General features: G+C 68.1%; 51 protein-coding genes (2 of these 51 cut by a window edge). 28 read left to right on the top strand and 23 right to left on the bottom strand.

Features of this window, described 5'->3' with window-relative positions; genetic code table 11:
- The 4 genes from KHC23_RS03260 to KHC23_RS03245 all read right to left on the bottom strand — a co-directional run.
- On the bottom strand, window positions 1-896 hold the 5' portion of the coding sequence (locus tag KHC23_RS03260; RefSeq protein WP_213369482.1) for an extracellular solute-binding protein. 382 nt of this gene lie to the left of the window's left edge; 896 of the gene's 1278 nt are visible here — the first part of the coding sequence; the start codon lies at window positions 894-896; its stop codon lies off the left edge, out of view.
- Window positions 897-974: 78 nt separating this feature from the next.
- Window positions 975-1772: a carbohydrate ABC transporter permease gene (locus tag KHC23_RS03255; RefSeq protein WP_213369475.1), complete on the bottom strand. Its 798-nt coding sequence runs from the start codon at window positions 1770-1772 to the stop codon at window positions 975-977.
- A 12-nt stretch (window positions 1773-1784) separates the two neighbouring features.
- Window positions 1785-2924 (bottom strand): ABC transporter ATP-binding protein, encoded by a 1140-nt coding sequence (locus KHC23_RS03250; RefSeq protein ID WP_213369474.1) that lies wholly within the window; start codon window positions 2922-2924, stop codon window positions 1785-1787.
- Between the two features lie 176 nt (window positions 2925-3100).
- Complete coding sequence (locus KHC23_RS03245) at window positions 3101-3919, bottom strand: SDR family NAD(P)-dependent oxidoreductase (RefSeq protein ID WP_213369472.1); 819 nt, start codon at window positions 3917-3919, stop codon at window positions 3101-3103.
- Between the two features lie 159 nt (window positions 3920-4078).
- Here KHC23_RS03245 and KHC23_RS03240 point away from each other — a divergent pair, with 159 nt between their 5' ends.
- From KHC23_RS03240 to KHC23_RS03225, 4 genes are read left to right on the top strand one after another with little or no spacing between them, the layout of a single operon-like run.
- A complete protein-coding gene (locus tag KHC23_RS03240; protein WP_213369470.1) occupies window positions 4079-4939 on the top strand; it encodes a DeoR/GlpR family DNA-binding transcription regulator in 861 nt (286 codons plus the stop codon).
- A gap of 36 nt (window positions 4940-4975) precedes the next feature.
- Entirely contained in the window at window positions 4976-5776 is an 801-nt protein-coding gene (locus KHC23_RS03235; protein WP_213369468.1) for a BtpA/SgcQ family protein, read from the top strand.
- 39 nt (window positions 5777-5815) lie between these two features.
- Window positions 5816-7312 (top strand): FGGY-family carbohydrate kinase, encoded by a 1497-nt coding sequence (locus KHC23_RS03230; RefSeq protein ID WP_213369460.1) that lies wholly within the window; start codon window positions 5816-5818, stop codon window positions 7310-7312.
- A complete protein-coding gene (locus tag KHC23_RS03225; protein WP_213369458.1) occupies window positions 7309-7947 on the top strand; it encodes an HAD family hydrolase in 639 nt (212 codons plus the stop codon). Before KHC23_RS03230 ends, KHC23_RS03225 begins: the two co-directional genes overlap by 4 nt.
- A gap of 6 nt (window positions 7948-7953) precedes the next feature.
- On the opposite strand, the gene KHC23_RS03220 is transcribed toward KHC23_RS03225, so the two are convergent.
- The gene (locus KHC23_RS03220) at window positions 7954-8415 is read right to left on the bottom strand and encodes an Lrp/AsnC family transcriptional regulator (RefSeq protein WP_213369456.1); all 462 of its coding nucleotides are present in this window, start codon (window positions 8413-8415) and stop codon (window positions 7954-7956) included.
- A 135-nt stretch (window positions 8416-8550) separates the two neighbouring features.
- Here KHC23_RS03220 and alr point away from each other — a divergent pair, with 135 nt between their 5' ends.
- From alr to KHC23_RS03190, 6 genes are all read left to right on the top strand, one after another.
- Window positions 8551-9675 carry an alanine racemase gene (alr, locus tag KHC23_RS03215; protein WP_213369454.1) on the top strand — a complete coding sequence of 375 codons (1125 nt, stop codon included), beginning with the start codon at window positions 8551-8553 and terminating at the stop codon, window positions 9673-9675.
- Between the two features lie 21 nt (window positions 9676-9696).
- A complete protein-coding gene (locus KHC23_RS03210; protein ID WP_213369452.1) occupies window positions 9697-10953 on the top strand; it encodes a D-amino acid dehydrogenase in 1257 nt (418 codons plus the stop codon).
- 30 nt (window positions 10954-10983) lie between these two features.
- Window positions 10984-11643 carry a bifunctional nicotinamidase/pyrazinamidase gene (gene pncA / locus KHC23_RS03205; RefSeq protein ID WP_213369451.1) on the top strand — a complete coding sequence of 220 codons (660 nt, stop codon included), beginning with the start codon at window positions 10984-10986 and terminating at the stop codon, window positions 11641-11643.
- Window positions 11644-11810: 167 nt separating this feature from the next.
- Complete coding sequence (locus KHC23_RS03200; RefSeq protein WP_213369449.1) at window positions 11811-12260, top strand: DUF3775 domain-containing protein; 450 nt, start codon at window positions 11811-11813, stop codon at window positions 12258-12260.
- Window positions 12261-12302: 42 nt separating this feature from the next.
- Window positions 12303-13160, top strand: a complete 858-nt coding sequence (locus KHC23_RS03195) for a PfkB family carbohydrate kinase (protein ID WP_213369447.1) — start codon at window positions 12303-12305, stop codon at window positions 13158-13160.
- An 85-nt stretch (window positions 13161-13245) separates the two neighbouring features.
- Window positions 13246-14322, top strand: coding sequence for an alpha/beta fold hydrolase (locus KHC23_RS03190; RefSeq protein ID WP_213369445.1), 1077 nt, complete (start codon window positions 13246-13248; stop codon window positions 14320-14322).
- Between the two features lie 53 nt (window positions 14323-14375).
- Here KHC23_RS03190 and KHC23_RS03185 read toward each other — a convergent pair whose 3' ends face one another.
- Window positions 14376-16415 (bottom strand): NAD(+) synthase, encoded by a 2040-nt coding sequence (locus tag KHC23_RS03185; protein ID WP_213369443.1) that lies wholly within the window; start codon window positions 16413-16415, stop codon window positions 14376-14378.
- A 124-nt stretch (window positions 16416-16539) separates the two neighbouring features.
- Here KHC23_RS03185 and KHC23_RS03180 point away from each other — a divergent pair, with 124 nt between their 5' ends.
- Entirely contained in the window at window positions 16540-17829 is a 1290-nt protein-coding gene (locus KHC23_RS03180) for a porin (RefSeq protein ID WP_213369435.1), read from the top strand.
- 20 nt (window positions 17830-17849) lie between these two features.
- Here the strand turns inward: KHC23_RS03180 and fabG are convergent, their stop codons facing one another.
- Entirely contained in the window at window positions 17850-18629 is a 780-nt protein-coding gene (gene fabG / locus KHC23_RS03175) for a 3-oxoacyl-ACP reductase FabG (RefSeq protein ID WP_213369433.1), read from the bottom strand.
- A gap of 252 nt (window positions 18630-18881) precedes the next feature.
- Here fabG and KHC23_RS03170 point away from each other — a divergent pair, with 252 nt between their 5' ends.
- The 9 genes from KHC23_RS03170 (at window position 18882) to KHC23_RS03130 (ending at window position 27570) form a co-directional block, all read left to right on the top strand.
- Window positions 18882-20036 carry an ABC transporter substrate-binding protein gene (locus KHC23_RS03170; RefSeq protein ID WP_213369431.1) on the top strand — a complete coding sequence of 385 codons (1155 nt, stop codon included), beginning with the start codon at window positions 18882-18884 and terminating at the stop codon, window positions 20034-20036.
- A 212-nt stretch (window positions 20037-20248) separates the two neighbouring features.
- The gene (locus tag KHC23_RS03165; RefSeq protein WP_213369429.1) at window positions 20249-21358 is read left to right on the top strand and encodes an ABC transporter ATP-binding protein; all 1110 of its coding nucleotides are present in this window, start codon (window positions 20249-20251) and stop codon (window positions 21356-21358) included.
- A gap of 2 nt (window positions 21359-21360) precedes the next feature.
- Complete coding sequence (locus KHC23_RS03160) at window positions 21361-22281, top strand: ABC transporter permease (RefSeq protein WP_213369427.1); 921 nt, start codon at window positions 21361-21363, stop codon at window positions 22279-22281.
- A gap of 3 nt (window positions 22282-22284) precedes the next feature.
- Window positions 22285-23079 (top strand): ABC transporter permease, encoded by a 795-nt coding sequence (locus KHC23_RS03155; protein WP_213369425.1) that lies wholly within the window; start codon window positions 22285-22287, stop codon window positions 23077-23079.
- Entirely contained in the window at window positions 23076-23885 is an 810-nt protein-coding gene (locus KHC23_RS03150) for a DeoR/GlpR family DNA-binding transcription regulator (RefSeq protein WP_213369423.1), read from the top strand. Before KHC23_RS03155 ends, KHC23_RS03150 begins: the two co-directional genes overlap by 4 nt.
- 8 nt (window positions 23886-23893) lie before the next feature.
- Window positions 23894-24946 (top strand): phosphotransferase enzyme family protein, encoded by a 1053-nt coding sequence (locus tag KHC23_RS03145; RefSeq protein ID WP_213369421.1) that lies wholly within the window; start codon window positions 23894-23896, stop codon window positions 24944-24946.
- 56 nt (window positions 24947-25002) lie between these two features.
- Complete coding sequence (locus tag KHC23_RS03140; protein WP_246544163.1) at window positions 25003-26256, top strand: aspartate aminotransferase family protein; 1254 nt, start codon at window positions 25003-25005, stop codon at window positions 26254-26256.
- Window positions 26257-26384: 128 nt separating this feature from the next.
- Window positions 26385-27230 carry a fumarylacetoacetate hydrolase family protein gene (locus tag KHC23_RS03135; protein WP_213369417.1) on the top strand — a complete coding sequence of 282 codons (846 nt, stop codon included), beginning with the start codon at window positions 26385-26387 and terminating at the stop codon, window positions 27228-27230.
- 97 nt (window positions 27231-27327) lie between these two features.
- Window positions 27328-27570 carry a BON domain-containing protein gene (locus tag KHC23_RS03130; RefSeq protein WP_213369415.1) on the top strand — a complete coding sequence of 81 codons (243 nt, stop codon included), beginning with the start codon at window positions 27328-27330 and terminating at the stop codon, window positions 27568-27570.
- Window positions 27571-27592: 22 nt separating this feature from the next.
- On the opposite strand, the gene KHC23_RS03125 is transcribed toward KHC23_RS03130, so the two are convergent.
- From KHC23_RS03125 to KHC23_RS03110, 4 genes are all read right to left on the bottom strand, one after another.
- On the bottom strand, window positions 27593-28600 hold the full coding sequence (locus tag KHC23_RS03125) for an aldo/keto reductase (protein ID WP_213369414.1): 1008 nt from the start codon (window positions 28598-28600) through the stop codon (window positions 27593-27595).
- Window positions 28601-28730: 130 nt separating this feature from the next.
- Entirely contained in the window at window positions 28731-31460 is a 2730-nt protein-coding gene (locus tag KHC23_RS03120; RefSeq protein WP_213369412.1) for an HAD-IC family P-type ATPase, read from the bottom strand.
- Window positions 31461-31576: 116 nt separating this feature from the next.
- Window positions 31577-32125: an ActR/PrrA/RegA family redox response regulator transcription factor gene (locus KHC23_RS03115; RefSeq protein WP_213369410.1), complete on the bottom strand. Its 549-nt coding sequence runs from the start codon at window positions 32123-32125 to the stop codon at window positions 31577-31579.
- Between the two features lie 137 nt (window positions 32126-32262).
- On the bottom strand, window positions 32263-33636 hold the full coding sequence (locus KHC23_RS03110; RefSeq protein WP_213369403.1) for an ActS/PrrB/RegB family redox-sensitive histidine kinase: 1374 nt from the start codon (window positions 33634-33636) through the stop codon (window positions 32263-32265).
- 168 nt (window positions 33637-33804) lie between these two features.
- Here KHC23_RS03110 and KHC23_RS03105 point away from each other — a divergent pair, with 168 nt between their 5' ends.
- Window positions 33805-35157 carry a polyhydroxyalkanoate depolymerase gene (locus tag KHC23_RS03105; protein WP_213369396.1) on the top strand — a complete coding sequence of 451 codons (1353 nt, stop codon included), beginning with the start codon at window positions 33805-33807 and terminating at the stop codon, window positions 35155-35157.
- Window positions 35158-35201: 44 nt separating this feature from the next.
- Here the strand turns inward: KHC23_RS03105 and phoB are convergent, their stop codons facing one another.
- The 7 genes from phoB to KHC23_RS03070 form a co-directional block, all read right to left on the bottom strand.
- Window positions 35202-35903, bottom strand: a complete 702-nt coding sequence (gene phoB / locus KHC23_RS03100; RefSeq protein WP_213369394.1) for a phosphate regulon transcriptional regulator PhoB — start codon at window positions 35901-35903, stop codon at window positions 35202-35204.
- 37 nt (window positions 35904-35940) lie between these two features.
- Window positions 35941-36654 carry a phosphate signaling complex protein PhoU gene (phoU, locus tag KHC23_RS03095; protein ID WP_213369392.1) on the bottom strand — a complete coding sequence of 238 codons (714 nt, stop codon included), beginning with the start codon at window positions 36652-36654 and terminating at the stop codon, window positions 35941-35943.
- A 25-nt stretch (window positions 36655-36679) separates the two neighbouring features.
- Window positions 36680-37501 (bottom strand): phosphate ABC transporter ATP-binding protein PstB, encoded by an 822-nt coding sequence (gene pstB / locus KHC23_RS03090; protein ID WP_213369390.1) that lies wholly within the window; start codon window positions 37499-37501, stop codon window positions 36680-36682.
- Window positions 37502-37509: 8 nt separating this feature from the next.
- A complete protein-coding gene (gene pstA, locus KHC23_RS03085; protein WP_213369388.1) occupies window positions 37510-38343 on the bottom strand; it encodes a phosphate ABC transporter permease PstA in 834 nt (277 codons plus the stop codon).
- A gap of 12 nt (window positions 38344-38355) precedes the next feature.
- On the bottom strand, window positions 38356-39333 hold the full coding sequence (gene pstC, locus KHC23_RS03080; RefSeq protein WP_213369386.1) for a phosphate ABC transporter permease subunit PstC: 978 nt from the start codon (window positions 39331-39333) through the stop codon (window positions 38356-38358).
- Window positions 39334-39518: 185 nt separating this feature from the next.
- A complete protein-coding gene (gene pstS / locus KHC23_RS03075) occupies window positions 39519-40559 on the bottom strand; it encodes a phosphate ABC transporter substrate-binding protein PstS (RefSeq protein ID WP_213369384.1) in 1041 nt (346 codons plus the stop codon).
- Between the two features lie 162 nt (window positions 40560-40721).
- A complete protein-coding gene (locus KHC23_RS03070) occupies window positions 40722-42026 on the bottom strand; it encodes an ATP-binding protein (protein ID WP_213369382.1) in 1305 nt (434 codons plus the stop codon).
- Window positions 42027-42201: 175 nt separating this feature from the next.
- Here KHC23_RS03070 and ppk2 point away from each other — a divergent pair, with 175 nt between their 5' ends.
- The gene (ppk2, locus tag KHC23_RS03065; RefSeq protein WP_213369381.1) at window positions 42202-43155 is read left to right on the top strand and encodes a polyphosphate kinase 2; all 954 of its coding nucleotides are present in this window, start codon (window positions 42202-42204) and stop codon (window positions 43153-43155) included.
- Between the two features lie 21 nt (window positions 43156-43176).
- On the top strand, window positions 43177-43782 hold the full coding sequence (locus KHC23_RS03060) for a hypothetical protein (RefSeq protein WP_213369379.1): 606 nt from the start codon (window positions 43177-43179) through the stop codon (window positions 43780-43782).
- A 154-nt stretch (window positions 43783-43936) separates the two neighbouring features.
- On the opposite strand, the gene KHC23_RS03055 is transcribed toward KHC23_RS03060, so the two are convergent.
- A complete protein-coding gene (locus KHC23_RS03055) occupies window positions 43937-45025 on the bottom strand; it encodes a putative bifunctional lysylphosphatidylglycerol flippase/synthetase (protein ID WP_213369377.1) in 1089 nt (362 codons plus the stop codon).
- Between the two features lie 179 nt (window positions 45026-45204).
- The gene (locus KHC23_RS03050; protein WP_246544107.1) at window positions 45205-47088 is read right to left on the bottom strand and encodes a potassium transporter Kup; all 1884 of its coding nucleotides are present in this window, start codon (window positions 47086-47088) and stop codon (window positions 45205-45207) included.
- A 578-nt stretch (window positions 47089-47666) separates the two neighbouring features.
- Between KHC23_RS03050 and KHC23_RS03045 the strand changes: the two genes are divergently transcribed.
- A complete protein-coding gene (locus tag KHC23_RS03045; protein WP_213369375.1) occupies window positions 47667-48452 on the top strand; it encodes a TetR/AcrR family transcriptional regulator in 786 nt (261 codons plus the stop codon).
- Here the strand turns inward: KHC23_RS03045 and KHC23_RS03040 are convergent.
- The 3 genes from KHC23_RS03040 to KHC23_RS03030 are packed head-to-tail and all read right to left on the bottom strand — an operon-like array spanning window position 48377 to window position 51089.
- Window positions 48377-49252 carry an NAD-dependent epimerase/dehydratase family protein gene (locus KHC23_RS03040; protein ID WP_213369373.1) on the bottom strand — a complete coding sequence of 292 codons (876 nt, stop codon included), beginning with the start codon at window positions 49250-49252 and terminating at the stop codon, window positions 48377-48379. The two genes, KHC23_RS03045 and KHC23_RS03040, sit on opposite strands and share 76 nt — an antisense overlap.
- Entirely contained in the window at window positions 49249-50424 is a 1176-nt protein-coding gene (gene queG, locus KHC23_RS03035; protein WP_213369371.1) for a tRNA epoxyqueuosine(34) reductase QueG, read from the bottom strand. Before queG ends, KHC23_RS03040 begins: the two co-directional genes overlap by 4 nt.
- Window positions 50400-51089 (bottom strand): glutathione S-transferase family protein, encoded by a 690-nt coding sequence (locus KHC23_RS03030; protein WP_213369369.1) that lies wholly within the window; start codon window positions 51087-51089, stop codon window positions 50400-50402. Before KHC23_RS03030 ends, queG begins: the two co-directional genes overlap by 25 nt.
- Window positions 51090-51272: 183 nt before the next feature.
- Here KHC23_RS03030 and KHC23_RS03025 point away from each other — a divergent pair, with 183 nt between their 5' ends.
- The 4 genes from KHC23_RS03025 to dnaJ all read left to right on the top strand — a co-directional run.
- The gene (locus tag KHC23_RS03025; protein ID WP_213369367.1) at window positions 51273-51659 is read left to right on the top strand and encodes a VOC family protein; all 387 of its coding nucleotides are present in this window, start codon (window positions 51273-51275) and stop codon (window positions 51657-51659) included.
- A 157-nt stretch (window positions 51660-51816) separates the two neighbouring features.
- Window positions 51817-52758 carry a sugar phosphate isomerase/epimerase family protein gene (locus tag KHC23_RS03020; RefSeq protein WP_213369365.1) on the top strand — a complete coding sequence of 314 codons (942 nt, stop codon included), beginning with the start codon at window positions 51817-51819 and terminating at the stop codon, window positions 52756-52758.
- 282 nt (window positions 52759-53040) lie between these two features.
- The gene (gene dnaK, locus KHC23_RS03015) at window positions 53041-54936 is read left to right on the top strand and encodes a molecular chaperone DnaK (protein WP_213369363.1); all 1896 of its coding nucleotides are present in this window, start codon (window positions 53041-53043) and stop codon (window positions 54934-54936) included.
- Between the two features lie 210 nt (window positions 54937-55146).
- Window positions 55147-56269, top strand: the 5' portion of a protein-coding gene (gene dnaJ, locus KHC23_RS03010; protein WP_213369356.1) for a molecular chaperone DnaJ. 20 nt of this gene lie beyond the right edge of the window; the window shows 1123 of its 1143 coding nt (coding positions 1-1123); its start codon is at window positions 55147-55149; its stop codon lies beyond the right edge, outside the window.

Below are 56269 nucleotides of genomic sequence, written 5' to 3'. Positions count from 1 at the left end.
GACAGCGCCAGCTTGCCGGCCACCTTCGGGCACTTCTCGGCATTGTCGAGCTGCGGCAGCATCCACCAATAGGTGACCATGCTGAACGCCTCGCCGGCGCACATCAGCCGCATGGTGTCGTCCAGCGTCGCCGAGAGGGCGCCCTGCTGCGCGCCGTTCTGCACGTTGTCGGCATAGAGCTTCAGCGCGGTCAGTCCCTCGGGGCTGTCCAGCACCACCTTGGCGTCGGCGTCGAGATAGGCGCCGCCGGCGGAGAACAGGTAGTTGGAGAACTCCATCGCGTTCGGGTCGCCGCGCTGTCCCTGCATGGCGGCGCCGACCACGGGCGTGTTGGCCTTGAAGAAGGCGGAGAGCGCGACATAGTCGGCCAGCGTCGCCGGCAGCGCCAGTTCCTTGCCGGTCTTGGCCTTGTAGTCGGCCTTGATCTTGGGGTCGTTCAAGAGGTCGGTGCGGTAGATCAGGCCCATCGAGTAATTGTACATGGGCAGGATCGGCGTCGCGTCCTTGGTCTGGCCCAGCAGTTCCAGCATGGACGGAATGAACGGCTTCAGGTCGAAGCCGGACTTGGCGATATAGGGATTCAGGTCTTCCAGCCAGCCGGCGGCGGGGAACTCGCCCGCCCACAGGAAGTCGACTTCGAGCAGATTGTAGTAGCTCTCCGGCGAGACCAGCTGGGCTACCAGCTTGTCGTGCATGTCGCCATAGCCGATCTTCTCGAACTCGACCTTGATGCCGGTTTCCTTCTCGAATTCCGGCAGCAGCTTCTCGATGATCTGCGTCTCCGGCACGTCCTCCATCAGGGCGCGCAGGGTGACATTCTGGGCGTGAGCCGGGCCGGCCGCCGCAAGCAGGGTGGCGCCGAGCAGCGCCGCCTTGAGGCTACACTTAAACTGCATCTCGTTCTCCTGTTCCTCTGGAACGGGCTTTGCCCGCCTTGTTGGCGCACGCCCGGGCGGGCGCGGCAGAAAGGGCCGTCATTTCACGCTGCCGAAGGTCAGCCCCTGGACGATGAAGCGCTGGATGAAGCGCGAGGCGATCACCAGCGGCAGCACCGCCAGCACGACGCCGGCCGAGACCTTGGCGATCTGCACGCCGTTGGAGGTCTGGAGCGAGGCCAGCGCCACCGGCACGGTCGCGGTCTGTGGACCGCTCAGCACCAGCGCGAACAGGAACTCGTTCCAGGTGAGGATGAAGCCAAGCACGCCGGCAGCGGCGATGCCGGGCAGCGAGACCGGCAGCACGATGCGCCAGAACGCGCCCCAGGCGGTCGCCCCGTCGGTCTGAGCGGCCCATTCGAGATCGACCGGGATGCCCTCGAAGAAACCCATCAGTATCCAGATCAGGAAGGGCAGGTTCACCGCCGCATAGACGATGATCAGGCCGGTCAGCGAATTGGTGAGGCCGACGGTGCGCAGCAGCGCGAAGGCCGGCAGCACGATGGCCACGGGGGGCAGCATCTGCGTCGCCAGCACGGCGAAACGCCCGGCGCGGCCGCTGGTCTTGAAGCGGGCGAAGGCATAGCCGGTCATCGCCGCGAAGGGCAGCGCCACCACCACCGAGCCGAAGGCGACGATCAGGCTGTTGAGATAGGACTGGCCGTAGCGGGTGGTGGTGAACAGGGCGACGTAATTGTCCAGCGTCGCGGCCGGCATCAGCTCCGGCGAATAGGACAGGTGCTCGGGCAGCAGGCTGGTGCGGATGACCCAGAGCAGGGGCGCAAGGATGACGGCGCAGGCGAACAGAAGCCCCAGATGAAGTGCGATGCGCCGCATGCCGCCCCCTCCTCAGTTGGTCACGAGGCGGAGGCTGGGACGGGGGAAGGCCCGCGTCGTCTCCGGATCGAACAGGTGCATGGGGCGAGGGTCGAGATAGAGCGGCACGCGCGCGCCCACCGGCGCGGTGAAATGGCGCGACAGCCGTGCGGAGAGTTCCAGCGGCTTGCCCGCAGTTCCTCCGGTGCCGATCTGGCCGACCAGAATGTTCTCCACCCCCAGCGATTCCATCGCCACCACCGTGACCTCAATGCGGGAAAATCCCGGCTGCGGCGCCTCGTGCAGGTCTTCCGGGCGCAGGCCGAAGATCACCTCGCGCCCGGCCAGCCCCGCGTAGGCGGCGCGGTGCATGTCCGGCACCTCGACGGTGAAGCCATCACCGCTCACCACCAGCCCGTCGCCCTGCCCGGTGAGCCGGGCGGGAAGGAGGTTCATCGGCGGGGTGGCGAGGAAGCGGGCGACGAAGGTGTCGACCGGATCGGCATAGACCTCCAGCGGCTTGCCGACCTGGATCATGCGGCCCTCGCGCATGATGCAGATGCGGTCGCCCATGGTCATCGCCTCGACCTGGTCATGGGTGACATGGACGATGGTGCGCCCCAGCCGGCGGTGCAGCTTCACGAGTTCGAGCCGCATCTCCGCCCGCAGTTGCGCATCGAGATTGGACAGCGGCTCGTCGAGCAGGAAGGCAACCGGATCGCGCACGATGGCGCGCCCCAGCGCGACGCGCTGGCGCTGGCCGCCGGAGAGCGCCGCAGGCTTGCGGTCGAGATAGGGGGTGAGGCCGAGCAGGCCCGCCGCGTCGCGGATCTTCTCCTCGATGACGGAGCGGGCGACGCCGCGCATCTTGAGGCCGAAGCCCATATTGTCGCGCACGCTCATATGCGGATAGAGCGCGTAGGACTGGAACACGACAGCGATGTTGCGGTCGCGCGGGGCGACATTGTTCACGCTGCGCCCGCCGATGCGCAGATCGCCCGAGGTGATACCCTCAAGCCCGGCGATCATCCGCAGCGTGGTCGACTTGCCGCAGCCCGACGGGCCGAGGAAGATCACGAACTCGCCCTCTCCAATGGACAGGTCCACGTCACGCACGCCATAGGCGCCGTTGGCGTAGAGCTTGGAGACATGATCGAGCTCGATCGACGACATCAGCGATCCTCTGCCCGGGACGGGAAGACACGAGTGCGTGGCACGGCCCGGAGGGGCCAACCCACGGCGCCCCACCGGCAATGCGCGAAGTGTAAGCGCACAAAATCAAACATCGCAAGTTTTAATTCCAGGGAAAATCATCCGCGATCCGAACTCATTCGCACACGCTCGAAAGCTCAGGTCGTGTAGACGCCGCCGGTGACGTTGACGCCCTGCCCGGTCATGAACCGCGCCTGCTCGGAAGCGAGGAAGACGACCACATCCGCCACATCCTCCGGCACTTCGAGCCGGCCGAGCGGGGTCTGGGCGATGTAGTCCTCGATCACTTGCCCGGGGGTCACGCCGCGCAGGCTCGCCTCCCATTCCACCTCGCGCGACTGCATGCCGGTGGCCACGAAGCCGGGGCAGACGGCGTTGACGCGGATGCCCTTGCCGGCCAGTTCGCGCGCCAGCGCCTGGGTCCAGCCGAGCACGGCGAATTTCGACGCCGAGTAATGCGCCAGCAGCGGCGCGCCGACCTTGGCGGCGAGCGAGGCAGTGTTGACGATGCAGCCCTTGCCCTGCGCCACGAAGTGCCGGGCGGCGATCTGGTTGGTCAGGAACACGCCTCGGGTGTTGACGTCGAAATTGAAGTCCCACTCCTCGTCGGTCAGTTCCAGCGCCGGGCGCATGGTGGAGACACCGGCATTGGCGACCAGCAGGTCGCAGCCGCCGAGCTGCTCCAGAACCCGGGCAAACGCCGCCTCGACCGAGGCGCGCTGACGCACGTCGATCTCGACGGCAACGGCACCGCCGCCAAGCTCTGCCGCCGCCGCTTCCGCCGCGGCGAGATTGATGTCGCCGAGCGCCACCCGCACACCCTGCCGGGCCAGCGCCACGGCGATCGCCCGCCCGATGCCGGTCGCCGCCCCAGTGACGAAGGCCAGCCGGCCCTTCAGCTCGTGATAGGCAGGCACGGGCGCAGTGGTCGGGATCAGGCCAGAACGAGGGCTCATGAGCGGCTCCTTGTGTTCGTCGCCAGACTATCCGAACATGATCACACATCAAGTGTATTCTTATGTTTGATCTTGTGCGATTGATCGGGTAAACAGAATTGGCTGACCGGCCGCGAATCCGTTCCCCTGCAACGGACCGCGATCAGGCAGGGTGGAGCGATGGCCGAAGAATTGTCCCTTCCAGAAAACCCCGTTGCCGAGCCGCCTTCCGGCGAGGACCGCCAGCGCCTGCTCTCGCATGAGCGCCATGCCCGCATCCTCGACCAACTTGCAGTGTCCGGCTCGATCGGCGTCGCCGCCATTGCCGCCGCGCTCGGCGTCTCCGACATGACCATCCGCCGCGATCTCCTGGAGCTGGAGCGCGAGGGCCGACTGGTGCGGGTGCATGGCGGGGCGATGCTCGCCGAGGCGCCCGCGAGCGTCGCCATGGACAGCGAGGAGCCGCGCTTCGACGCCCGCCTGCGCCGCGGCAGCGAAGCCAAGGCGGCCATCGCCGCCTGCGCCGCCGGCCTCGTTTCGAGCTATCGCACCGCCGCCATCGATGTCGGCACCACCACCTATCTGATGGCCGGGCATCTGCGCGAGGCCGACCATCTCAAGGTCTTCACCAACAGCCTGCGCGTCTCCACCCGCCTCGATGGCGGCGCGCCGGAAGTCTATGTCGCCGGCGGCCGGGTGCGGCCCGAAGAGATGTCCGTGTGGGGCCCCACCGCCATCGCCCAGTTCGAGAAGCTGTGGTTCGACGTCGCGGTGCTTGGCACCTCCGGCATCACCGCCGAGGGCTTCTTTGACTATTCCTTCGAGGACACCGACATGAAGCGCGTCTATCTGCGCCGGTCGGGCTTCCGCATCCTGTTGTGCGACAGCGCCAAGTTCCAGCGCATGTCGCTGGTCCAGGTCGGCACGCTGGCCGACATCAACCTGCTTATCACCGACGCCGAGCCGCCCTCGCGCATCGCCGCCGCGCTCGCCGCGGCGCGTGTCGAGGTCCGTATCGCGCCGCCTGCCGCCGGACATTGAGGCGCCCCGCGCCCCGTCTCTCAAGGAGTAGTTGGAATGGTTTTCGAGTGTTTCGGCGACAAGAAGAAGGTCGTCATCGCCATGGCCCATATCGGTGCCCTGCCCGGCGCGCCGCTCTATGACGCCGATGGCGGGCTCGACAAGCTGATCGAGGGCGTGCTCGCGGATGTCGAGAAGCTGCAGGCCGGCGGCGTCGACGCCATCATGTTCGGCAACGAGAACGACCGCCCTTACGTCTTCAAGGGTTCGCCCGCCTCCATCGCCGCCATGTCCGCCATCGTGCAGGCGGTGAAGCCGCATCTCAAGGTGCCGTTCGGCGTCAACTATCTCTGGGACCCGGTGGCCACCGTCGCCATCGGCGCCGTCACCGGCGCCTCCTTCGTGCGCGAGATCTTCACCGGCCTGTTCGCCTCCGACATGGGTCTGTGGGAGCCGAACTGCGCCGAGGCGGCCCGGCTGCGCCACGACCTGAAGCGCGACGACATGAAGATGCTCTTCAACATCAATGCCGAATTCGCCCACTCGCTCGACCAGCGCCCGATCGAGCTCCGGGCCAAGAGCGCGGTGTTCTCCTCCATCGCCGACGCGATCCTGGTCTCCGGGCCGATCACCGGCCAGCCGGCCGACCAGTCGCACCTCAAGAAGGTGGCGGAGACGGTGAAGGACGTGCCGATCTTCGCCAATACCGGCGTCAATATCGACAACATCCGCGACATCTTCTCGGTCGCCTCCGGCGTCGTCATCGGCACCCATTTCAAGGTCGACGGCAACACCTGGAACGCGGTGGAACAGGCGCGGGTGTCGCGCTTCATGGATGTGGTTAACGCCATCCGCTGACCGCCCGTCGCCCGTCCCTTTCTCCCTCCCGGTTGCTTCATGAGCTGCGTCCTCGGCCTCGATATCGGCACGACCTCGACCATCGGCCTGCTGCTTCGGCTGCCGGGCGAGATTCTCGGCGTGGCGTCGCGGCCGGTCACGCTGAGCTCGCGGCATGCCGGCTGGGCCGAGGAGGACCCCGGCGAGTGGTGGGCCAATGTTGGCGCCATTGCCCGCGAACTGATCGACCAGGCTGGCATCGACCCCGCCGAGATCGCCGCCGTCGGCGTCACCGGCATGCTGCCGGCGGTGGTGCTGCTGGATTCCGAGGGACGCCTGCTTCGCCCCTCGATCCAGCAGAGCGACGGGCGCTGCGGTGCGGAGGTGGCGGAGCTGCGGGCCGAGCGCAATGAGGCCGCCTTCATCGCCAGGGCCGGCAACGGCATCAACCAGCAGCTCGTCACCGCCAAGCTGCGCTGGATCGCCCGCCATGAGCCTGATGTGTTCGCGAACATCGCCACCGTGTTCGGCTCCTATGACTATGTGAACTGGCGCCTCACCGGCGAGCGGGCGGTGGAGCAGAACTGGGCGCTGGAAGCCGGCTTCGTCGACGTCTCCCGCGATGCGATCGACGACGACCTCGTCGCCTGGGCGCACATTCCCCGCAGCGCTATCCCGCGCAAGACCGCCTCGCATGAGGTGATGGGCCGCGTCTCCCCGGAGGGCGCGGCGCAGACCGGGCTCGCCGCCGGCACGCCGGTCATCGGCGGCGCGGCGGACATGATCGCCTCCGCGCTCGGTGCGGGGGTGACCCAGCGCGGCGACATCCTGCTGAAATTCGGCGGTGCCATCGACATTCTGGTCGCCACCGACCAGGTGAAGCCGGACCCGCGGCTCTATCTCGACTACCACCTCATTCCCGGCCTCTACATGCCCAATGGCTGCATGGCGACCGGCGGCTCGGGGCTCAACTGGTTCGCGCGCAATTTTGCCGGCGGCGAGGCAGCGGTGGCCGAGCAGGCGGGCCTCACCCTGCACCAGCATCTCGACCGGCTTGCCGACGCCCGCCCGGCCGGCGCCGACCGACTGACCGTGCTGCCCTATTTCCTCGGCGAGAAAACGCCGATCCACGACCCGGCCGCGCGCGGGGTGATCGACGGGCTCACCCTCTCGCACGATGTCGGTCATGTCTGGCGGGCGCTTCTGGAAGGCTACGCCTATGCCTGCGCCCACCATGTCGAGGTGCTGCACGACATGGGCCATGATGCCGGCCGCGTGTTGGTTTCCGATGGCGGCTCCAATTCGCGGGTGTGGATGCAGATCGTCGCCGACGTGCTGCAGCAGCCGCTGCACCGGCTGAAGGGTCATCCCGGCTCCTCGCTCGGCGCCGCCTGGACGGCGGCCGTCGGCATCGGCGCGGCGCAATGGACCGGCATCTCCCGTTTCGTGCAGCAGGACGAGACGCTGGTGCCGAACCCGGCCCACGCCGGCACCTATGCGACGGGCTATGCCCGCTACCGCGATCTCTACCGCCGCCTCGAAGGCCGGCCCTCATGAGCCGCCCGGCGCTGAAAGCGGTCGCCTGGGACATTGACGGCACGCTGATCGACAGCGAGCCGCTGCACCACCGCGCCCTCGTGGCCGCCTGCCGGGCGCTCGGCGCCGACATCGCCGACCTGCCCGACCAGGCGTTTCGCGGCATCCATATGGGCGATGTGTGGAAGCAGGTCTCGCCCCGCCTGCCGGCGGAGATCGTCGAGGCGGAATGGGCGGCACGCATCGACGCGCATTACGTCGACAACCGCGACAGCCTGGTCGCCCTGCCCGGCGCGGTCGCCACCATCCGCGCGCTGGCCAAGCTCGGCGTGGCGCAGGCCTGCGTCTCCAATTCCAGCCGCTCGGTGGTGGACGCCAACATCGCCGCGCTCGGCATCGCGGATGCCATCGCCTTCTCGCTCAGCCTCGACGACGTGGCGCGTGGCAAGCCGGACCCCGAGCCCTATCGTCGCGCCTGCGAACGGCTCGGCCTGCCGCCGGAAACCGTCGTGGCGGTGGAGGACAGCCGGTCCGGCGCACTCTCCGCCCGCGCCGCCGGGCTGTTCGTGGTCGGCTATACACCGAGCGGCGGCGGCTTCGAGCGGGTCGACCTCGAGATCGACCGGCTGGAGAACCTGCTGCCGCTGTTTTCCTGACCGGCGCTATTTCGCCCGCCGTCGGGTGGCCAGCACGTTGCGGATCGAGAAGCTGGAATGGATGCGCAGCACCCCCGGCAGGGTCGAGAGAATCTCGGTGTGGATGCGCTCGAACTCGGCGGCGCTCTCCACCTCCACCCGCAGTAGATAATCCGAGCCGCCGGTCATCAAATAGCATTCCTGGATTTCGGGATGCCGGCGCACCGCGGTCTCGAAGCGGGTGAGATAATCCTCGGTCTGCCGCTCCAGCGTGATGTTGATGATCACGGCCATCGCCGCCTCGCGGGCGGAATGGTCGACCAGCGCGGTATAGCCGCGAATGACGCCGCCATGTTCCAGCAGCCTGATGCGGCGCAGGCAGGAGGAGGCGGACAGCCCCACTTCCTCGGCGATGCGGGCGGTCGGCATGCGCGCGTCGAGCCGCAGCAGGCGCAATATGTTGCGGTCGATAGGGTCAAGCGCGCTCATGAGCGATTCTTCCAGAAGATCGACGATCCTTGCATGAAAGGGTACTTACTGAAAATCTGACGCACGAATCGCCCGGCAGATGCGCGATACCTGCATTATGATTGGTCCTCGTTCGGCAAGCCGCGAGGACGGGTGATGTTCGGCGAGATTTCGGAAGCACAGCGGCAGGCGGCAGATGCCGCGCCGGGCGTCCTGACGGTCGATCTTGCCGCGCTTGCCGCCAATTACCGGCTTCTGTGCCGGCAGACCGGCCCGGCGCGGGTGGCCGGGGTGGTGAAGGCGGACGCCTATGGCCTCGGCGCCGCCCGCGTCGCTCCCGCACTCTACGCTGCAGGCTGCCGGGATTTCTTCATCGCGCAGTTCGGCGAGGCACTCGATCTGCAGCCTGTACTTGCAGCGGACGCGCAGTTGTACGTGCTCAACGGCCTGCAGCCCGGCGCCGAACCCCGTTGCGCTGAAGCCGGCATTATCCCGGTGCTCAACAGCCTGGAGCAGCTCGACAACTGGTCGCGCCTTGCCCTGGCGCGCGGCGTCATCCTGCCCGCCCTCCTCCAGTTCGATACCGGCATGTCACGCCTCGGTCTGTCGCCGGAAGAGGTTGAATTGCTTGCGGAATCACCCGTGCGTCTGGCCGGCATCAAGGTTCTCCATGTGATGAGCCATCTCGCCAGCGCCGACGATCCCTTGAGCGCGCAGAACGCCGAGCAGCTTGTCGCCATGCGCCGCTTCGCCGCCCGTTTTCCCGGCGCCACCCCGAGCTTCGCCAATTCCGGCGGCCTGTTCCTTGACGCCGACTATCACGGCGCGCTGGTGCGCCCCGGCATCGCGCTCTATGGCGGCGCGCCGAACCTCGCCCGCCCCAACCCGATGCAACCCGTAGTCCGGCTCGACCTGCGGGTGATCCAGACCCGCACTGTGCCGGCCGGCACGCGGATCGGCTATGGCGGCACCCATGTGACCCGTTCCGAGCGCCGGCTCGCCACCCTCGCCGCCGGCTATGCCGACGGGCTGCCGCGGAGCCTGAGCGACCGCGGCGCGGCCTATGCCGGCGCCACCCGCCTGCCGATCGTCGGCCGGGTCTCGATGGACAGCCTCACGGTCGACGTCACGGCGCTGCCGCCCGGCGCGCTCCGCCTCGGCAGCCTGGTGGAGATGATCGGGCCGCACCAGACGCTCGACGCCCTCGCCTCGGACGCCGGCACCCTCTCCTATGAGATTCTCACCGGCCTCGGGGCGCGCTTCCACCGCCTCGCGCGTTGAGCGGAACGACAGGACATACGCATGAAGATCGTCGTTCTCGGTGCCGGCGTGATCGGCGTCACCTCCGCCTATTACCTCGCACGCGCCGGCCATGAGGTCACCGTTCTGGACCGCCAGCCGGGCCCGGCGCTGGAGACCAGCCATGCCAATGCCGGCGAGGTCTCGCCCGGCTATTCCTCGCCCTGGGCGGCGCCCGGCATTCCTATGAAGGCGCTGAAATGGCTGTTCATGAAGCGCGCGCCGCTGGTCATCCAGCCGATGGCGGACCTCGCCACCTGGCGCTGGATGCTGGCGCTGCTCGGCAATTGCACGCAGGCCCGCTATGCGCTCAACAAGGGCCGGATGGTGCGCCTCGCGCAATACAGCCGCGACTGCCTGATTGCGCTGCGCACTGAAACCGGCATCTCCTATGACGCGCGCATGCAGGGCACGCTGCAGGTTTTTCGCACGCAGAAGCAGCTCGACGGCATCGGCAAGGACGTCGAGATCCTGGCCGGGGATAGCGTGCCGTTCGAGGTGCTGGACCGCGCCGGCTGCGTCGCCGCCGAACCGGGCCTCGCGCCCTCGGCGGACAGGATCGTCGGCGGGCTGCGGCTGCCGACCGACGAGACCGGCGACTGCTACAAATTCACCGCCGCGCTGGCAAGCCTGTGCGAGGGGCTCGGCGTGCGCTTCCGCTACGGCCTCGACATACGCGGCTTGCAGCTCTCCGGCGGCCGGATCGAGGCGGTCGCCACCGCCGACGGCGCCATCGCCGCCGATGCCTTCGTGGTGGCGCTGGGCAGCTACGCGCCGGCCCTCCTCGCCCCCCTCGGGCTCGACCTGCCGGTCTACCCGGTGAAGGGCTATTCGCTCACCGTGCCGATCATCGACGAGGCGCGCGCGCCGGTCTCCACCGTGATGGACGAGACCTACAAGGTCGCCATCACCCGGCTGGGGGATCGCATCCGCATCGGCGGCATGGCGGAGATCGCCGGCTTCAATCTCGACCTGCCGCCCTCCCGACGGGCGACGCTGGAGCATTCGGTGGAAGAGCTGTTCGGCGGTGCCGGCGATCAGCGCCAGGCGACCTTCTGGAGCGGGCTGCGGCCGATGACCCCGGACGGCACGCCGGTCGTCGGGCCGACGTGCTACGCCAACCTGTTCCTCAACGGGGGCCACGGCACGCTCGGCTGGACCATGGCCTGCGGCTCCGGCCGCGTGCTCGCCGACCTCATGAGCGGCCGGGAGCCGGAGATCGCCAGCGACGACCTCGCGCTCTCGCGCTATGGCCGCTAGGCTCCGATGGAGCAGCGGGGATGACGGCGCATGACCACGAGCGAGACCTATCGGCCCGGCAGCGGCGACCTGCTTCTCGTGGTCGATCCGCAGAATGATTTCTGCCCCGGCGGCCGCCTCGCCGTGCCGGGGGGCGACGAGGTGGTGCCGGTGGTGAACCGGCTTGCGCCTCATTTCGCCCATGTGGTGCTGACGCAGGACTGGCATCCGCGCGGTCATCTGTCCTTCGCCACCTCCCACCCCGGCGCCCGCCCGTTCGAGACCATCGAGGTCGCTTATGGCGCGCAGATCCTGTGGCCGGAACATTGCGTGCAGGGCACGCGCGGGGCGGCGTTCCGCGACGATCTCGACATTCCCCATGCCCAGCTCGTGCTGCGCAAGGGCTACCACCCGACGATCGATTCCTACTCGGCCTTCTACGAGAACGACCGCCGCACCGCGACCGGCCTCGCCGGCTATCTGCGCGAGCGCGGGCTGCGCCGCGTCTTCCTGGCCGGCCTCGCCTTCGATTTCTGCGTCCGCTATTCCGCAGAGGATGCCCTCCACAGCGGCTTCGAGGTGGTGGTGGTCGACGACGCCTGCCGCAGCATCGATGTCGACAGCTCGGAGGCGGCGACCCGGGCGCAGTTCCAGACGCTCGGCATCGCCTGCGCGCAGTCTTCCGCAATCCGGGGCGGTGCTGAGCGCTGACGACCGACGCTGACGGCCGCGCGCCCGCGCATCGCCGCCACGCCCGGCATTGCCACGGCGCACGGCGCGGCGACGGGCGCGGCGACGGGCGCGGCGGATTATCGTGCCATGCCGCTGGCCATTGCTAATGCCGGCCCTAGAGTCTCATCGGTCACAGGAGGCGCGACATGCAGGCGAACATTCCCCCGGCCGCCGACAGCGACGATGAGTCCCCGCTCTCCATCTCGCCGGAGAAGGTGTGCTTCATCATCGTCAAGGCGCGTGAATTCGACGTGAAGGACGAGGTGACGGAACCCGACCCCGGCTCCAACCCTTCCGATGACGGCGACATCGAGGTGCTGGAGGACCATGGCGACGATCCGGTGGAAGAGGAGTTGGCCAGCTTCATCGACGCCCTGACGCAGGACGAGCAGATCGACCTCGTGACCCTCGCCTGGCTCGGCCGCGACGATTACGTCGCCGACGACTGGGCGGATGTGCGCGAGGAAGCGGCGCAGGCCTATAATCGCCGGACCGCCGACTATCTGCTCGGCCTGCCGTTGCTGAGCGATTTCCTTGAAGAGGGACTGTCCCTGCTCGGCTATTCCTGCGAGGAATTCGAGGAAGGACGGCTCTAGCACCGGCGCGACGGCCGGAGCGAGCCGCCGCACGGAAGAGCGATGGCGCACATTCTCGTCGTCGGCAGCGTCAATGTCGATCGCCTCTGGCGGCTCGACGCGCCGCTGCGGGCCGGCGGCCGGCTGACCCGGCACGATCTCGTGCTTCGCCTCGGCGGCGGCGGTTTCAACACCGGCGCCGCGCTGCTTGCGCTCGGCCATCGCGTCACCCTCGCCGCAACGCTCTCGACCGATGCCGCCGGCGCGGCCTGCCGGGCCCGGCTGGAGGCGATGGGCTTCGACCTCACCCATCTGCGCACCGGCGAGGAGCCGACGGTGCCGCTGGATATCCTCATCGACCCCGCCGGCGAGCGGACCATCATTGCCCCCGCCACCACGGAATCGCGCCGGCTCACCGCCTTGCCGCCGCTCGCCGCCGACATCGCCTATGTCAATATCCGCCGCGCCGCGCCGGCGGTGCTGGAGGCGCTCGCCGCGCGCATGCCAGTGATGGCGCAGGTGCCGCTGGAGCGCACCGAGCGACGTCCGGCGCAGGTGCTGGTCGCCTCCGCTTCCGACCACGCGCTGTTCGCCGGTGCCGACGCCTTCCGGCAGGCGCGGGAGATCGGCGGGCCGGCTCTCGCCGCGCTGGTGCTGACCGACGGGGCGCGGCCGGTGCAACTGCACGAAGCGGAGGCGCGGCGCCTCATCGCGGTGCCGCCGCTGGCCGCTCCGGCCGACACGACCGGCGCGGGCGACGCCTTCGCCGCCGGTTTCATCGATGGCTGGCTGGCCGGCGAGGTGGCACAAGCGGCGGTGCGGCGCGGCAACGAAATCGCCGCGCGCAAGCTCACGGCCGGCGAAGGCTTCGAGCGCCCGCCGCCGCTGCCTTTGACCACGGTTCTGGCGGCGGCCGACTGACCCGCGTCAAGGAAGACAGCCTTCGCCGTGGTAAGCTGGCCGCGGTGCCGGGACGGGTTCCACCCGCGCCGGCAAAGGAGGAAACATGTCGCCTTACGCGCCGTTCCCCGACCCGTTCGCCGGCCTGCGCACGGCTCAGGCCGGGGCGATGGAACAGTGGCGCCAGATGCAGGTCCGCTCGCTCGACCTGCTCGGCTATGGCGTCGCCGAGCATCCCTACGAGATTGCCGCCGACGCCCCGCTCTGGCGCTTGCGACGCTACCGGGGCACGGCCGCGAACCCGCGCCCGGCGCTGCTCATGGTGCCGGCCCCGATCAAGCGCCCCTATGTGTGGGACCTGACGCCCGAGGTCAGCGTGGTGCGCTTCTGCCTCGAGCGCGACATGGACGTCTTCCTTGCCGACTGGCGCCCGCCGGTCGAGGGAGGCCCGCCGCACGGGCTGGAGGATTATGCGCGCGCCATTCTCGCCGCCGCCGCGGCGGTGGCCCGTGAGAGCGGGCAGGTGCCGGTCGTCATCGGCCATTCGCTCGGCGGCACGCTGGCCGCCATCGCCGGCGCGCTGGAGCCGGAGCGGCTGCGCGGCCTCGTCGTTCTGGCCTCCCCGCTCAGCTTCGCGGCGGGGTCGAGCGCCTTTCGCGACAGCGTGGTGGCGCACGAGGATCACACGCCTGCTGACGGCCTCGTGCCCGGCGCAAGGCTGGCGCAATCCTGCGCGCTGCTGGCGCCGGGCACCTTCGTCTGGTCGCGCTGGATGGATGGCGCGCTCAGCCTCGCCGACCCGGCGGCGCTCGCGCTGCATCTGCGGATCGCCCGCTGGGCGCTCGACGAGGTGCCGCTGGCCGGCTGCCTGGTTCACCAGATGGTGGAATGGCTTTACCGCGAGGACCGCTTTGCCGGAGGCAACCTTGCCGTGGGCGGGCGCAGGCTCGGGCCGACCGATCTGCACCTGCCGGCGCTGGCGGCGGTCAACACGGCCGACGAGATCGGCCCGCGCGCCGCCGTGGCGCCGTTCTTCGCGCGGATGGCCCCCGGCAGCACGTCGATCATCGAGCACCCCGCCGAGATCGGCGTCGGGCTGCAGCACCTCGCCATCCTCGCCGGACGGCAGGCGCACAGGCTGGTCTGGCCGCGCATCGCCGACTGGATCGCCGCCCGCGCCTGACGGCCCGCCCCGCTGCGTCGAGGCGGAGCCCCCGTCTCACGCCTTTGGCCGTCTCACGCCTCGTCCGGGAAGTTGGCGTCGAGTTCGTCCAGCCACAGTTGCACCCCGGCATCGGACGGTGCGCGCCAGTCGCCGCGCGGCGAGAGCGAGCCGCCGGAAGTGATCTTCGGCCCGTTGGGCAGCGCCGAGCGCTTGAACTGGTTGGCGAAGAAGCGCTTGAGGAACAGTGCCAGCCAGTGCCTGATCTCGGTGCGGGAATAGGCGCGCCGGTCCTCCGCCGGGATGTTGGCCGGCCAGGCGCCGCGCGAGGCGTCTCCCCAGGCGCGTGCGGCGAGATAGGCGATGCGCGAGGGGCGGAAGCCGTAGCGGGTGAGGTAATACAGGTTGAAGTCCTGCAGCGCGTAAGGCCCCACCACCTGCTGGGTCGACTGGATGGTCGCGCCCGCTTCCGCCGGCACAAGTTCGGGCGAGATTTCGGTGGCCAGCACCGCCTCCAGCGCCCGCGCGGTCGCGGCCGAGACGTCGCCGGAAGCGGCGACGAAGCGGATGAGGTGCTGGATCAGCGTCTTCGGCACCGAGGCATTGACGTTGTAGTGGGACATGTGGTCGCCGACCCCATAGGTGCACCAGCCGAGCCCCAACTCGGAGAGATCGCCGGTACCGACCACCAGCCCACCCTGCTGATTGGCGAGGCGGAACAGGTAGTCGGTACGCAACCCCGCCTGCACGTTCTCGAAGGTGACATCGTAGACTGGCTCGCCTCTCGCGAAGGGGTGGCCGAGATCGGCCAGCATCTGCCGCGCCGCCGGACGGATGTCGATCTCGCCGCCGGTGACGCCCAGCGCCTCGATCAGCGCCAGCGCATTGGCGCGGGTGGCGTCGGAAGTGGCGAAGCCCGGCAGCGTATAGGCCAGCACGTCGTTGCGCGGGCGCCCCAGCCGGTCCATCGCCCGCACCGTCACCAAGAGCGCCTGGGTCGAATCGAGCCCGCCCGAGACACCGATCACCGCCCGCCGGACGCCGGAGGAGGCAAGGCGCTGCGCCAGCCCCTGCACCTGGATATTGTAGGCCTCGTAGCAATCCTCGGCGAGCCGTTCGGAATCGGCCGGCACATAGGGGAAGCGCTCGATGAGCCGTTCCAGCGCCACCGGGGCCGCCGGCGCGCCAAGGCTGAAGCCGACCTTGCGGAAATCGCCCGCCGCCTCATCCCGCGCGCAGTCGCCGAAGGTGTTGGTGCGCATGCGCTCCTGCCGCAGGCGCTCCAGATCGACATCGGCGGCAAGCAGCGTCGCCCGGTCAGGAAAGCGCTCGCTCTCGCCGAGCATCTCGCCATTCTCGAAGATCGCCGCCTGCCCGTCCCAGGCGAGATCGGTGGTGGATTCGCCCGGCCCGGCGGCCGAATAGGCATAGGCGGCGAGGCAGCGGGCGGAATGACTGGCGCAGAGCAGCCGGCGATGGCGCGCCTTGCCGATGGTGATGTTGCTGGCCGAGAGATTCAGCAGCACTTCCGCCCCGGCCAACGCGCCGCGGGTGGAGGGCGGCAGAGGCACCCACAGATCCTCGCAGATCTCGACATGGAAGGTGAAGGGCACCTCGCCCCCGGAACGGAACAGCAGATCGGTGCCGAAGGGCGCTTCCACGCCCGCCACCGCGATCATGCCCGATGTGCCGAGGCCGGGGGTGAAGTGGCGGCGCTCGTAGAATTCGCGATAATTTGGCGGGTAGCTCTTGGGCACCACGCCGAGAACCACGCCGCAATGGATCACCACCGCCGTATTGTAGAGCTGCCCCTCCCGCCGCAGCGGGGCGCCGACCACGAGCACGGGGAAAAGAGCGCGCGAGGCGGCGGCGAGGTCGCCGATCGCCGCCTCCACCCGGTCGAGCAGCGCGTCCTGGAACAGCAGGTCGTCAATGGCATAGGAGGACAGGCCGAGTTCGGGAAACAGCAGCACGCCGACGCCGCGCGCGTCCGCCGCGCGCGCCAGCGCCAGATGCTCGGCAAGCGCGAAGCCGGGGTCGGCCACGCGCCCACGCGGCACGCCGGTGCCGACCCGCAGGAAGCCGTGGCGATAGAGACAATGCGAATCGGCCATTACGCCCTCATCATTGCGGAAGCAGGCTGATATTTAACCGCTCATGTGCTGCGAACCAGCAAAAGCCACATCGCACGCCGGCCGAATCCAGCCGCCGCTCCCAGCCGACGCCTTGGCGAGGTGGATGACGGCCGCCCCGGTGCGGGCCGGCGCGGCGGCGCTGCTGGCCGCCGTGGCCAGCCTGCTCGCGCCGGACGCGCGTGCAGGCGATATCCCGACATCGCTCACTGAGCGCTACGTGCGCGCGTGCAAGGCGCAAGGGCCGGGCTTCATGTACATTCCCGGCTCCGACACCTGCCTGCGGCTCGGCGGCTATCTGTGGAACGAGACCTACTCCAACAGCTACACCGACTATCCCGCCGCCAATGCCCGCACCTACTGGGTCTCGACCTTCGGCCTGCTGACCGATGCGCGCACCCGGACCGAATACGGCACGCTGCGCTCCTACACCGATCTGCGGATCATCTGGCGTACGGCCGAGCCGTGGGGCGAAGGACGGGAGAACGGGGCCGATTTCCAGCCCTATGACATGCATATCGAGTTCGCCGGCTTCACCTTCGGCTATACGCAGTCCTTCTTCGACTTCTACGCCAACGCCGATGTCATGGGCACCGACCCGGCCACCGTCGGTGACCAGACCCAGCTTCCCGTGCTCGGCCACAGTTGGAGCCTGCCGCACGGGTTCGCTGCCCAGCTCTCGCTGGAAGGATCGAGCGCGCGCGATCAGGGCATCCTGCCGGTGGTGGCGAGCCCCGGCCCGACCCTCGACGACGACGCAGACACCGGCGGGACGACCCGCTGGCCCGAGATTGTCGCCACCTTCGGCCAGAGCGGCGACTGGGGGGACTTCCTGCTGTCGGGCGCCCTGCACCAGATCGCGCAGGCGCCGGTCAGCGAGCGGATCGGCGCCTCGACCGATGACTGGGGCTACGCGCTGCAGGCCGGCGTGATGTTCAACCTGCCCTTCATAGCCACCGGCGACACGCTGTACCTTCAGGCCGCCTATGCCGACGGGGCCACCTCCTATCTCGGCCTCATCGACCCGAGCGGCCGGTTCGATGCCCCCGACGCCTTCCAGCGCCTCGACGGCTCGCTCGCCAGGGTGCGCGGCTGGAGCGTGGTCAGCCAGTATCTGCACAATTGGAGCCCGCGCTGGAACTCGGCAGTGTTCGGCGGCTATGGACGCTTCGACATCGCCGACCCGCTGGCGCAGATCACCTATGGCACCTCCGGCATCGGCAACTGGAACGTCGGCGCCAACCTCAACTGGACGCCGGCCGGCCCGTTCACCGTCACGCTGCAATATGACTACAACCTCTACAGCGCCGACGATTTCCGGCCGAGCGCGAACGGCCTGCCGCTCGCCTCGCAGGCCGCCAACCAGATCATGCTGATGTTCGCCGCCACCTTCTGAGGCGCGCCGGCAGCCGCGCGTCAGGCGGTGCCCATCTCGTCCAGCGCCATCGGCGATTCCGGCAGCACCTGGCCGCCGTCGATCACCATGCCCTGCCCGGTGATGTAGCCGGCCTCCTCGCTGGCGAAGAACAGCGCGGCATTGGCGATGTCGAACACGCTGCCGAGCTTTTTCATCGGCACGCAGGCGGCGGTGGAGGCGATATAGGCCTCACCCATGCCCTCCATGCCCTCGGTGAGAATGTTGCCCGGCATCACCGCGTTGACGGTGATGTTCCACGGCGCCAGCTCGATCGCCGCCGTGCGCATGAAGCCCATCTGCCCGGCCTTGGAAGCACCGTAATGGGTCCAGCCGGGAAAGCCGGTGATCGGCCCGGTGATCGAGGAGGTGATGACGATGCGGCCCTTCTTCGCCGCCTTCATCGCCGGTAGCACGGCGGAGACGGAGAGGAAGGTGCCCTTGAGATTGGTGCCGATGACATGGTCGAAATCCTCGCCCGTCATGGCACCGAGCTTGGCGGCCGGGAAAATACCGGCATTGGCGCAGAGAACGTCGATGGCGCCATAGCGCTCCAGCGCCGCCTGCGCCATCGCCGCCATATCGTCCGCCTTCGTCACGTCGGCGGCGAAGGCGGAGGCGTTGGGTCCGATTTCGGCGGCGACCTTCTCGGCCTCGGCGAGCGCGCGGCTCACCACCAGCACGTTGAGCCCGGCCTGGCCGAAGCGCAAGGCGAGGCCGCGCCCGATCCCCTTGCTGGCTCCAGTGACGATGACGGTCTTGCCTTCAAGCGACGTGAACATAAGCGGCTATTCCCGATTGATCTCTGGAGTTTATTGCGCGGCAAAGTATACCGCCGGCGACCGGCGTGCCGTCAAAACAGGCTGCCTGCCTTTTCATCAGGTTGAGCCGCAAATTTGGTGTTGTAAAGCCCAAATCCAGATGTTTAGGATCACACATAATCCAACATTTCTCCCACATCCGCCCCACGCCGGATGACGAATGAATGCGCGGCCGCCCAAGGTTCCGCGCCAACAATCCAGAGGGACTTCGAGATGGCGCATATTTCGAGAAGGTCGGTCTTGCAGGGCATGGGAGCGGGCCTTGGCGCGCTCGCCGCCGCCGGTCCGCTGTTCAACGCCAACAAGGCGTTCGCGGCGCGCGAGAAGGAGCTGAACATCCTGTGCTGGGAGGGCTACAACTCGGCCCAGGTGCTCGACCCGTTCCGCTCCAAGACCGGGGCGACGGTGAAGGCGGAGAGCCTCACCAACGACCCCACCATGATCAACCGGCTGCGCGCCGGCGAGGTCAATACCTGGGACCTGATCAACGTCAACAATCCCTGGGCGCGCAAGGTGATGCTGCCCGAGAAGCTGATCAAGCCACTGCCCAAGGCCGAGTTCGAGCCGTTCTTCGAGACCATGCTGCCCATGTTCAAGCCGCCCTACAAATGGGCGATGAGCGAGAACGGCTCCGAGCTGATCGGCATGGCCCAGCGCTTCGGGCCCTACAGCTATGTCGTCAACACCGACAAGGTGAGCCGCAAGACGGCGGAAGACACCGGCTGGGATCTGTTCAACGATCCCGCCCTCGCCGGCAAGTATGGCATTCTCGAATCCGACGACTGGAACGTCTTCAACATCTTCATCATCGCCGGCATCGACCCGTTCAAGACCCACACGCCGGATGAACTGGCCAAGTTCGAGGAGACCGCCAAGCGCGTTTTCAAGGGCGCCAAGCTGATCGGCGACATCGCCTCAATGAACCAGGCACTGATTTCCGGCGAGATCGACCTGCACATGACCGGCGGCACCTATTCGGTCTCCCCCGCCCGCGCCGACGGCTACCCGAATCTGCGCGGCATCACCCCGCTCAAGGGCCCGCTGCCCGGCGGCAAGGGTGGCATCGCCTGGATCGAGATCACCTCGACGGTGAACAACCCCAACCTGTCGCCGCTGGCGCTCGACTTCCTGAAATATGTGCAGGCGCCCGACGTCGCGCACACCGTGGCCTTCGCCGAGGGCACGTTCAACCCGGTCTCGCAGATGGGCAACAAGGCCTGCTTCGACCTCTTCACCAAGGATGAGCTGGACGCCATCCAGTGGGACAGCCTGCAGGAGGAGATGGACCGCTCGGCCGAGTACGACATCGTGCCCGACTACGACAAGGCGCTCGATCTGATGAACGCCGCCAAGCGCCTGCGGGGGTAGGGCGCTCCGCCGTGAAGGTGGCCTCCTTCTGCGTGCTTCGAGGCGAGGCGTTGCCCCGCACCTCAGCATGACGGGTCGCGATAGACCCTCGTCATCCTGAGGTGCCCGGCGCCCAGCGTCGGGCCTCAAAGGACGCACACGGCGCCCGCCCGCGTCTCTCCATCGCTTTCCCCGCCGGCGACCACACGCCCCGACCCATGACGGAAGACCTGATGCTCCTGACCTCGCCGGCTGCCCTTCCCGACCCCGCATCGCCGCCGAAGCCGATCCTCCAGCTTGTCGGCCTGCGCAAGAGCTTCGGCGGATTCGATGCCGTCCAGGGCATCGATCTCGACGTGCGCGAGGGCGAGTTCCTCACCATTGTCGGCCCCTCCGGCTCGGGCAAGACGACGCTGCTGCGCATGCTCGCGGGCATGGATACGCCGAGTGAGGGCAACATCACGCTGCATGGCGAGCTGATCAACGACGTGCCGCCGAACAGGCGGCCGACCTGCCTCGTGTTCCAGTCGCTTGCCCTGTTCCCGCACAAGAGCGTGGGCGAGAACATCGCCTTCCCGCTCAAGGTGAAGGGCGTCGACGCGGCCGCCCGCAAGGCGCGGGCGCTGGAGCTGATGCGTGTGGTGCGGCTGCCGGAAAGCTATTTCGACAAGAACGTGATGAAGTGCTCCGGCGGCGAGCGCCAGCGCGTCGCATTGGCCCGGGCGCTGGCCTATGACCCCGAGGTCCTGTTCTTCGACGAGCCGCTCTCGGCCATCGACTACAAGCTGAAGAAGACGCTGGAAAAGGAACTGAAGGACCTGCACCGGGAAACCGGCAAGACCTTCATCTACATCACCCATTCGCTGGAGGAGGCGATGGTGATGAGCGACCGCATCGGCGTCATGCGCGCCGGCCGTCTGGTCCAGGTCGGCACGCCGGAGGAGATCTATGGCGCCCCGGTCGATCGCTTCGTCTGCGAATTCGTCGGCGAGGTGAACACATTCCAGGTAAAGCGCGGCCCGGACGGGGCGTGGAACGGCACCGACGTGCCCGGCACCTTCACCCTGCAGCCCCCGGCCAGCGGCGCGGTGCTCGACGAGGCCTTCGTAGTGGTGCGTCCGGAATTCATGCGCATCCTCGCCCCCGGCGAGAGTGCCGACAACAGGCTGGAGGGCGTCGTCTACAACGAGTATTCGCTTGGCTCGCGCATCCAGTACCAGGTGCGCGTCGGGGCGAAAGTCATGCTGGTCGAGTTGTCGCGCGGGCGCGCTTTGCCTTCCAGCGCCGACCGCCGGGTGACGCTCGGCTGGGACGCTGCCGACGCCTTCACGCTGGAGAGCTGAGCATGGCCGATCTCGCCATCGCCCATCCCGAGCGGCAGGCCGCAGCGGAAAGCCCGGCGCAGCTTCGCCAGGACCGGCTGCTGTCGGTCGGCGCCCGCTGCGCGCTCCCCGTCGCGCTGCTGCTCGGCATTGGCTTTCTCGCGCCGTTGGTGGCGATCCTTGGCTACGCCTTCGCCACGCCGCGCAGCTTCGATGTGTTCTCCAGCTTCACCCTGGCCAATTTCGCCACCCTGTTCGACCCCGCCAACACGGTGTGGCTGTCCTTCTTCTGGTCGTGTGGGCTGGCGCTGTTCACCGTCGCTATTCTGGCGGTCGTTGCCTATCCCATCGCCTATGGGCTCAACATGGTGTTCGGGCGCTGGTCGGCGCTGATCAGCGTGCTGTTCGTGTTCCCGCTCTTCGTCTCGGAGAATGTGCGCCTGTATGGCTGGGTGCTGTTCTACATCCGGAACGGCGTGCTCGACGGCTCGCTGAAGTGGCTCGGCCTGCCCGGCGGGCCGGAGGTGCTGTACACGCCCGGCATCACCCTGTTCGGCATGGTCTACACCTACCTGCCCTTCATGCTGTTCCCGATGACGCTGGGCCTCGCCCTGGTGCCGCGCGACCTCGTCGACGCCGCGCGCGATCTCGGCGCCGGACGGTTGTTCATCTGGCGCGAGATCGAACTGCCGCTCGCCATGCCCGGCATATTGATCGGCATGCTGCTGACCTTCGTGCTCGCCATCGGCGCCACGGCGGAGGCGAAGATCCTCGGCGGGCAGTCGATCATCGTGATTTCGCACGACATCGAGATCGCCTTCACCTATTCGCAAAACTGGCCGTTGGGTTCGGCACTGGCGGTGGTCGTCACTTTCTTCATCGGCGCGCTGACCCTTTTCGCCCTGTCGAAGCTCGACCTCGACCGCATGCTGGGGAAGCGCTGAGCCATGGAACACAGGCGAACCAAGGCGGCCATCTGGGCCTGGACGCTGTTTGTCCTCGTCGCGATCTACCTGCCGATCGTCTGCGGGGCGCTGGCGAGCTTCAACAAGAGCCGCTATTTCGGCTTCCCCATCAGGACCTACGCCACTGAATGGTGGCAGAAGACACTGGATTCGATCGAGATCGGCATGATCGTGAAGACCTCCATCTCGATCGCGCTCTTGGTGACGGTGTTCTCCGTCGTCATCGCCACCTTCGGGGCGCTGGCCTTCGCCCGCTACGAGTGGAAGGGGCGCAAGCTCTACCAGAAGCTCATCCTGCTGCCGATCTTCTTTCCCCAGCCGGTGCTGGGCCTCGCCATGCTGCTCGGCTTCAACGCGGTCGGCATCCAGACCAGCTGGATGACGGCGGTGTTCGCGCACATGGTGTGGATCGTGCCGGTGGTGACGCTGATCATTGCCATCCAGGTCTATGGTTTCGACGCCTCGCTGGAGGAAGCCGCCTATGATCTGGGCTGCTCGCGGATCCAGGTATTCCGCGAGGTGACGCTGCCGCTGCTGTGGCCGGGCATCTGGTCGGGAATGCTGTTCGCGTTCCTGCTATCCTGGAGCAACTTCCCGCTCTCGCTCTACACGACCGGTGCCGACTCGACGATTCCCGAATGGCTCTACGCCAAGATGGTCGCCGGCTACACGCCGATGGTGCCGGCGCTCGGCACCATGGCGACGCTCGGGGCGGCAGCGCTGCTGCTGGCGGGCGGGCTGGTCGGCATCCTTGCGCGCCGGCGGGCCGCCGCATGAGCACAGACGATGCCATGGCGGTGACCGACCGGCGCCGCCCGCGCCTCGACAAGGCGGCGCGGCACGCGCGCATCCTCGCGGAAATGCGGGCCTCCGCCACGCTGCGGGTCGGCGACCTCGCCACCGAACTCAACGTCTCAACCGAGACCATCCGGCGCGACCTGTTCGAGCTGGGGGAGAAGGGGCTGATCAACCGCACCTATGGCGGGGCGGTGCGGCCCTTCGCCTCCGAACCCTCGGTGACGGAACGGCACGGGCTGATGGTTGCCGAGCGCGAGGCCATCGCCGCGGCGGCGGTGAAGCTGATCAAGCCGAAGGAAGTGATCGCCATCGGCGCCGGCGCCACCACCACCCATGTCGCCCGCCGCATGGCCGCCGCGTGCCGGGACCTCACCGTCATCACCCATTCCTTCTCGGTGGCGACGGTGGTCTCGGCCAACCCGACCATCGATGTCATCATGTGCCCCGGCCGCTACAACGCCCGCGAGGGCATGATGGTCGGGGTCGAGACCGCCGAGTTCCTGCAGAACTACAATGTGAACCGCGCCATTCTCGGTGTTTCCGGCATCACCACGGACGGCCTCGCCGACGCCGAAGCCCCCGCTGCCTGGGTCTACCGGGCGATGATGAACCGTGCGGCGGAAACCATCATCGTGTCCGACCACAAGAAGTTCGACGTGCCCTCGCTGGCGATCTGGGCACGCATTCCCGAGATTCAGCGCCTGGTCACCGACCAGCCGCCGGAGGGCGCGGTCGCGCGCGCGCTCGGGCGGGCGCGGGTCGAGATCACCGTCGCCGACGCCTAGGACACGCCATGACCCAGCCCATGTATGACGACGCCTTCCTGTCGCGGCTCGAGGCGGGGCTGCGCACCGCCCTGCCCCGCTGGGGGTTGTCATCCGAGACGCGGTTGAATTTGCTGACCATTTCCGAGAACGCCACCTTCCGCGCCCATGACCCGGCCACCGTCCGCGAGCTGGTGTTCCGCGTGCACCGGCCCGGCTATCACAGCCGCGACGAGATCGAGTCCGAGCTCGCCTGGCTGGCCGCGCTGGGACGCGAGAAGGTGGTGCCGACCCTGACCCCGGTGCCCCAGACCGATGGCAGGCTCATCGCCGAGATCGGCGATGGTGGCACGATCCGCCACGCCGTGGCGTTCGATTTGGTCGCGGGCCGGGAGCCGGCGGAAGGCGATGACCTCGCCCGCTGGTTCCGCGAACTTGGCGCCATCAATGCCCGGCTTCATCGCCACGCGCGGAGTTGGCAGCGGCCCGAGGGCTTCACGCGCAAGCGCTGGGACTACGACGCCATGCTGGGCGAGGTCCAGCTCTGGGGCGACTGGCGCGCCGGTCTCGGGCTCGACGCGGCGGGCCGCGCCGTGCTTGAGCGCGCCGCGCGGGTGCTGCGCACGCTTCTGGACGATTACGGCACCGGAGAAGACCGTTTCGGTCTGGTCCATGCCGACATGCGGGTCGCCAACCTGCTGGTCGACGGTGAGACGCTCTCGGTGATCGATTTCGACGATTGCGGCTTCAGCTGGTATCTCTACGACTTCGCGGCGGCGATCAGCTTCAGCGAGCACGAACCCTTCGTTCCCGCGCTTCAGGCGGCCTGGATCGAAGGGTATCGCAGCGTGGCGCCGCTCAGCGACGAGGACTGCGCCATCCTGCCGGTCTTCATCATGCTGCGCCGCATGCTGCTCACCGCCTGGATCGCCTCGCATGCGGAGACCCCGACGGCGCAGGCCATGGGAGAGGGCTACACCCGGGGCACGGTCGAACTCGCCCGTGTCTTTCTTGATCGCTACGAGGTGGATGGCCGCGACGCGGGCCTCTCCGCCACCTCAGCCGGGAGGGTCGCCTCGTGAAGAGCCAGGAATTGCAGATCCTCTCGCTGAATGCCTTTTCCGATGCCACCGGCCCGATGGCGCCGGACGTGGCGGCGCTGGTGGAGCGCCGGCGGCGCAGCTTCGGCGCCGGCTCGGTGCTGTTCTATGACGAGCCGCTGCGCATCGTGCGGGCGGAAGGGGCCTATCTGCATGCCTCGGACGGGCGGGCCTATCTCGACTTCTACAACAATGTTCCCACCGTCGGGCACTGCCACCCCAAGGTGGTGGAGGCGGTTCGTGCCCAGATCGGCGAATTCAACATCCATTCGCGCTATCTGTTCGACGTGGCCCACGACTACGCCGAGAAACTGCTCGCCACCTTTCCGGCGGCGCTGAGCAATGTCGTGCTCACCTGCACCGGCAGCGAGAGCAACGACTTCGCCCTGCGGCTCGCCCGCAAGGTGAGCGGGGGCGAGGGCATCGTCGTCACCCGCACCGCCTATCACGGCAACACCGCGGCGGTGACCGAGGTCTCTCCCTCCTCCTACAAGACGGGGGCGCCGCCGCGCCATGTGCGCATGGTGCCGGCGCCCGATCCGGCGCTGTTCGGCAATGATGTGGCGCAGGGCTTCGCCGACGCGGTGCGGGCCGAGATCGCCGCGCTGGAGGCGGACGGCATCGGCTTCGCCGGACTGCTGGTCGACACCATCTTCTCGTCGGATGGCGTCTATGCCGACCCGCCCGGCTTCCTGAAGGCGGCGGTCGAGGTGGCGCGCGCCGCCGGCGGGCTGTTTATCGCCGACGAGGTTCAGCCGGGCTTCGGGCGCACCGGCGAGGGCATGTGGGGCTTTTCCCGTCATGGCGTGGTGCCTGACATCGTCACCATGGGCAAGCCGATGGGCAATGGCTACCCCATCGCCGGCGTCGTCACCCGGCCGGAGATCCTTTCCGCCTTCTGCGCCGATTTCGGCTATTTCAACACCTTCGCCGGCAGCCCCGCCGCCTGTGCCGCCGGGCTCGCCGTGCTGGAGACGATCGAGGAGGACGGCCTGATCGCCAACGCCGCCCGCGTCGGCCGCCATCTCGACGCAAGGCTGAAGCGGCTGCAGGCACGCGCGCCGATCGCCGCCGTGCGCGGGGCGGGCCTCTATGTCGGCGTCGAGTTCGGTACCGAGCGGGGTCCGGCGCCCGAGATCGCCAAAGGGCTGATCAACGGGCTGCGCCATCACGGCATCCTCATCGGCGCCGCAGGCCGCTATGGCAATGTGCTGAAGATCCGGCCGCCACTATGCGTGACCACCGAACACGTCGACACGCTGGTCGATGCCATGGAAGAACTCCTGGCCTGACGGATGCCACTCACGGCGCAGGCGGCAACACGCCGGCGGCGGTCTCGACGCCCCGCGTCTTTGCCGCTAGGTCTCGATCCTGAGGGCACCGGCCCGGCGCAAGGTGCCTACAGTTGGGAGGACGCACGATGAAGCTGGTTCGCTATGGAGACTTCGGGCGCGAGCGCCCCGGGCTGCTCGACACGGCCGGCGTGCTGCGCGACCTGTCGGCGCACGTGGACGACATCGCCGGCGAGGCCCTGCTACCCGACACCCTTGCCCGTATCCGGGCCATGGACCCCGCCACACTGCCGGCGGTGGAAGGCGCCCCGCGCCTCGGCGCCTGCGTCGGCAGGGTCGGCAAGTTCGTCTGCGTCGGGCTGAACTACACCGACCATGCGCAGGAGGCCGGCATGCCGATACCCGAAGAGCCGGTACTGTTCCTGAAGCCCACCAGTTGCATCGTCGGGCCAAACGACAATGTCGAGATTCCCCGCGGCTCGACCAAGACCGACTGGGAGGTCGAACTCGGCATCGTGATCGGAAAGCCGGCAAAGTATATCGAGGCGAGCGACTCCTACACCCATGTCGCCGGCTATTGCGTGGTCAATGATGTCTCCGAGCGCGCCTATCAGCTGGAGCGTGGCGGCACCTGGGACAAGGGCAAGGGCTGCGACACCTTCGGCCCCGTCGGCCCCTGGCTGGTAACCGCCGACGAAATCCCCGACCCGCAGGCGCTCGACATGTGGCTGGAGGTGGACGGCGTGCGCCGCCAGACCGGCTCGACCCGCACCATGATCTTCGACGTGCCGACCATCGTCGCCTATGTCAGCCAGTTCATGGGCCTGCAGCCCGGCGACATCATCACCACCGGCACCCCGCCGGGCGTCGGGCTCGGCATGAAGCCGCCGGTCTATCTGAAGCCCGGCCAGACCATGCGGCTGTCGGTGGACGGGCTCGGCGTGCAGGAGCAGCGCACCGTCGCGGCGGGCTGAGTTCAAGCCCGCCTTGCGGCAGATCAAGGCGGGACACCACGAAGCGCGCTCTGCTGGCTTCATGCATTTGCCTCATCGGCGGAGGCGGGAGGATGCCATGCAGGATCCCGAATTCTACCAGTGCCTTCGCCAGGCCGTGAAAGGCCAACAGGACGGCACCGATGTCGAGGTCGGCGTCGCCGCCGACAAGCGCATCATCACGCTGACCGGGCGCGTACCCACACGCGGGGCGCAGATCAGCATCGAAGACGCCGTGGAGCGGCTGGCCGGCGATTTCACCGTCGTCAATCTGGTGAAGGTCGAGCCGCAGCTCGGCCGCCCCGCGGCGATGTTCCACTGATAGTCGCAGGTTCGTGCCGCCCTCAGCGGTCGATCATCCGCATCTGGTCTTCCGGGTAGCGCGCGCCTTGCACCGCGACGGCGGCGAGCGCGGCGTCGATGCGCGCCAGTTCCCCCTGCGTCAATACGATCGCCGTGCTGGCGATGTTCTCGTCCAGCCGGTGACGCTTGGTGGTGCCGGGAATGGGCACGATCCACGGCTTCTGCGCCAGCAGCCAGGCGAGCGCGATCTGCGCCGGGCTGGCCGTGCCTTCGCCGTCCGTTCTTGCCGCCGCCGCGTCGCGCAGCACGTCTATCAGCGTCTGGTTGGCGGCGAGCGCTTCGGGTGTGAAGCGCGGCTGGCGCGAGCGCATGTCGCTGCTGGGGAAGGTCGTCGAGGCGTCCATCGCACCGGTGAGGAAGCCGCGCCCCAGCGGGCTGAACGGCACGAAGCCGATTCCGAGTTCCTCCAGCACCGGGAATATCTCCGCTTCCGGCTCGCGCCACCACAGCGAATACTCGCTCTGCAGCGCCGCGACCGCCTGCACCGCGTGGGCCCGGCGGATAGTGCCCGCACCGGCCTCCGACAGGCCGAAATGCAGTACCTTGCCTTCGCGGATCAACGCGCCGACGGTCCCGGCCACCTCCTCGATCGGCACGTCCGGGTCGACCCGGTGCTGATAGAGCAGGTCGATACGGTCGGTGCGCAGCCGCGCCAGCGAGGCCTCCACCACTTCCCTGATATGTTCGGGACGGCTGTCGACGCCAAGCCGCCGGTGCGTGCCGGGCTCGATCTTGAAGCCGAACTTGGTGGCGATCACCACCTTGTCGCGCACCGGCGCCAGCGCCTCGCCGACCAGTTCCTCATTGACGAACGGCCCATAGAACTCGGCCGTGTCGAACAGGGTGACGCCCCGCTCCACGGCACCGCGCAGCAGGGCGATGGCGTCGGCCCTTTCCGGCGCGGTGCCATAGGAAGACGTCAGCCCCATGCAGCCGAGGCCGAGCTCAGAGACCGTCAGGCCGCTGCGTCCGAGGGTGCGTACGCGCATGTGTTTCTCCTTGCCGCCGATGCCGGATGGTCGACCCTAAGACTTGATACCGCGTTCGCGCCGCGGCGGCAGCCCACTCTCGCGTGAGAGCGGGCACGTGATCAAGGCCCCGGCGAAGAGCTTGCACGCCCTACATGTCGGAGGCCGCGAACAGGCCGAGACGGCGCAGCAGCGCCTTTTCCAGCTCCAGCACGATCATCAGCGCCACCCCGACCGCGACGATCAGCACGCCATCGAGCAGGGCGACGGGACGGGTGTCGAACACCGCCTGCATCACCGGCAGGTAGGTGAAGGCGAGCTGCGCGGCGACGATGGCCGCCAGCGCCAGCAGCACCGCCGGGGTGCCCAGCGCCGCGCGCCAGGTGATCGAGGTCATATGCAGGAAGCGGACATTGAACAGATAGAAAATCTCCATCACCACGAGGGTGTTGACCACCATGGTGCGCGCCATCTCCATCTCCTGCCCGCGCCAGACCGCCTGCCCGTAGATGGCGAAGGCGGCAAGGGTGAACAACAGCGAGACGAATACCACCCGCCAGAGCATGAAACGGGTCAGCAGCCCGGCGCGGGCCGGGCGCGGCGGGCGCTGCATGATCCCCGGCTCGGTCGGCTCGAAGGCCAGCGCGAGCCCGAGGGTGGCGCTGGTCGCGAGATTGATCCACAGAATCTGCGCCGCCGACATCGGCATGGCGAGGCCGAACAGGATGGCGCCGACCACCGCCAGCACCTCGCCGCCATTGGTCGGCAGCGTCCACGCGATCATCTTGCGGATATTGTCGTAGACCGTGCGGCCTTCCTTCACCGCGGCGACGATGGAGGCGAAATTGTCGTCGAGCAACACCACTTCCGCCGCCTGCTTGGCCGCCTCCGTACCTTTGTGGCCCATGGCGATGCCGACATCGGCCTGCTTGAGCGAGGGCGCATCGTTCACCCCGTCACCGGTCATCGCCACCACCGCGCCGGTGGATTGCAGCGCCCGCACGATGCGCAGCTTGTTCTCCGGGCTGGTGCGGGCGAACACATCGGTGCGCCGCGCCAGCTCCACCAGATTCCCGTCCGACGCCGCGTCGACCTCGACGCCGGTGGCCACCTCCGGCGTCGCGGCCAGTCCGAGCTGGCAGGCGATGGCGCCGGCGGTCGCCGCATGATCGCCGGTGATCATCTTCACCGCGATACCGGCGCTGCGGCATTCGGCGATGGCGGCGATGGCCTCGGGGCGCGGCGGATCGATGAAGCCGATGAGGCCGAGAAAGTCGAAGCCCTCGCGCACATCGTCAAAGGCGAGCCGCTTCGGCGCGCCGGCAAGCCGCTTCATGGCGAAGCCGAGCACCCGCTCGCCCTGCGCGGCGGCGCGGGCCAGCGCCGCCTCCCACACGCCGCCGCCCGGCGATCCGGAGAGCTTCAGCAGCTCTTCCGGCGCGCCCTTGACGAAGACCAGCGCCTCGCCCTGCAGCCCCCGGTTGAGGCTCGCCATGAAGCGGTAGGCGGCATCGAAGGGAATCTCGTCCTCACGCGCGAAGGCGCCCCGCTCCAGCGCCGGGTTGAGCCCGGCCTTGACCGCGAGCGCCACCAGCGCCCCTTCCATCGGGTCGCCCTCGGCGCGCCAGACGCCGTTCTCGGTGTGCAGATGCGCGTCGTTGCACAGCAGGCCGCAGCGCAGCAGCGCGGCCGCAACCTCGGCCGGGTCGCCGCGCGCGGCGCCGCTCCAGTTCAGCCCGCCGTCCGGGTCGTAGCCGATGCCGGAGACCGCGATCTCGCCGGGCCCGCCCTCGGCGGCCACGACCAGGCGCCGGGCGGTCATCTCGTTACGGGTGAGCGTCCCGGTCTTGTCCGAGCAGATGACCGAAGTCGCCCCCAGCGTTTCCACCGCCGGCAGGCGTCGGATAACGGCGTTGCGCGAGGCCATGCGTCGCACGCCGATCGCCAGCGTGATGGTGATCACCGCCGGCAGCCCCTCCGGCACCGCGCCGACCGCCAGCGCCACCACCGCCATCAGCGCGTCGGTCCAGCCATAGCCCCGCACCGCGACGGCGAACAGGAACAGCGCCGCCGCGCTGGCGATGGCGAGCCAGGTGAAGCGGCGGGCGAAGGCGTCCACCTGCCGCAATAGCGGGGTCGCCAGCGGCTCGACATCGGCGATCAGCCGACCGATGCGACCGATCTGGGTATGCGGTCCGGTGGAGACGACGAAGCCGGCTCCCTGCCCGGCCGCGACGGTGGTGCCGGAGAACGCCATGGAATGGCGGTCGCCGAGCGCCGCGTCCCGCGCCGCCGGCGCCTCGTTCTTGGCGGCGGCGACGGATTCGCCGGTGAGGATCGCCTCGTCGATCAGCATGCCGCGGGCGCGAAACAGCCGCGTGTCCGCCGGCACCCGGTCGCCGGCCTCCAGCAGCACGAGGTCGCCCGGCACCAGTTCGCGGGCCTCGACGCTCTGGCGCCGGCTGGCCCGCACGACATTGGCATGCGGCGAAATCATGTCGCGTATGGCCCGCAGCGCCTGCTCGGCCCGGCCCTCCTGCACGAAGCCAACCAGCGCGTTGACCAGCACCACGGCGATGATCACGCCGGCATCGACATGATGGCCGAGGACCAGCGCCGCCGCCGCGCCGGCAAGCAGGAAATAGATGAGCGCGCTGTTGAACTGCGCCATCAAGCGCGTCAGCGGCGAACGGCCGGCGGTCTCGGGCAGCGCGTTGGGGCCGTGCTCCGCCAGCCGCGCCTGCGCCTGTTCCGGCGTCAGGCCGGCGGTGGAGACGCCGAGGCGCCCGGCCGCCTCCTCATGGGGAATCGCGTGCCAGTCGGTGGTGTGGAAGGCGGGCGATGCGGGGGGAACGGTGGCGGGGGGAACGGCGTCGGGCATTGGTCCGGGGGCGCTCGCTGACGTTGGGTTATCGCCAAGCTAGAGGCGCGCCCTCCCCGGGGCCAGCGGACTTTCCCCTATGACGTTGCGTCGGCCGGCCGGCGGCAGCCTTTCGCCTAGCGCGGCGCGCGCTTGGCGAGGATGCGCTGGAGCGTGCGCCGGTGCATGGAGAGCCGGCGCGCGGTTTCCGAGACGTTGCGGCCGCACAGTTCATACACCCGCTGAATGTGCTCCCAGCGCACGCGGTCGGCCGACATCGGGTTTTCCGGCAGCTGGGGCTTATAGTCGCCCTGCGCGTTCAGCGCGGCGCAGATGTCGTCGGCGTCCGCCGGCTTGGCGAGATAGTCGACGGCGCCGATCTTCACCGCGTTCACCGCGGTGGCGATGTTGCCATAGCCGGTGAGGATGATGCCGCGCGCCTCCGGGCGGCGGCGCTTGAGGGCGGAAATGACATCGAGCCCGTTGCCATCCCCCAGACGCATGTCGACCACCGCATAGGCCGGGGCGCCGCCCTCGACGCTGGCAAGGCCGTCGGCCACGGTTTCCGCCGTCGTCACCATGAAGCCTCGCGTCTCCATCGCCCGGGCGAGACGCTGCAGGAACGGCCGGTCATCATCGACGATCAGCAGCGTGCGATCCTGTGGTTCCGTGGTGGTATCGAGCATTTCACGCTTTCCCATATGCCGGCTGCACCACCCCGGGCGCGGCTTCGGCCGCCACCGCGCGAAGCACCGCATCGTCGACTTTTGGCGAAGTTTATACTTCCTTGGCGGCGAGAGCAAAATTGTCGCAGCCGGGCCCGTCACGGGTATGCGCGCCGGCCGTCCTGCGGTTCGCGGTCGCCGGAAATGTCGATTACCCGCCGGGACCAGCGCACGCCGACCGAGGCGCCATGCGCGGGCGCCGGACGGTTGACGAAGGACAGCGCCGCGCCGGTGCGCTCCAGCAGCGTCTTGGCGATGAATACCCCGAGGCCGAGGCCCTGCTGACCCTCGTCGGCCTCCGGGTCGGCGCCGCGCTTCCAGCGGCTGCGGCCACGGCTGGTGACATAGGGTGCGCCGATGCTGTCGAGCAGTTCGACGGGAAATCCCGGCCCGTCATCGGTAACGCTGATGGTGACCTCCTCGTCGCTCCAGCTCGCCACGATGTTGACCCGGTCCCGGGCGAAGTCGACGGCGTTCTCGACGATGTTTCCCAGCCCGTACAGCAGGCCGGGATTGCGGGCGATGATCGGCTCGTCGGGCGCGCCGGTCGGCATGGTCACGGCGATGGCGATGCCGAAATTGCGGTGCGGCGCCACCACATCCTCCAGAAGATGCGAGATCGGCATGCGGTCGAATGGCGCCTCGCTGGCATCGAGCGTGGTGAGGGTGCGCAGAATGGCGCGGCAGCGCTCGGCCTGCTCGCTCACCAGCCGGATGTCGTCGCTCATCGGGTTGTCCGCCGGCAGCCCCCGCGCGAGTTCCTTCGCCACCACCGTGATGGTGGCGAGCGGCGTGCCCAGTTCATGCGCCGCCGCCGCGGCAAGGCCGTCCAGCGCCGACAGATGCTGCTCGCGCGCCAGCACCAGCTCGGTCGCCGCCAGCGCCTCGGAGAGTTCGCGCGTCTCCTCCGCCACCCGCCAGGCGTGCACGCCGATGAAGGCGATGGCGATGGCCAGTGCCAGCCAGATACCGAGCAGATAGAGCGTCGGCAGTTCCGGCGGGTGGCCGAGCGTGCCGCCATTGCCCCAGGGCAGCGGCATCTGCCAGAATCCGACCAGCGCCGCGCATACCGCCGCCAGGAAACCAAGCAGAATGGTGGTTCGCGGCGACAGCGCCGTCGCCGAGATCAGCACCGGGGCGAGGAAGAGCAGCGCAAACGGATTGGCGAGACCGCCGGTGAGGAACAGGAGCGCGGCAAGCTGCAGAATGTCGTAGGCGAGCAGCCACGCCGCCTCCACATCCGACAGCCGCCGCGCGCCGGGATTGCGCAGCCGAAGCGCCAGATTGAGCCAGGCGGACAGGGCGACCACCGCGAGACAGGCGCCGATCGGCAGGGAAAAGCCGAGCAGCCACTGGACCACCACGATGGCCATCGTCTGGCCCGAAATCGCCAGCCAGCGCAGGCGGATGAGCGTGTCGAGCCGCAGGCCGAAGAAGCGTTCGCCGATGGGATGGTCGAGGGAAAGCGACATGGAAGGGCCCCTGCGCGCCGCCTCAACGACGACGCTTTGCCCTCTATAGCGCCGGAGACCGGCGGAGCGCGAGGGCGGGCCCCGCGTTGACGGCAGCGAGAAAGAGCTTATCTGTGCTGCAATGCACAAGAACGGCCCGAACGGGGCGAACGGGACAAGGAGGCTTTCATGGCGATCGGCGTTTTCGGCGACGTGCCCGACGCGGCAGTCGCGGGACAGGCACCTGAGGCGACGCTTGAAGCGGCTTCCGCGCTTGCCCGGCCGATGTACTGGATGTTCGAACTCGGCCATGCCGCGCTCGATCCGCTGCGCGTCATGGCCGATGCCGGCCGGCTGTTCTATCGCAATCCGGCCAATCCGCTCGCCCATACCGAGTTCGGCAAGACCATGTCGGCCTCGTTCGAGATGTTTGAGCGCACCACCCGGCGCTATGGCAAGCCGGAATGGGGTATCACCGAGACCTCGGTCGGCGGGGTCAATGTGCCGGTCGAGATCGAGACGGTGTGGGAGCGGCCGTTCTGCCGGCTGCTGCATTTCCGGCGTGACTTCGCGCAGAAGCCGCGCCGGCCGCAGCCGCGCATGGTGATCGTCGCGCCGCTGTCAGGGCACTATGCCACGCTGCTGCGCGGCACGGTGCAGACGTTGCTGCCGAACCACGATCTCTACATCACCGACTGGGTGGACGCGCGCAACGTGCCGATGGCCGAGGGCGCGTTCGACCTCGACGACTATATCGACTACGTGATCGAGATTTTCCGCCATCTCGGCGGCGGCATGCATGCGCTGGCGGTGTGCCAGCCGGCGGTGCCGGTGCTCGCTGCCGTGGCGCGCATGGAGGAGATGGGCGATCCCAGCGTGCCCGCCTCCATGGTGCTGATGGGGGGCCCGGTGGACACCCGCGAAAGCCCCACGGCGGTGAACCATTTCGCCAAGGACCGCGGCATCGACTGGTTCGCCCGCAATGTCATCACCACCGTGCCGTGGCCGAATGCCGGGGTCATGCGCCAAGTCTATCCCGGCTTCCTGCAATTGCACGGCTTCATGGCGATGAATCTGGAGCGCCATCTGCGCGCCCATGCCGACATGTTCGGCCATCTGGTGAAGGGCGACGGCGATTCCGCCGCCAAGCACCGCGAATTCTACGACGAGTATCTCTCCGTCATGGATCTGCCGGCGGAGTACTACCTGCAGACGCTGCAGACCGTGTTCATCGACCACGCCCTGCCGAGGGGCCTGATGACCCATCGCGGCGAGAAGGTGGACCCCTCGAAGATCCGCAATGTCGCGCTGCTCACCGTCGAGGGCGAGAATGACGACATTTCCGGTGTCGGCCAGACCCGCGCCGCCCAGACGCTGTGCTCGGGCCTGCCCGACGACATGAAGGCGCACTACCTGCAGCCCACGGTCGGCCATTACGGCGTGTTCAACGGCTCGCGCTTCCGCTCCGAGATCGCGCCGCGCATTGCCGACTTCGTGCTCTCGCACAACTGGCCGAAGAAGGGCCACAACCAGCCTGACTGACGGCGGGGGCTTGCTCCTCCCCGCCGCCCATTTCCGGCGGCCGCTCAATGGGCGCGGGCGAACATCTCGTTGAACGAATAGCCGGAGCCGCGCACGGTGCGGATCGGGTCAGGCTGGCGCGGCCGGTTGAGCGCCTTGCGCAGGCGCCCGACATGCACGTCGACGGTCCGCTCGTCGATATAGACGTCCTGCCCCCACACGCCGTCGAGCAGTTGCTCGCGCGAATAGACGCGGCCCGGCGACTGCATGAGGAATTCCAGCAGCCGGAACTCGGTCGGCCCGAGATGCAGTTCGCGGCCGGCGCGGTGCACGCGCTTGGTCTCGCGATCGAGCTCGATGTCACCGGCGCGTAGCAGGGTGGAGATATGTTCCGGCTTGGCCCGGCGCAGCAGCGCGCGCACCCGGGCGACGAGTTCCGGCACCGAGAACGGCTTCACCACATAGTCGTCCGCGCCGGTGGCGAGCCCGCGCACGCGCTCGGTCTCCTCGCCGCGGGCGGTGAGCATGAGGATTGGCATGCGCTCGGTGTCGGGCCGGGCGCGCAGCCGCCGGCACAGCTCGATGCCGGAGAGGCCCGGAAGCATCCAGTCGAGGATGAGAAGGTCCGGCACGCTCTCGCGCAGCCGGGTCTCGGCCTCGTCGCCCCGCCCGACGCTCTCGACCGAGTAGCCCTCGGATTCGAGATTGTAGCGGAGCAGGAGGGTGAGGGGCTCCTCATCCTCCACGATCAGTATATTGGTCGCCATGGTCGCGTTTCCCGACGTTCGTGCGGTGCCGAGAACCTCAGGCCGGGAACGCCACGCTGGTCAGGCTGCTGGTGTCCTGCTTCGGCCGCTCTTCGGTGAGAAGCTGGCCGGTCACGAGGTAATGGATGGTCTCGGCGATGTTGGTCGCGTGGTCGCCGATGCGCTCGATATTCTTGGCGCAGAACAGCAGGTGGGTGCACAGCGAGATGTTGCGCGGGTCTTCCATCATGTAGGTGAGAAGCTCGCGGAACAGCGAGGTGTACAGCACGTCGACCTCGCCGTCGCGCTGCCAGACTTCGAGCGCGCGGGCCTCGTCGCGGGTGGCATAGGCGTCGAGCACCACCTTGAGCTGCTCAAGCACGATGTTGGACATGTGCTCCACGCCGCGCACCAGCTTCTGCGGGTGGAACTCGCCGGTGAGGGCGAGGACTCGCTTGGCGGTGTTCTTGGCGAGGTCGCCGATCCGCTCCAGATCATTGGCGATGCGCATGGCGGCCACGATCTCGCGCAGGTCGCCGGCGAGCGGCTGGCGGCGGGCGATGATGAGCACCGCCTTTTCCTCGATTTCCCGCTGCAGCAGGTCGACCGGCCCGTCGAGCACGATCACCTTCTGGGCAAGCTCGGTGTCGCGCTTGACCAGCGCATGGACGGAATCGGCGACGAGACGCTCGGACTGACCGCCCATCTCGACCACGCTGCGGCCAAGTTCCTTCAGGTCGGTGTCGAACGACGAGACGATATGTTCGGTCATTGGGGTGGCCTCTCTCGTCGCGGGCTCAGCCGAAGCGACCGGTGATGTAGTCGCGGGTGCGGGCTTCGCGCGGATTGGTGAAGATCTCGTTCGACGCGGCGACCTCGATCAGCTCGCCGAGATAGAAGAAGGAGGTGATGTCGGCGCAGCGCGCCGCCTGCTGCATGTTGTGCGTCACGATGACGATGGTGAATTCCTGCTTCAGCTCGTCGATCAGGTCCTCGATCTTCGAGGTCGAGATCGGATCGAGCGCCGAGGTGGGCTCGTCGAGCAGGATCACCTCGGGCCGCACCGCGATGGTGCGGGCGATACACAGACGCTGCTGCTGGCCACCCGACATGCCGAGCGCCGAGGTGTGCAGGCGGTCCTTGGTTTCTTCCCAGATCGCCGCCTTGCGCAGGCACCACTCGACCCGCTCGTCCATCTGCGCCTTGGACAGGCGCTCGTGCAGCTTCACGCCGAAGGCGATGTTGTCGTAGATCGACATCGGGAACGGCGTCGGCTTCTGGAACACCATGCCGATGCGCGAGCGCACCACCGTGGAATCCAGGTCCTTGCTCAGCAGGTCGGCGCCGTCGAACAGGATCTTCCCTTCCGCGCGCTGGCCCGGATAGAGCTGGTACATGCGGTTGAAGATGCGCAGCAGGGTGGACTTGCCGCAGCCCGACGGCCCGATCATCGCGGTAACGCGCTTCTCCGGGATATCGAAGTTGATGTTCTTCAGCGCGTGATTGTCGCCATAGTAGAAGTTGAGCTTCTCGACCTTGAGCTTGGATTCGGCCGAGGGCGCGGTGGCGCGGTTGACGGCGGAGGCGATGTCGATCGACGTTTCAGGTGCGAAGTTCATTGTCCGTCTCACTTCATCTTCGCCAGGACGAGGCGGGAAAGGATGTTCAGGGTCAGAACCCCGACGGTGATGATGAGGGCGCCCGCCCAGGCCAGGGCGACCCAGTCCTCGAACGGGCTGGCCGCGTATTGATAGATCGCGATGGGCAGGCTTGCCATGGGCGCATCGAGGCTGAGCGACCAGCCATTATTACCGAGCGAGGTGAACAGCAGCGGCGCGGTCTCGCCGGCGGCGCGGGCGATGGCCAGCAGGATGCCGGTGACGATGCCCGCGCGCGCCGCTCTCCAGGTGATGAAGGTGACCACCTTCCACTGCGGGGCGCCGAGCGCGAACGCCGCCTCGCGCAGCCCGATCGGCACCAGGTTGAGCATATCCTCGGTCGTGCGCACCACCACCGGGATGATGATGATGGCGAGCGCTATCGCGCCGGCCCAGCCCGAGAAGCCGCCGAAGGGGACGACCAGGAGCTGGTAGACGAACAGGCCGATCAGGATCGACGGGGCGGAGAGCAGCACGTCGTTGACGAAGCGCACCGCGTTGCCGATCTGGGTGTTGCGCCCGTTCTCGGCCAGGAAGGTGCCGCACATCAGGCCGATCGGCGTACCGATGATGAGCGCGACGATGATCTGGATCAGCGAGCCGACGATGGCGTTGAGCAGGCCGCCCCCGGCGCCGGGCGGCGCCGTGATCTGGGTGAAGACGTGCGGACCGAGCGCGGGCAGGCCGCGCGCCACCAGGGTCCACAGGATCCAGGCGAGCAGAACGAGAGACAGCGCGGCGAAGCCGACGCTGATGGCCTTGACGGCGTAGTCGGTCGCGCGGCGGCGGGCGAGGGATGCCATGTGTGTCTCCACTCAGCCCTTGAGCCGGGACCGGACGAGCAGGCGCGAGAGCGCAAGCACGATGAACGAAATCACGAACAGAATGAAGCCGAGTTCGAGCAGCGCCTGCAGCTTCAGCGAGCCGGTGGAGGCCTCGGGGAACTCGTTGGCGATGGTCGAGGCGATGGTGGCGCCCGGCGCGAACAGCGAGGCCGACATGCGGGTGGCATTGCCGATGACGAAGGTCACGGCCATCGTTTCACCCAGCGCGCGGCCGAGGCCGAGCATCACCGCGCCGACCATGGCGGTGCGTCCATAGGGCACCGAGACGTTGCGATAGACCTCATAGGTCGTGGCGCCGACGCCGTAGGCGGATTCCTTGATCATCGGCGGCACCGATTCCAGCACCTCGACGAACATCGCGGTGATGAACGGCAGGATCATGATTGCCATGATCAGGCCGGCGGTGAGCATGCCGGCGCCCAGCGGCGGGCCCTGGAACAGCGCGCCGATCACCGGCAGCGGGCCCAGCCAGTCGATCAACGGCGGCTGCACATAGGCGGCCATCAGCGGAACGACGATGAAGAAGCCCCACATGCCGTAAATGATGGAGGGGATCGCGGCGAGCAGCTGGATCGCCACGCCGATGGGCCGGCGCAGCGGCCCCGGGGCGATCTCGGTCAGGAAGAAGGCTATGCCGAAGGACAGCGGCAGGGCGATGATGACCGCGATGACGGCGCTGAACAGGGTGCCGAACACCATGACGCCGGCGCCGAAAACCTCGGTAACCGGATTCCAGGTCGTCGACCAGACGAACGATATGCCGAATTCGCGGAGCGCCGGAAGGCCGCCCTCAAACAGCATGGCGATGATGAGGCCGAGCAGCAACAGCACGAGAATGCCGCTGGCCCAGAGAATGCCGACAAAGACGGGGTCACTGACCCGACCCGTCGGCTTGTGCGCGGCGATCAGGTCGGGGCCCGCCTGCCTTCCGCTGAGAGTGGCGTCCATGTCGTTTGATCCTTAGAGCGCCTTGTCTCCCGGAAGCCGCATTCGGCCTGAGGGGCGGCGTGCTGTGACGGAACGTGGGCGTCGCGGGCGAGGGAAGTCGGAGGTTCCCGCCAAAATACAATCCGCCGGGGCGGGCGAGAAGGGGGCGGCCATGGCGGCCGCCCCCTTCCGTATTCAAGTCGGGATCAGTTGGTCCAGACGGCCTTGCCGTCGACCTTGACCTCGTCGGCCCAGGCCTTCTTGATCTCGGCGACCACCGAGTCGGGCAGCGGGATGTAGTGCAGCTTCTCGGCGATGGCGTCGCCTTCGGCGCTGTAGGCCCAGTCGAAGAACTTGATGGCAGCGGCCGACTGCTCGGCGCTGGTCGGGTTCTTCGGCAGCAGGATGTAGGTGGCCGAGGTGATCGGCCAGGCGCCTTCGCCGGCGGTGTCGATCATCGAGGCGGCGAAGTTCTTCGCACCCTTCCAGTCGGCGGCGGCAGCCGCTTCCATGAAGGTCTCGGTGCCGGGCTTCACGACCTTGCCGGCCTTGTTCACGAGGTCGGTGGTGGCGAGCTTGTTGGCGGCGGCGTAGATGAACTCGACGTAGCCGATGGCACCCTTGGTGTTCTTCACGGTGCCGGCAACGCCTTCATTGCCCTTGGCGCCCGCGCCAGCCGGCCACTGCACGGAGGTCGCGGCGCCGACGCCCGACTTCCAGTCAGCGCTGGCCGACGACAGGTAGGAGGTGAACACGAAGGAGGTGCCCGACGAGTCCGAACGGTAGACCGGCACGATGGCGAGGTCAGGGAGCTTCGCGTCCTTGTTCAGGGCGACGATCTTCGGGTCGTTCCACTTGGTGATCTTGCCCTGGTAGATGTCGGCAATGATGGCGCCGTTGAGGGTCAGCGCGTGGTCTTCACCGAGGTTCACGATGGCGACCACCGAGCCGATCACGGTCGGGAACTGCAGCAGGTTGGCGGATTCCAGCTTGTCGTCCTTCATCGGCGCATCGGAGGCGCCGAAATCGACGGTGCGGTTGACGATCTGGTTCTGGCCACCGCCCGAACCGATCGACTGATAGTTGAGACCGGTGCCGGTCTTCTCCTTATAGGCGGCAGCCCACGCCTGATACACCGGGGCCGGGAAAGACGCACCGGCGCCATTGATGTCGGCGGCGAAAGTGGCGCCCGAGAACATGGTGCCGAAGGACAGCGCCGCAGCGCCAAGCAGATGGGTGAATTTCAAGGGTCTTCTCCTTAGGTCGGGAGATCGGCGCATCACGGATGACGTACCCGGACACGCGATTGGCCGAAGGGCGGTTTCAAGGTTCACAGGGAACTCATACCCCTTGGGCACCAAGGTTCTATGACCTTCCAGTGACGCCTTGATGACACACCAAACATCTGATCAAACAGGTTTTTTCTTCTGTTCAACTGGCCCGCTGGGAAGCCGTACCGAGAATGTCGAACCGGTGCCGGGCACGCTTTCAATCCCTAGCTTGCCGCGGTGCCGGGCGACGATGTGCTTGACGATGGCGAGCCCGAGCCCGGTGCCGCCCTGTTCGCGCGAATGGGCGGTGTCGACGCGGTAGAAGCGCTCGGTCAGGCGCGGCACATGCTCGGGCGCGATGCCCGGCCCGTGGTCGCGTACCGTCACGAGGGCATCCGTCCGCTCGCGCAGGATGGTGATCTCGACGCGCCCGCCGCTGCCGCCATATTTCAGCGCGTTCTCGACCAGGTTCTCGAATACCCGGATCAGTTCGTCGCGGTCGCCGCGCACTTCCACGGCCCCGGCCGGATGCTCGAACACGATCTCCACGTCGCGCTCGCGGCCGAGCGGCGCCAGGGCGTCGCGCACATGGCTGACGACGGCGACGAGGTCGACCGCCGCCTCGGGGCGCAGATGCGCGTTGAGCTCGATGCGCGAGAGCGAGAGCAGGTCGTCGATCAGCCGCGACATCCGCCGGGCCTGCTCGCCCATGATCTTGAGGAAGCGCTCGCGCGCATTGGCGTCGTTGCGGGCCGGGCCCTGCAGGGTCTCGATGAAGCCGGACAGCGAGGCGAGCGGCGTGCGCAGCTCATGGCTGGCATTGGCGACGAAGTCGACCCGCATCTGCTCGACCCGGCGCTGCGGAGTGAGGTCGATGAAGCTCAGCAGCACCGCCTCGGTCCGCGCGCCCTCCCGCAGCAGCCCGGCACGGATCGGCACGATGTCGGCCCTGAGCCAGCGGTCGATCGGCACCCGCTCGGCGAATTCGATCCGGCGTGCGCTGCCATCGGCCACCGCGGCGCGTAGCGCCTCCAGCACCTCCGGCACGCGCACGGCGAAGGAGACCGGATCCCCCACCCGGACGCTGGCGAGAAGGCCGACCGCGCCGCCATTCGCCGCCAGGACGGTGCCACGCGCGTCGAGCAGCAGCGCCGCCTCGGGAAGCGCGCGCACCAGCGCGGGCAGCCGCTCCTCGGCTCTCGCCACCGGCTTTGGCTCACCACCGAAACGGGCAAGGGCCTCGGCGACCGGGCGCCGGCGGACCGGCAGCAGCGCCCCGGCCGCGACGAGGGCTCCGATCACGAACGCCGAGCCCGGCGCGAGCGTGCCCACCCAGGCCGCGCCGCCCAGCCCCAGCGCGGCGGCGGCAAGGATCCAGCGCGCGCCGGCCAGACGCTCACGCAGTGTATCTTCCGCCACTTGGCGCGGCTCACTCAGGGCCATTCCACACTTCCTGCCCGACGTTTCTTGTACGACGTTTCCCGCACCGCTTTGCAAGCGTGCCGATCTTGACTGATATGCTCTTCACGGGGATCGGCCGGAGCCGAATCGTTTCGGCGGCCGAACCTGCGCGCGGCCGGCACGTTGCCTTCTTATGTTATAGTTGAAAGGCTTCCATATGACGAAGAAGCCCACGGCATCTTCGCCTTTCCCGAAGGGGAAGGCCGCCGGATCCAAAATCGCCGCCGCCGGGCCCGGACCGAGCCGTCGCGATGTCGAACTTTCCGCCGCCATCGCCGCATTTTCGGTCGAGGCGCCGGTGCTTTCCCCGCTGATCGCGGCGCGGGCCTATGGCAGCGGGTTCTATCCCTACAGCGACCGGCCCAAGCGCAAGACCTACCAGAAGCAGTTGCGGGACCTGCAGATCGAGCTGCTGAAACTGCAGGAATGGGTCAAGGCGCAGCATGAGCGGGTGGTGATTGTCTTCGAGGGGCGCGACGCCGCCGGCAAGGGCGGCACCATCCACCGCCTGGTGCAGCACCTCAACCCGCGTTTCGTGCGGGTGGTCGCCCTCGACAAGCCGACCGATGCGGAAGCCGGGCAATGGTATTTCCAGCGCTATACCGCGCACCTGCCGCTGCGGGGCGAAATCGCGATCTTCGACCGCTCCTGGTACAATCGCGCCGTCATCGAGCCTGTCATGGGGTTCTGCACGCCGGCGCAGACGGCGCATTTCCTCACCCAGGTGCCCACTTTCGAGAAGATGCTGGTGGATGACGGCATTCGCCTGTTCAAGATCTGGCTCGACATCGGGCGCGAGATGCAACTGATGCGGCTGCATGAGCGCCACAAGGATCCGCTGAAGCGCTGGAAGCTGTCGCCGGTCGATCTCGCCGCCCCGGCCCGCTGGGAACCCATCTCCGCCGCCCGCGACGCGATGATCGAGGCGAGCCAGTCGCCGGTTCCCTGGTCGGTGGTTCTGGCCAATGACAAAATGAGGGCGCGGCTGGGCGTCATACGCCAAATCCTGGCCCAAATCCCGTATGAGAGCAGGGATGATGGAATCGTCGGTGTTCCCGATCCCGCCATCGTTCTCGATGGGCGTACCTATCTGGGACGCCGCCTCGCCTGACGAATGCTTGAAGGGGCCCTGATGCGCCGCTACCGGATCGCCTGCTGGATGCTTGGCATCGGAATGTCGCTCGGCATCGCCCGGGTCGCCGCCGAACCCATGCCCGCGCCCGGCGTCGACTACCGCGCCCGGGCCCGGGCGCCGCAGGGCGTCGAGATGAGCGTGGCGCACCATGAGGGGCGCCTGCGCATGGAGATCGACAGCGACAATCTGTCCAATGGCATGGTCAGCCTGATCGACCTTGGCCGGCATGACATGATCGTGCTGATGGACATGCCCGGCATGGACCGTATCGCCGTCGAAATGGACCTGCCGCCGGGCTTTTCCTATTCCGACGCCAACCGCCAGGGCATCCGCGCCGGCACCGGCGAAGTGCTGGGGGAGGCGTGCGAGCTGTGGCGGTTCGAGACCAAGGCGCTTGCCCAGCCGGTCGAGAGCTGCATCACCGCCGACGGTATCGTGCTCAAGACCTCGACCTCGGTCGACGGCAAGCCGCTGGTGCTGTTCGAGGTGCTCGAACTGGAGCGCGCACCGCAGGACCCGGCCCGATTCGTGCTACCGAAGGGCGTGAAGGTCCGCCGGCTGCCGTCCAGCATGCGCAGCCTGCTGCCCGATCTCGTCCGCTAGAAATCGCGCGGTTCAATCGGATCGGTTCAAAAGGCCGACTCCGGCCAGAGCCCTTTCCGATCAGATGGAGTCACCTGATCGGAAAGGGCTCTGTAATCAATAAGCTGGAGCATTTTCGCGTCGCGAAAGTCTGTCAACTTTCGCGGAAAATGCTCTAGCCGGCGGCGCGGCGTCGTTCGGGCTTGGGGGCCGCTTCCGGCGTCGCCTCTGCGTCCGGCTCGATCACCGGGGCTGCCGCCAGCGGATCGGGCGAGACGCCTCTGGCCGCCGCCAGCCGGCGCCGGCTCATCGTCAGTTCGCGCGCACCCATGATGACGAGCGCGATGGCGAAGGGCGTCACGTAATAGAGCAGGCGCAGCAGCAGCAGCGCGCCCAGCAGCGGCTCGGTCTCGAATTGCGGCAGCGCCACCAGCATCGCCGCATCGAACACGCCAAGACCGCCCGGCGCATGGCTGGCGAAGCCGAGCAGCGTCGCCGAGATGAACACCACACCGAGCGCGATCGGGTCGATGAAGGGCTGCTGCGGCATCAGCACATACATGGCGGCGGCGCAGAAGGAGAGATCGATGATGCCGATCACGATCTGCAGGAAGGTGAGCTTGGAGCCCGGCAGCGTGACCGTCCAGTGCCCCTGGCCGACGCCGATGCGGCGTGGCTTGAGGCCGACCCAGACGACATAGGCGGCAAGGCCGGCGAGCAGCGCGATGCCGATCAGCCGGTTCACCCAGGGCGGCAGATGGTCGACCGCGCTGGCGGCCCAGGGCTCGACGGTGATGCCGAGGCCGAGAATGGCGATGTTGCCGAGCCAGAAGGTGAGCCCGGTAACGAAGCAGAGCTTGGCGACATCCACCGCGCCGAGCCCGTGCGCGGAATAGATGCGGTAGCGCACCGTGCCGCCGGTGAAGGCGGAGAAGCCGATGTTGTGGCCGATGGAATAGGAGGTGAAGGAGGCCAGAGCCGCGACCCGGTAGGGCACATGCGGCTTGCCGATGGTGCGCAGCGCGAACCAGTCATAGAAGGTCAGGGTGAAATAGGCGCCGGCCACGAACAGCGCCGCCAGCCCGATGCGCCAGGGGTCGGTGCCCGAGATCGCCTCCAGCACCTCGCGCGGACGGATGTTGCGCAGCATCTCGTAGAGGACGAAAACGGCGATGCCGATGATGACCAGGCTCGCGAGCAGACCGAGCGTGTGCCAGCCGAGCCGCGCGCGCAGCCAGCCGGGGATCAGCTTCAGTCCCTTCATCGTGTGCCCGTCCTCCCTGTCGTGCCCGTCTGTCCGGCAGCCCTAGCAGACCCGGCGGGCTTGCGAAATACGTTCGGCGACCCGGCACAGCATTAACGCGCGCCGATCTTCTGGCGTCACATGGCGGCGCCGGCGTGACGAAGCGATGACGCTGGCGCGGCTATGAATCCACCCGGCGCTCAGAGCCGCACCGGATAGCCGATCTCGATGGTGCGCGGGCGCGGCAGGCCGAAGCGGTCGACCGAGCGTTCGGCATTGCGCGCCAGAAAGGCGAAGACATGGGACAGCAGGTCGCGCACGCCCAGGATGTCGTCCGGCGGCATCACGCGCTCGTGACCAATGACATAGACCACCTCGTCGGGGTCGATGCCCTGCGCATAGAGCGCGGGCCCCAGCACCGCCGGCACGTCGATCTGCTGCATGTAGCCGAAGCGCACATCGACCCGCAGATGGGCGGAATCGAGCGGCAGCACGCGTACCCGCTCGTCCACCGGCACGCGCGGGCGCGACGCGATCCAGACCGAGACGATGACCGCACGGGCAAACTGCACGTTGAGCAGTTCCGACAGCCGCCCCAGCGCCACCGGCGTCACCGCGCCGCCGCGCGACAGGAAGATGGCGGTGCGCGGGCTCACCGCGCAGCCGGGCGGGCGCCCCTTGGCGACGAAGTCTTCGAGCGGCCCGGTGAAGCGGCGCTGCTGGATGCCCAGCCCTTCGAGACCGCGCCGCCACGATACCATGATCACCAGCACCAGCCCGGCGATGGTGACCGGAAGCCAGCCGCCATCGTGCAGCTTGGTGAGGTTCGCCGCGGCGAAGGACAGGTCGATCACCGCCAGCCCGCAGGCGAGGGCGATCAGCGCCGGCAGCGGCCAGCGCCAGCTGCGGCGCACATAGGCGACGAACAGGATGGTGGTCGACACCATGGCCATCGCCACCGCGATGCCATAGGCCGAGGCCAGCCGGTCGGAAGAGCCGAAGGAGACCACGATGGCGATGCAGGCCAGCATCATGATCCAGTTGAGCCGTCCCACATAGATGTGCTGGTCGTTGCGCTCGCTGGTGTAGCGGATGCGCATCGGCGGCAGGTAGCCAAGTTCGATGGCCTGTTTCGCCAGTGAGAACACGCCGGTGATGATCGCCTGCGAGGCGATGACAGTGGCGCAGGTCGCGAGAATGAGCAGCGGCACCTCGAACATGTCCGGCGCCAGATCGTAGAACGGGTTGCGCACCGTTTCGCGGTGGACGAGGGCGTTGGCGCCCTGGCCGTAATAGTTCAGCAGCAGGGCCGGCATCGCCACCACGAGCCAGGCGCGGGTGATCACCGGCCGGCCGAAATGGCCGAGATCGGCATAGAGCGCCTCGCCGCCGGTGATCGCCAGGAAGGTGGCGCCGAGGATGGCGCCGGCCAGAAGCGGATGGTCGGCGAGAAGCAGGATGCCGTGGCGCGGATCGAGCGCCGCCACCACCTGCGGCGCCTGCACGATGCCGTGGACCCCGAGGGCGGCGAGCGACAGGAACCAGGCCAGCATCACAGGCCCGTAAAAGGCGCCGATCCGCTCGGTGCCGGCCCGCTGGGAAAGGAACACGAGAAGGATCACCAGCACCGTGGCGGCGACGATCCAATGGTCGAGCGCCGGCGCGATGACCTCCAGCCCCTCTATGGCGGACAGCACCGAGATGGCCGGCGTGAGCACGCCGTCGCCGATGAGCATGGCGCCGCCGACGAGGCCCGCGACGAGCAGGAGCAGCCGCTTGCCATTCGCGGAGCGATGGAGATCAAGCAGCGTCACGAGGGCAAGGATGCCGCCCTCCCCGTCATTGTCCGCCCGCAGCACCAGCATGACGTATTTGATGGTGACCGAGAGAATGACCGCCCAGGTGATCAGCGACAGCAGCCCGAGCACGTCGGCGTCGGAAATGCCCGAGCCGCCGACGGCATTGAGTCCTTGCTTGAACGCATAGAGCGGACTGGTGCCGATATCCCCGAACACCACGCCCAGTGCCGCCATCTCGGCGGCGAAAGGGAAGGATCGGCGACTGGCGAGGCGACGTTCAGCCATGGAACCCCCTGGCGTGGCCCGCGCCGTGGCGCGAACGGGCCCGGCCGGTCCATGGAAGGCCCGCCATCACCGCGCGAGGAATGCGGGGGATCAACGAAGAAGAGGCGACGTTACGGAACATGAAGCCGGGTTGGGCCAAAGATGCCGGGGCATCGGGAGCGTGGCAGCAATACTCTGCCGCCGCACCGGCGCCAAGCATTGAGTCCGCAACGCCAATACGCACAGGGGTGGACGCGGCGCCCGCCGGTACCCACCCACGGAAACGTGAAGGAGGGCCGGACGCCCTATGCTCCACACTGTCGAAGATGAGGGAGGGGGATTGGGGGGGCGGATTAATCCCCCTCCCTCGACCAACAGACCTGTGGTGTCCAAAGGCTTGCGGGTTCCTTTCGACCAGATCCGGTGGCGACGTCGGATCAATAACCGGTTCGATCACTACAATCAATAACGACCGAACCGTTCGGTCATTTAGTATACAAATGAACTTGTCGAACAACCCGGGCGTTGCCTATTTGCACGACCCACTCCAGACTACCATCCGTCCTTTGTCGCTGACGCACTGAATCATTAGATATTTCATGGCCTCATTACCGGAATTTGAACATCAGCGCGCGGGGCGCCATCCGGACGGCGGACGCAACTCCCAGCCCGATTTCACCGGCCCCACGATCGGCAACTCACCCGCCAAGCGGGATCAGATTCTCCGCGGTGCACGGGAGATTTTTCTCGCCTCGGGCTTCGACGGCGCCAGCATGGGCGAGATCGCGCGCGCCGCGGGGGTGTCGAAGGGCACGCTTTATGTCTATTTCGATTCGAAGGAAGACCTGTTCACCGCGCTGGTGACGGATGAATGCAAGCGGACCGCCGAGGCCTGCTTCGAGCTCGACCCCGAAGCCCCCGCCGAGGCCACGTTGCGTGGCCTCTCCTGCCGCTATCTCCACGCCATGCTGGAACCGAGCCATATCCGCACGGTGCGGATGGTGATCGGGGTCACGGAGAAATTGCCGGATATCGGCCGCGCCTATCTTCAGGCCGGGCAGGAAACCGGGGTGCGCCGGCTGTCCGAATGGCTGCGGGTGAAGATCGCGCAGGGCGAGTTCGCCATCGAGGATGTGGAGATGGCCGCCTGGCAGTTCATGCTCGGCTGCCAGGGCAAGTTGATCATGCCGATGATCTTCGGCGACATCACGCTCCCCGACGCCACGATGATCCGCAAGGTCGTCGACCACACCGTCTATTCGTTCATGAGCGCCTTCGCCTGCCCGCCGCGCGAGGCCTGGCTGGCGCCTCAGCCGGCACAATTGCCCGATGGGGCCGATTCCGGCGCCGCGAGCGCGGACAATCCTTCGCGGAACGTCGGGTAGCGCAGCGCGCCACCGAGCAGCGCATGCAGGCGGTCGTTGCGCACCCGCCGGTTGTCGGCCCAGAACGAGCGCGCCATCGCCGACATGCCGCGCGCCGCCTGCTCGAAGCTCTCGCCACGGGGCGCCGGCACGCCGAGCAGCGCCGCCGCGAAGCGCACCGGCGCGCAGGAGGGCGAGGGCTCGTCGTCCACCACATTCACCACGCCGTCGAAGCGCTGCGAGACGGCGGCATGGATGGCGCCGGCGATGTCATCGACATGGATGCGGTTGAACACCTGCCCCTGCCGCTCGATACAGCGGGCGGTGCCGTCCGCCACATCGCGCAGCGCGTTGCGGCCGGGCCCGTAGATGCCGCCGAGCCTCAGCACCGCCACCGGGCGGCCCGAGCGCAGGCCCAGCGCCTGCCACCCGGCCTCCGCCTCGATGCGGCGGCGGGCGCGTGGCGCGGTGGCGGCCAGCGGCGCGGTCTCGTCGATCCATTCCCCGCCGGAATCGCCGTAGACGCCGATGGTGGAGAGATAGACCAGCGGCCCCGCGCCTTCCGCCAATGCGGCGCCGAGCGGACCGAGAAAGGGATCGCCGGCCTCCCCCGGGGGGGCGGAGGCGATGACCACGTCGGCACGGCCGGCGGCCTCGATCAGGCCGGGGGCCGCTTCGCCGTCGAACCGGATCATCTCCATGCCGGAGCGCGGGCCGCCCTCGCGGCCGGTGCCGATGCGGCGGGCGAAGCCATCGCCATGAAGGGCGACGAAGCGCTGGGCGCAGGTGCCGTGCCCCAGGCAGAGCAGGGTTCCGTTCATGGTCTCTCCCCCGCGATGGCAACGCCCGCCTGCCGCCATTCCTCGCGCACCTCCCGATCGGTCTCGTGGCCCTGCGCCTGCGCCAGCCTGGCGAGGGCCGGCGGCTCCAGCAGCCGGGCGAGTGCCCACACCGCCGCGCCGCGCACCAGCGGATCGGCGCCGCCAAGCAACCGCTCGGCCTCGGCGGCGAGGCGCGGTTCGCCCGAATTGCCGATCGCCACCAGCACGTTGCGCAGGAAGCGCGCATGCCCGATGCGCTTCACCGGGCTCTTCGAGAAGCGCGCCCGGAAGGCCGCATCGTCGAGCCGTGCAAGCTCGGCGAGCGCCGGCGCCCGGTTTTCGTCGCGGGCGGCGAGGCGCGCTTCTCGGCCCATCGCGGCGAACTTGTTCCACGGGCAGGCGGCGAGGCAGTCGTCGCAGCCATAGATGCGGTTGCCGATCAACGGGCGCAACTCGCGCGGAATGGCCCCCTTCAGCTCGATGGTGAGGTAGGAGATGCAGCGGCGCGCGTCGATGCGGTAAGGCGCGGGAAAGGCCCCGGTCGGGCAGGCATCGAGACAGGCGCGGCAGGAGCCGCAATGGTCGATTTCGCGCGCGTCCGGCGGCAGGGCGAGGTTGGTGGCGATGGCGCCGAGGAACAGCCAGGAGCCCTTGTCGCGCGAGACCAGATTGGTGTGCTTGCCCTGCCAGCCGAGCCCGGCCGCCTCGGCCAGCGGCTTCTCCATCAGCGGCGCGGTGTCGACGAACACCTTGACCTCGACCGCGCCCAAAGCCCCGGCGCGCGGCACGAAGCGCGAGGCGATGCGCTTCAGCTTGCCCTTGATCAGCTCGTGATAGTCGTCGCCGCGCGCATAGACCGAGATGGCGCCGCGTGCGCGCTCGTCGAGGATGGCGCGGGGGTCCTCGTCCGGCCCGTAATTGAGCCCCAGCAGGAGGATCGAGGCGACGTCCGGCCACATCCGGGCCGGCGCGGCCCGCCGCTCGGCGGTGGCGGGCATCCAGTCCATGTCGCCATGGGCGCCCTCGGCGATCCATTGGTGCAGGCGCGGGCCGGCATGGGGAATGGCGTCGGCGCTCGCGATGCCCATGGCGTCGAAGCCCTCCTCGCGGGCCAGCGCGAACAGATAGTCCTTGGCCGCCTCCGGCGTCAGAAATCCAGATCCGCGTAGCACGGCGCCGGCGGCATGCCCGCCATGGTCAGCGCGAGCAGGGGCCGGAACGCCGGACGCGACTTGATGCGCGCGTACCAGGTCTTCGCTCCCTCGTCCTCGTCCCAGGGCACGTCGCCCAGATAGTCGACGCAGGAAATATGCGCCGCGGCGGCGAGATCGGCATAGCTCATCCGCTCCCCGGCAAGCCAGTTCCGCGCCTTCAGCAGCCAGCCGATATATTGCAGATGATAGCGGATATTGGCCCGCGCCGCGCGGATGATGGCCATGTCCGGCGGGCCGCCGCCAAGCTCGCGCGGCGTGTAGCGCTTGTACACCTTCTCGCGCACCAGCGGCTCGGACACCTCGGCGTGGAACTTGTGGTTGAACCAGGAACTGAGCCGGCGCACCTCGACCCGCTCGCCGATGTGCACCGGCAGCAGACGTCGCGTGCCCAGCGCGCCGCCGCGGGTCTCGTCGAGATATTCGGTGATGGTGTCGATCCCCGGCACCACGAAGCCGTCATCCTCCACCAGCACGGGCGTGACGCCAGCGGGGTCGAGCATGAGGAATTCGGGCCGCCGCTCCCACACCCGTTCTTCTATCAGTTCAGGTTCGACGCCCATCTCGCCGAGAGCGAGACGCACGAGACGCGAATGGGCGCAGAAGGGATGGTGATAGAGCTGCATTTTCCGGGAGGGTCTGGAGGAGCCCTTGGCCAGGCGGCGCCTGAAATCGGTCTAGAAGGGTTCGCGCCTCATCGCAAGCCATCGCGGCGTCAACAAGGCGCGGCGGGCCGCCGGCGGGCGCGAACGCGGCCGCCGATTTCGGGTTATGGTGTCCACAGGGTTAACACCGCAGGGGGGTGGATCATGGAAAGCACGCGGCCGCACGGCATCTTCGTCTGGAACGAGCTGAACAGCCGCGACATCCCCGCCGCCAGGGCCTTCTACGCCGCCACGCTGGGCTGGAGCTTCGAGGCCATGCCCATCGCCGGTGGCACGGACTACTGGATCATCCGCAATGGCGATGCGCGGGTGGGCGGCATCTTCCCGCTGCACGGGCCGGAATTCGACGGCGTGCCGGAGCACTGGCTGTCCTATATCGCGGTCGACGACATCGACGAGCGGTGCGCCCGCGCCCTCACGGCGGGCGGTACCTTGATCCGCGCGCCCTTCGACGTGCCCGACGTCGGCCGGATCGCGATCATTCGTGATTCGCAAGGCGCCGTCGCCGGCTGGATCACGCCGAAAATGTGAGCCGACAAGGCGGCGCGCCCCTCTCCAACGCTCCGATATTGCTCACGATTCGGTCGAGCCGTAACCTGTGTGCCATATATGTGGCGTAACGGGGTTGCGACCGTTGCGTCGGCGCCCGCGCCTCCCTTCATGCCTCTCCCTGGGGAAGAACCACACGATGCAGCTCCACATCCCGACTCCCGCCATTGGCGCCTGCGGCTACTCCCTTCGCGAGGGGAGCCCCGAGTTCGACGATGTGGGAGCCGGGCTCGACGAGGCGGAAGCGCTCGGCGTCGAGGTGGTGGAACTGCCGGCCTATGCCTGGCACCTGATCGTCGACGGACGCATCCTCGAAAGCCGCCTGAAGGATCTGGTCCGGGCGCTCGAAGGCCGCCGGCTCGGCTACACGATACATGGCGCGCTGGCCATCAACCTGATGGACCTGCCCGAGCGCCTGCCGCGCCACGAGAAGGTGCTGGCCGCCAATATCGAGATCGCCGCGGCGGTTGGGGCGCGGCACCTCGTCGTGCACGCCGGCTTCGTGCGCGATCCCGACGACGATCTCGAAGTGGCCTATTCGCGCCAGCGCGACGCGCTCGCCCGGGCCGGCGACCTCGCCGCCGCGCGGGGCGTGACGCTGTGCGTCGAGAACATCTTCCGCTTCATCCATGCCCGCGAGACGGCGTCCCCGGCCAAGCTCGCCGGCGAACTGGCCGCGATCGACCATCCGGCGGTGAAGGCGACGCTCGATGTAAGCCACGCCTATATTCGCTGCACCGACGCGCGGCTCGACCCGATCGCCGAGATGGCGGCGCTGGCGCCCTATGTCGCGCATTTCCACCTGCACGATTCCTTCGGCAGGCCCAATGAGCGCCGCGCTGGCGACCTCTGGTACTACGACCCCGCCGAGGCGGTGGCCTTCGGCGAAGGCGACCTGCACCTGCCGATCGGCTGGGGCGGCATCGACTGGGACAGCGTGGTGCAGACGGTGCGCCCCGCCCCGGGCGCCATCGCCATACTGGAGCTGAACCCCCGCCACTGGCGCGAGCTGAAGGACCAGGTCGAGGTCCTGCGCGTGCTCGCCGGGCGCTTCCGGGCGGAACTCGCGCCGGTGGGCTGAGCCGGTCGCCCACCTGCCCGCAGTGCCGCGCGACGGCGCCTCTCGCCGGCATGTCCGGCAACGCCGCGCCGCCCTGGCCGGGCGTGGTTCGCCGGCGGCGCCGCAATTACGGCCGGGCTGCTTCTTGCGGCGGAAACGGCTGCCCCCTATATCGGCCACGAACGGCGCGAGGAGCGTCGTACCCTATTGTTTGGGGGCCGGTCCGGGGGCGCGGCACATCGAGTCCGTTCCTCTCCGGGTGCTTCAAGAAGGTCCGGCCGGCCTGCCGGAAGGAGAAACAGTATGTCTAAAGTCATCGGCATCGATCTCGGCACGACCAATAGCTGCGTCGCGGTCATGGAAGGCAGCACGCCGAAGGTGATCGAGAACGCGGAAGGCGCGCGTACCACGCCCTCCATCGTCGCCTTCACCGAGGATGGCGAGCGCCTCGTCGGCCAGCCGGCCAAGCGCCAGGCGGTGACGAACCCCGAGCGCACCTTCTTTGCGGTGAAGCGCCTCATCGGCCGCCGCTATGAAGACCCGATGGTCGAGAAGGACAAGAAGCTTGTTCCCTACCAGATCGTGCGCGCCGACAATGGCGATGCGTGGCTGGAGTCGGACGGCAAGAAATATTCGCCCTCGCAGATCTCCGCCTTCACGCTGCAGAAGATGAAGGAGACCGCGGAGGCCTATCTCGGCGCCAAGGTCGAGAAGGCGGTCATCACCGTCCCGGCCTATTTCAACGACGCCCAGCGCCAGGCCACCAAGGACGCCGGCCGCATCGCCGGCCTTGAAGTGCTGCGCATCATCAACGAGCCCACCGCCGCCGCGCTGGCCTATGGCCTCGACAAGAAGCAGGCCGGCACCATCGCGGTCTACGACCTCGGCGGCGGCACCTTCGACGTGTCGATCCTCGAGATCGGCGACGGCGTGTTCGAGGTGAAGTCCACCAATGGCGACACCTTCCTGGGCGGCGAAGACTTCGACATGCGGCTCGTCACCTATCTCGCCGACGAGTTCAAGAAGGAGCAGGGCATCGATCTGCGCAACGACAAGCTCGCCCTGCAACGGCTGAAGGAAGCCGCCGAGAAGGCCAAGATCGAGCTGTCGTCGGCCACCCAGACCGAGATCAACCTGCCCTTCATCACCGCCGATGCCTCGGGCCCGAAGCATCTGACCATGAAGCTCACCCGCGCCAAGTTCGAGGCGCTGGTGGACGACCTGATCCAGCGCACCATGGAGCCCTGCAAGAAGGCGCTCAAGGATGCCGGCCTCACCGCCGGGCAGATCGACGAGGTCGTGCTCGTCGGCGGCATGACCCGCATGCCCAAGGTGCAGGAAGTGGTGAAGCAGTTCTTCGGCAAGGAGCCCCACAAGGGCGTCAACCCGGATGAAGTGGTCGCCATCGGCGCCGCGATCCAGGCCGGCGTGCTGCAGGGCGACGTGAAGGACGTGCTGCTGCTCGACGTGACCCCGCTCTCGCTCGGCATCGAGACGCTGGGCGGCGTGTTCACCCGCCTGATCGACCGCAACACCACCATCCCGACCAAGAAGAGCCAGGTATTCTCCACCGCCGAGGACGGCCAGACGGCGGTGACGATCCGCGTCTTCCAGGGCGAGCGCGAAATGGCGGCGGACAACAAGATCCTCGGCCAGTTCGACCTCGTCGGCATCCCGCCGGCGCCGCGCGGCGTGCCGCAGGTGGAAGTCGCCTTCGACATCGACGCCAACGGCCTGGTCAACGTCTCGGCCAAGGACAAGGGCACCGGCAAGGAGCAGCAGATCCGCATCCAGGCCTCCGGCGGCCTGTCCGACACCGACATCGACAAGATGGTGAAGGACGCCGAGGCGCACGCCGAGGAAGACAAGAAGCGCCGCGCCGCGGTCGAGGCGAAGAACCACGCCGAGGCGCTGGTGCACTCGACCGAGAAGTCGCTCGCCGAATATGGCGACAAGGTCGGCGCGCCCGAGAAGGCCGCGATCGAGACCGCGCTCGCCGACCTCAAGGCGGCGATGGAAGGGGACGACGCCGAGGCGATCGCCGCCAAGACCAACGCGCTGGCGCAGGCCTCCCTCAAGCTCGGCGAGGCGATGTACGCCTCCCAGCAGGGCGATGCCGGCACCGCCGAGGCGCCGAAGGACGATGTGGTGGACGCCGAGTTCACCGAGGTCGACGACGACAGCAAGAAGTCGGCCTGATCCACATCTGAGCGCCGCCCCCGGACTTCGCTCCGGGGGCGGATTTCTTTCCATGGCCCCGCGGCCCATGCCGCGCGCCACGGGTCTGGGCAAGCCCGGCACGCAGGATCACGGCCGGGGCGATCTCCGGCAGGTTTCCTGCATGCCGGCCGGAACCGCCCGCCGCGGGAAGCGCCGGCGGCGGCCAAGGATGCGACGGCACAGCGACCCATGTCCAAACGCGACTATTACGAACTTCTCGAAGTCACCAAGACCTGCAGCGATGGCGAGCTGAAGAGCTCCTACCGCAAGCTGGCGATGAAGTGGCACCCGGACAAGAATCCCGGTAACGACCAGGCCGAGCTGCGTTTCAAGGAAATCAGCGAGGCCTACGACGTCCTCAAGGACCCGCAGAAGCGCGCCGCCTATGACCGCTTCGGCCACGCCGCCTTCGAGGGCGGCATGGGCGGGCAAGGCGGGCCGGGCTTCGGCAACGATTTCGCCTCGACCTTCTCCGATATTTTCGACGACCTGTTCGGCATGTCCGGCGGCCGGCGCGGCGGCGGCGGTGGACGCGGCGGGCGCGAGCGCGGGGCGGACCTGCGCTACAACATGGAAATCACGCTGGAGGAGGCGTTCTCCGGCAAGGACGCCACCATCCGCCTGCCGACCTCGATCGTCTGCGAGACCTGCACCGGCACCGGCGCCAAGCCCGGCACCCAGCCCACCACCTGCCGCACCTGCTCAGGAAGCGGGCGCATCCGCCAGGCGCAGGGCTTCTTCACGCTGGAGCGCACCTGCCCGACCTGCCAGGGACGCGGCCAGGTGATCGAGGACCCCTGCCCGGCCTGCGCCGGCGCCGGCCGCACCACCAAGGAGCGCACGCTGGAAGTGGGGATTCCCGCCGGTGTCGAGGACGGCACCCGGATCCGGCTCGGCAATGAGGGCGAGGCCGGCGTGCGCGGCGGCCCGTCCGGCGATCTCTACATCTTCCTGTCGCTTGCCCCGCACGATTTCTTCCAGCGCGACGGCGCGGACCTGTTCTGCCGCGCGCCGATTTCCATGGTCACGGCCGCGCTTGGCGGCACCTGCGAGGTGCCGACCATCGACGGCGAGACCACCAAGGTGAAGATTCCCGAGGGCACGCAGTCCGGCAAGCGCTTCCGGCTTTCGGGCAAGGGCATGCCGGTGCTGCGCAGCCGCACCCGCGGCGACATGTATGTGCAGGTCGTCGTCGAAACGCCGCAGAATCTGACGCGGCGTCAGCGTGAACTTCTGGCGGAATTCGATGCCGAATGTTCGAAGGACACGCATCCCGAATCCAGCGGCTTCTTCGCCAAGGTGAAGGATTTCT

This window comes from Ancylobacter dichloromethanicus (genome assembly GCF_018390645.1).
Classification (GTDB): domain Bacteria; phylum Pseudomonadota; class Alphaproteobacteria; order Rhizobiales; family Xanthobacteraceae; genus Ancylobacter; species Ancylobacter dichloromethanicus.
Note: the sequence above shows the minus strand (reverse complement) of the source record. Positions and strands in the feature narration are given on the sequence as shown.

What these genes read in the sequence shown, in the direction of transcription:
- KHC23_RS03060 (WP_213369379.1), top strand. Translation starts at nt 43,177, where the DNA reads ATGCGCCGCTACCGGATCGCCTGCTGGATGCTTGGCATCGGAATGTCG.
- pstC (WP_213369386.1), bottom strand. Translation starts at nt 39,333, where the DNA reads ATGGACGCCACTCTCAGCGGAAGGCAGGCGGGCCCCGACCTGATCGCC.
- KHC23_RS03230 (WP_213369460.1), top strand. Translation starts at nt 5,816, where the DNA reads ATGAGCTGCGTCCTCGGCCTCGATATCGGCACGACCTCGACCATCGGC.
- KHC23_RS03030 (WP_213369369.1), bottom strand. Translation starts at nt 51,089, where the DNA reads ATGCAGCTCTATCACCATCCCTTCTGCGCCCATTCGCGTCTCGTGCGT.
- pncA (WP_213369451.1), top strand. Translation starts at nt 10,984, where the DNA reads ATGACCACGAGCGAGACCTATCGGCCCGGCAGCGGCGACCTGCTTCTC.
- KHC23_RS03115 (WP_213369410.1), bottom strand. Translation starts at nt 32,125, where the DNA reads ATGCTCGATACCACCACGGAACCACAGGATCGCACGCTGCTGATCGTC.
- KHC23_RS03120 (WP_213369412.1), bottom strand. Translation starts at nt 31,460, where the DNA reads ATGCCCGACGCCGTTCCCCCCGCCACCGTTCCCCCCGCATCGCCCGCC.
- KHC23_RS03165 (WP_213369429.1), top strand. Translation starts at nt 20,249, where the DNA reads ATGCTCCTGACCTCGCCGGCTGCCCTTCCCGACCCCGCATCGCCGCCG.
- phoB (WP_213369394.1), bottom strand. Translation starts at nt 35,903, where the DNA reads ATGGCGACCAATATACTGATCGTGGAGGATGAGGAGCCCCTCACCCTC.
- KHC23_RS03200 (WP_213369449.1), top strand. Translation starts at nt 11,811, where the DNA reads ATGCAGGCGAACATTCCCCCGGCCGCCGACAGCGACGATGAGTCCCCG.
- KHC23_RS03185 (WP_213369443.1), bottom strand. Translation starts at nt 16,415, where the DNA reads ATGGCCGATTCGCATTGTCTCTATCGCCACGGCTTCCTGCGGGTCGGC.
- KHC23_RS03070 (WP_213369382.1), bottom strand. Translation starts at nt 42,026, where the DNA reads ATGGCCCTGAGTGAGCCGCGCCAAGTGGCGGAAGATACACTGCGTGAG.
- KHC23_RS03225 (WP_213369458.1), top strand. Translation starts at nt 7,309, where the DNA reads ATGAGCCGCCCGGCGCTGAAAGCGGTCGCCTGGGACATTGACGGCACG.
- KHC23_RS03140 (WP_246544163.1), top strand. Translation starts at nt 25,003, where the DNA reads ATGGCGCCGGACGTGGCGGCGCTGGTGGAGCGCCGGCGGCGCAGCTTC.
- KHC23_RS03130 (WP_213369415.1), top strand. Translation starts at nt 27,328, where the DNA reads ATGCAGGATCCCGAATTCTACCAGTGCCTTCGCCAGGCCGTGAAAGGC.
- KHC23_RS03255 (WP_213369475.1), bottom strand. Translation starts at nt 1,772, where the DNA reads ATGCGGCGCATCGCACTTCATCTGGGGCTTCTGTTCGCCTGCGCCGTC.
- KHC23_RS03145 (WP_213369421.1), top strand. Translation starts at nt 23,894, where the DNA reads ATGACCCAGCCCATGTATGACGACGCCTTCCTGTCGCGGCTCGAGGCG.
- KHC23_RS03040 (WP_213369373.1), bottom strand. Translation starts at nt 49,252, where the DNA reads ATGAACGGAACCCTGCTCTGCCTGGGGCACGGCACCTGCGCCCAGCGC.
- KHC23_RS03110 (WP_213369403.1), bottom strand. Translation starts at nt 33,636, where the DNA reads ATGTCGCTTTCCCTCGACCATCCCATCGGCGAACGCTTCTTCGGCCTG.
- KHC23_RS03235 (WP_213369468.1), top strand. Translation starts at nt 4,976, where the DNA reads ATGGTTTTCGAGTGTTTCGGCGACAAGAAGAAGGTCGTCATCGCCATG.
- KHC23_RS03190 (WP_213369445.1), top strand. Translation starts at nt 13,246, where the DNA reads ATGTCGCCTTACGCGCCGTTCCCCGACCCGTTCGCCGGCCTGCGCACG.
- KHC23_RS03020 (WP_213369365.1), top strand. Translation starts at nt 51,817, where the DNA reads ATGCAGCTCCACATCCCGACTCCCGCCATTGGCGCCTGCGGCTACTCC.
- KHC23_RS03055 (WP_213369377.1), bottom strand. Translation starts at nt 45,025, where the DNA reads ATGAAGGGACTGAAGCTGATCCCCGGCTGGCTGCGCGCGCGGCTCGGC.
- KHC23_RS03240 (WP_213369470.1), top strand. Translation starts at nt 4,079, where the DNA reads ATGGCCGAAGAATTGTCCCTTCCAGAAAACCCCGTTGCCGAGCCGCCT.
- KHC23_RS03125 (WP_213369414.1), bottom strand. Translation starts at nt 28,600, where the DNA reads ATGCGCGTACGCACCCTCGGACGCAGCGGCCTGACGGTCTCTGAGCTC.
- KHC23_RS03050 (WP_246544107.1), bottom strand. Translation starts at nt 47,088, where the DNA reads ATGGCTGAACGTCGCCTCGCCAGTCGCCGATCCTTCCCTTTCGCCGCC.
- KHC23_RS03195 (WP_213369447.1), top strand. Translation starts at nt 12,303, where the DNA reads ATGGCGCACATTCTCGTCGTCGGCAGCGTCAATGTCGATCGCCTCTGG.
- dnaK (WP_213369363.1), top strand. Translation starts at nt 53,041, where the DNA reads ATGTCTAAAGTCATCGGCATCGATCTCGGCACGACCAATAGCTGCGTC.
- KHC23_RS03250 (WP_213369474.1), bottom strand. Translation starts at nt 2,924, where the DNA reads ATGTCGTCGATCGAGCTCGATCATGTCTCCAAGCTCTACGCCAACGGC.
- KHC23_RS03170 (WP_213369431.1), top strand. Translation starts at nt 18,882, where the DNA reads ATGGCGCATATTTCGAGAAGGTCGGTCTTGCAGGGCATGGGAGCGGGC.
- phoU (WP_213369392.1), bottom strand. Translation starts at nt 36,654, where the DNA reads ATGACCGAACATATCGTCTCGTCGTTCGACACCGACCTGAAGGAACTT.
- KHC23_RS03220 (WP_213369456.1), bottom strand. Translation starts at nt 8,415, where the DNA reads ATGAGCGCGCTTGACCCTATCGACCGCAACATATTGCGCCTGCTGCGG.
- KHC23_RS03150 (WP_213369423.1), top strand. Translation starts at nt 23,076, where the DNA reads ATGAGCACAGACGATGCCATGGCGGTGACCGACCGGCGCCGCCCGCGC.
- KHC23_RS03045 (WP_213369375.1), top strand. Translation starts at nt 47,667, where the DNA reads ATGGCCTCATTACCGGAATTTGAACATCAGCGCGCGGGGCGCCATCCG.
- KHC23_RS03025 (WP_213369367.1), top strand. Translation starts at nt 51,273, where the DNA reads ATGGAAAGCACGCGGCCGCACGGCATCTTCGTCTGGAACGAGCTGAAC.
- ppk2 (WP_213369381.1), top strand. Translation starts at nt 42,202, where the DNA reads ATGACGAAGAAGCCCACGGCATCTTCGCCTTTCCCGAAGGGGAAGGCC.
- alr (WP_213369454.1), top strand. Translation starts at nt 8,551, where the DNA reads ATGTTCGGCGAGATTTCGGAAGCACAGCGGCAGGCGGCAGATGCCGCG.
- KHC23_RS03105 (WP_213369396.1), top strand. Translation starts at nt 33,805, where the DNA reads ATGGCGATCGGCGTTTTCGGCGACGTGCCCGACGCGGCAGTCGCGGGA.
- KHC23_RS03160 (WP_213369427.1), top strand. Translation starts at nt 21,361, where the DNA reads ATGGCCGATCTCGCCATCGCCCATCCCGAGCGGCAGGCCGCAGCGGAA.
- KHC23_RS03155 (WP_213369425.1), top strand. Translation starts at nt 22,285, where the DNA reads ATGGAACACAGGCGAACCAAGGCGGCCATCTGGGCCTGGACGCTGTTT.
- KHC23_RS03180 (WP_213369435.1), top strand. Translation starts at nt 16,540, where the DNA reads ATGACGGCCGCCCCGGTGCGGGCCGGCGCGGCGGCGCTGCTGGCCGCC.
- KHC23_RS03210 (WP_213369452.1), top strand. Translation starts at nt 9,697, where the DNA reads ATGAAGATCGTCGTTCTCGGTGCCGGCGTGATCGGCGTCACCTCCGCC.
- KHC23_RS03135 (WP_213369417.1), top strand. Translation starts at nt 26,385, where the DNA reads ATGAAGCTGGTTCGCTATGGAGACTTCGGGCGCGAGCGCCCCGGGCTG.
- KHC23_RS03245 (WP_213369472.1), bottom strand. Translation starts at nt 3,919, where the DNA reads ATGAGCCCTCGTTCTGGCCTGATCCCGACCACTGCGCCCGTGCCTGCC.
- pstA (WP_213369388.1), bottom strand. Translation starts at nt 38,343, where the DNA reads ATGGCATCCCTCGCCCGCCGCCGCGCGACCGACTACGCCGTCAAGGCC.
- pstB (WP_213369390.1), bottom strand. Translation starts at nt 37,501, where the DNA reads ATGAACTTCGCACCTGAAACGTCGATCGACATCGCCTCCGCCGTCAAC.
- fabG (WP_213369433.1), bottom strand. Translation starts at nt 18,629, where the DNA reads ATGTTCACGTCGCTTGAAGGCAAGACCGTCATCGTCACTGGAGCCAGC.